Origin of the sequence: Candidatus Skiveiella danica (assembly GCF_022705245.1) — a bacterium.
GTDB classification, from domain to species: domain Bacteria; phylum Pseudomonadota; class Gammaproteobacteria; order Burkholderiales; family Burkholderiaceae_C; genus Skiveiella; species Skiveiella danica.
The window spans coordinates 1-41,431 of sequence record NZ_JAKJEW010000033.1; the positions used below are offsets into that span (position 1 = coordinate 1).

Annotated in this window: 44 protein-coding genes, 4 tRNA genes and 2 pseudogenes; 16 read left to right on the top strand and 34 right to left on the bottom strand. The window is 62.4% G+C overall.

Annotated elements, in window-relative coordinates; genetic code table 11:
- Positions 1–98: 98 nt before the first annotated feature.
- A complete protein-coding gene (locus ACMUOY_RS16275; protein ID WP_413893790.1) occupies positions 99–953 on the bottom strand; it encodes an alpha/beta hydrolase in 855 nt (284 codons plus the stop codon).
- A gap of 131 nt (positions 954–1,084) precedes the next feature.
- Here ACMUOY_RS16275 and ACMUOY_RS16280 point away from each other — a divergent pair.
- Both ACMUOY_RS16280 and ACMUOY_RS16285 read left to right on the top strand, forming a co-directional pair.
- Positions 1,085–1,160, top strand: a tRNA-Ala gene (locus ACMUOY_RS16280).
- A gap of 15 nt (positions 1,161–1,175) precedes the next feature.
- A tRNA-Lys gene (locus tag ACMUOY_RS16285) sits at positions 1,176–1,251 on the top strand.
- 350 nt (positions 1,252–1,601) lie between these two features.
- Here the strand turns inward: ACMUOY_RS16285 and ACMUOY_RS16290 are convergent.
- The 8 genes from ACMUOY_RS16290 to ACMUOY_RS16325 form a co-directional block, all read right to left on the bottom strand.
- Positions 1,602–1,832, bottom strand: a complete 231-nt coding sequence (locus tag ACMUOY_RS16290) for a hypothetical protein (protein WP_413893791.1) — start codon at positions 1,830–1,832, stop codon at positions 1,602–1,604.
- Positions 1,819–2,265, bottom strand: a complete 447-nt coding sequence (locus tag ACMUOY_RS16295) for a DUF5681 domain-containing protein (protein WP_413893792.1) — start codon at positions 2,263–2,265, stop codon at positions 1,819–1,821. Before ACMUOY_RS16295 ends, ACMUOY_RS16290 begins: the two co-directional genes overlap by 14 nt.
- Positions 2,266–2,682, bottom strand: a complete 417-nt coding sequence (locus tag ACMUOY_RS16300; protein WP_413893793.1) for a hypothetical protein — start codon at positions 2,680–2,682, stop codon at positions 2,266–2,268.
- A 12-nt stretch (positions 2,683–2,694) separates the two neighbouring features.
- Entirely contained in the window at positions 2,695–3,285 is a 591-nt protein-coding gene (locus ACMUOY_RS16305) for a hypothetical protein (protein ID WP_413893794.1), read from the bottom strand.
- Entirely contained in the window at positions 3,278–3,640 is a 363-nt protein-coding gene (locus tag ACMUOY_RS16310) for a hypothetical protein (RefSeq protein ID WP_413893795.1), read from the bottom strand. Before ACMUOY_RS16310 ends, ACMUOY_RS16305 begins: the two co-directional genes overlap by 8 nt.
- A gap of 37 nt (positions 3,641–3,677) precedes the next feature.
- Positions 3,678–4,001, bottom strand: coding sequence for a DNA-binding protein (locus ACMUOY_RS16315; protein ID WP_413893796.1), 324 nt, complete (start codon positions 3,999–4,001; stop codon positions 3,678–3,680).
- A 117-nt stretch (positions 4,002–4,118) separates the two neighbouring features.
- Positions 4,119–4,628: a hypothetical protein gene (locus ACMUOY_RS16320; protein WP_413893797.1), complete on the bottom strand. Its 510-nt coding sequence runs from the start codon at positions 4,626–4,628 to the stop codon at positions 4,119–4,121.
- A gap of 419 nt (positions 4,629–5,047) precedes the next feature.
- Positions 5,048–6,421 carry a tyrosine-type recombinase/integrase gene (locus tag ACMUOY_RS16325; protein ID WP_413893832.1) on the bottom strand — a complete coding sequence of 458 codons (1,374 nt, stop codon included), beginning with the start codon at positions 6,419–6,421 and terminating at the stop codon, positions 5,048–5,050.
- A 354-nt stretch (positions 6,422–6,775) separates the two neighbouring features.
- Here ACMUOY_RS16325 and ACMUOY_RS16330 point away from each other — a divergent pair, with 354 nt between their 5' ends.
- Positions 6,776–7,129, top strand: a complete 354-nt coding sequence (locus ACMUOY_RS16330; protein ID WP_413893798.1) for a hypothetical protein — start codon at positions 6,776–6,778, stop codon at positions 7,127–7,129.
- 225 nt (positions 7,130–7,354) lie between these two features.
- Here ACMUOY_RS16330 and ACMUOY_RS16335 read toward each other — a convergent pair whose 3' ends face one another.
- Together ACMUOY_RS16335 and orn are read right to left on the bottom strand one after the other, a co-directional pair.
- Positions 7,355–9,280 (bottom strand): DEAD/DEAH box helicase, encoded by a 1,926-nt coding sequence (locus ACMUOY_RS16335; RefSeq protein ID WP_413893799.1) that lies wholly within the window; start codon positions 9,278–9,280, stop codon positions 7,355–7,357.
- A 251-nt stretch (positions 9,281–9,531) separates the two neighbouring features.
- The gene (orn, locus tag ACMUOY_RS16340) at positions 9,532–10,116 is read right to left on the bottom strand and encodes an oligoribonuclease (RefSeq protein WP_413893833.1); all 585 of its coding nucleotides are present in this window, start codon (positions 10,114–10,116) and stop codon (positions 9,532–9,534) included.
- Positions 10,117–10,175: 59 nt separating this feature from the next.
- On the opposite strand from orn, the gene ACMUOY_RS16345 reads away from it, so the two are divergent.
- From ACMUOY_RS16345 to rsgA, 3 genes are read left to right on the top strand one after another with little or no spacing between them, the layout of a single operon-like run.
- On the top strand, positions 10,176–11,456 hold the full coding sequence (locus ACMUOY_RS16345; protein WP_413893800.1) for a M48 family metallopeptidase: 1,281 nt from the start codon (positions 10,176–10,178) through the stop codon (positions 11,454–11,456).
- Positions 11,457–11,490: 34 nt separating this feature from the next.
- Complete coding sequence (locus ACMUOY_RS16350) at positions 11,491–11,814, top strand: 4a-hydroxytetrahydrobiopterin dehydratase (protein ID WP_413893801.1); 324 nt, start codon at positions 11,491–11,493, stop codon at positions 11,812–11,814.
- Complete coding sequence (gene rsgA / locus ACMUOY_RS16355) at positions 11,786–12,742, top strand: ribosome small subunit-dependent GTPase A (protein WP_413893802.1); 957 nt, start codon at positions 11,786–11,788, stop codon at positions 12,740–12,742. Before ACMUOY_RS16350 ends, rsgA begins: the two co-directional genes overlap by 29 nt.
- Before the next feature lie 37 nt (positions 12,743–12,779).
- Here rsgA and ACMUOY_RS16360 read toward each other — a convergent pair whose 3' ends face one another.
- The 6 genes from ACMUOY_RS16360 to rpsP all read right to left on the bottom strand — a co-directional run bounded on the left by ACMUOY_RS16360 (position 12,780) and on the right by rpsP (position 16,759).
- A complete protein-coding gene (locus ACMUOY_RS16360; RefSeq protein WP_413893803.1) occupies positions 12,780–13,769 on the bottom strand; it encodes a CobD/CbiB family protein in 990 nt (329 codons plus the stop codon).
- A gap of 53 nt (positions 13,770–13,822) precedes the next feature.
- Positions 13,823–14,536, bottom strand: coding sequence for an NUDIX hydrolase (locus ACMUOY_RS16365; RefSeq protein WP_413893804.1), 714 nt, complete (start codon positions 14,534–14,536; stop codon positions 13,823–13,825).
- A 69-nt stretch (positions 14,537–14,605) separates the two neighbouring features.
- A complete protein-coding gene (rplS, locus tag ACMUOY_RS16370) occupies positions 14,606–14,998 on the bottom strand; it encodes a 50S ribosomal protein L19 (RefSeq protein ID WP_413893805.1) in 393 nt (130 codons plus the stop codon).
- Between the two features lie 126 nt (positions 14,999–15,124).
- On the bottom strand, positions 15,125–15,883 hold the full coding sequence (gene trmD, locus ACMUOY_RS16375; protein WP_413893806.1) for a tRNA (guanine(37)-N(1))-methyltransferase: 759 nt from the start codon (positions 15,881–15,883) through the stop codon (positions 15,125–15,127).
- A 34-nt stretch (positions 15,884–15,917) separates the two neighbouring features.
- Positions 15,918–16,496 carry a ribosome maturation factor RimM gene (gene rimM / locus ACMUOY_RS16380; protein WP_413893807.1) on the bottom strand — a complete coding sequence of 193 codons (579 nt, stop codon included), beginning with the start codon at positions 16,494–16,496 and terminating at the stop codon, positions 15,918–15,920.
- Between the two features lie 14 nt (positions 16,497–16,510).
- Positions 16,511–16,759 (bottom strand): 30S ribosomal protein S16, encoded by a 249-nt coding sequence (rpsP, locus tag ACMUOY_RS16385; protein WP_413893808.1) that lies wholly within the window; start codon positions 16,757–16,759, stop codon positions 16,511–16,513.
- 107 nt (positions 16,760–16,866) lie between these two features.
- Between rpsP and ACMUOY_RS16390 the strand changes: the two genes are divergently transcribed.
- Both ACMUOY_RS16390 and ACMUOY_RS16395 read left to right on the top strand, forming a co-directional pair.
- A complete protein-coding gene (locus tag ACMUOY_RS16390; protein WP_413893809.1) occupies positions 16,867–17,388 on the top strand; it encodes an N-acetyltransferase family protein in 522 nt (173 codons plus the stop codon).
- A 7-nt stretch (positions 17,389–17,395) separates the two neighbouring features.
- Positions 17,396–17,842, top strand: coding sequence for an NINE protein (locus ACMUOY_RS16395; RefSeq protein WP_413893810.1), 447 nt, complete (start codon positions 17,396–17,398; stop codon positions 17,840–17,842).
- A 73-nt stretch (positions 17,843–17,915) separates the two neighbouring features.
- Here ACMUOY_RS16395 and ACMUOY_RS16400 read toward each other — a convergent pair whose 3' ends face one another.
- The 6 genes from ACMUOY_RS16400 to hda all read right to left on the bottom strand — a co-directional run bounded on the left by ACMUOY_RS16400 (position 17,916) and on the right by hda (position 23,438).
- Entirely contained in the window at positions 17,916–18,926 is a 1,011-nt protein-coding gene (locus ACMUOY_RS16400) for an anion permease (RefSeq protein ID WP_413893811.1), read from the bottom strand.
- Positions 18,927–18,946: 20 nt separating this feature from the next.
- Positions 18,947–19,594: a DUF47 domain-containing protein gene (locus ACMUOY_RS16405; RefSeq protein WP_413893812.1), complete on the bottom strand. Its 648-nt coding sequence runs from the start codon at positions 19,592–19,594 to the stop codon at positions 18,947–18,949.
- A gap of 318 nt (positions 19,595–19,912) precedes the next feature.
- Complete coding sequence (folK, locus tag ACMUOY_RS16410) at positions 19,913–20,389, bottom strand: 2-amino-4-hydroxy-6-hydroxymethyldihydropteridine diphosphokinase (protein WP_413893813.1); 477 nt, start codon at positions 20,387–20,389, stop codon at positions 19,913–19,915.
- Positions 20,390–20,397: 8 nt separating this feature from the next.
- On the bottom strand, positions 20,398–22,014 hold the full coding sequence (gene pcnB / locus ACMUOY_RS16415) for a polynucleotide adenylyltransferase PcnB (RefSeq protein WP_413893814.1): 1,617 nt from the start codon (positions 22,012–22,014) through the stop codon (positions 20,398–20,400).
- Positions 22,015–22,065: 51 nt separating this feature from the next.
- Positions 22,066–22,755, bottom strand: a complete 690-nt coding sequence (locus ACMUOY_RS16420; protein WP_413893815.1) for an HAD family hydrolase — start codon at positions 22,753–22,755, stop codon at positions 22,066–22,068.
- Positions 22,752–23,438 (bottom strand): DnaA regulatory inactivator Hda, encoded by a 687-nt coding sequence (gene hda / locus ACMUOY_RS16425; protein WP_413893816.1) that lies wholly within the window; start codon positions 23,436–23,438, stop codon positions 22,752–22,754. The genes ACMUOY_RS16420 and hda overlap by 4 nt, the downstream gene beginning before the upstream one ends.
- Positions 23,439–23,747: 309 nt before the next feature.
- On the opposite strand from hda, the pseudogene purM reads away from it, so the two are divergent.
- A pseudogene (gene purM / locus ACMUOY_RS16430) lies at positions 23,748–24,767 on the top strand (phosphoribosylformylglycinamidine cyclo-ligase); the annotation flags it as partial.
- A 122-nt stretch (positions 24,768–24,889) separates the two neighbouring features.
- On the opposite strand, the gene ACMUOY_RS16435 reads toward purM, so the two are convergent.
- Together ACMUOY_RS16435 and murJ are read right to left on the bottom strand one after the other, a co-directional pair.
- Positions 24,890–25,744 (bottom strand): SirB1 family protein, encoded by an 855-nt coding sequence (locus ACMUOY_RS16435; RefSeq protein ID WP_413893817.1) that lies wholly within the window; start codon positions 25,742–25,744, stop codon positions 24,890–24,892.
- 81 nt (positions 25,745–25,825) lie between these two features.
- Positions 25,826–27,391: a murein biosynthesis integral membrane protein MurJ gene (murJ, locus tag ACMUOY_RS16440; RefSeq protein WP_413893818.1), complete on the bottom strand. Its 1,566-nt coding sequence runs from the start codon at positions 27,389–27,391 to the stop codon at positions 25,826–25,828.
- Between the two features lie 116 nt (positions 27,392–27,507).
- Here murJ and rpsT point away from each other — a divergent pair, with 116 nt between their 5' ends.
- Positions 27,508–27,822 (top strand): 30S ribosomal protein S20, encoded by a 315-nt coding sequence (rpsT, locus tag ACMUOY_RS16445; protein ID WP_413893819.1) that lies wholly within the window; start codon positions 27,508–27,510, stop codon positions 27,820–27,822.
- A gap of 198 nt (positions 27,823–28,020) precedes the next feature.
- Here rpsT and ACMUOY_RS16450 read toward each other — a convergent pair whose 3' ends face one another.
- Positions 28,021–28,338 carry a DUF3579 domain-containing protein gene (locus ACMUOY_RS16450; protein WP_413893820.1) on the bottom strand — a complete coding sequence of 106 codons (318 nt, stop codon included), beginning with the start codon at positions 28,336–28,338 and terminating at the stop codon, positions 28,021–28,023.
- A gap of 212 nt (positions 28,339–28,550) precedes the next feature.
- On the opposite strand from ACMUOY_RS16450, the gene ACMUOY_RS16455 reads away from it, so the two are divergent.
- From ACMUOY_RS16455 to ACMUOY_RS16465, 3 genes are read left to right on the top strand one after another with little or no spacing between them, the layout of a single operon-like run.
- Positions 28,551–29,747 (top strand): aspartate aminotransferase family protein, encoded by a 1,197-nt coding sequence (locus ACMUOY_RS16455; RefSeq protein WP_413893821.1) that lies wholly within the window; start codon positions 28,551–28,553, stop codon positions 29,745–29,747.
- Between the two features lie 6 nt (positions 29,748–29,753).
- Positions 29,754–30,668, top strand: coding sequence for an ornithine carbamoyltransferase (gene argF / locus ACMUOY_RS16460; protein WP_413893822.1), 915 nt, complete (start codon positions 29,754–29,756; stop codon positions 30,666–30,668).
- Positions 30,668–30,985 (top strand): YkgJ family cysteine cluster protein, encoded by a 318-nt coding sequence (locus ACMUOY_RS16465; RefSeq protein WP_413893823.1) that lies wholly within the window; start codon positions 30,668–30,670, stop codon positions 30,983–30,985. The genes argF and ACMUOY_RS16465 overlap by 1 nt, the downstream gene beginning before the upstream one ends.
- Before the next feature lie 231 nt (positions 30,986–31,216).
- Here the strand turns inward: ACMUOY_RS16465 and feoB are convergent, their stop codons facing one another.
- Both feoB and ACMUOY_RS16475 read right to left on the bottom strand, forming a co-directional pair.
- Positions 31,217–33,121: a ferrous iron transporter B gene (gene feoB / locus ACMUOY_RS16470; protein ID WP_413893824.1), complete on the bottom strand. Its 1,905-nt coding sequence runs from the start codon at positions 33,119–33,121 to the stop codon at positions 31,217–31,219.
- Positions 33,118–33,432: a FeoA family protein gene (locus ACMUOY_RS16475; RefSeq protein WP_413893825.1), complete on the bottom strand. Its 315-nt coding sequence runs from the start codon at positions 33,430–33,432 to the stop codon at positions 33,118–33,120. Before ACMUOY_RS16475 ends, feoB begins: the two co-directional genes overlap by 4 nt.
- Positions 33,433–33,548: 116 nt before the next feature.
- On the opposite strand from ACMUOY_RS16475, the gene kynB reads away from it, so the two are divergent.
- From kynB to kynA, 3 genes are read left to right on the top strand one after another with little or no spacing between them, the layout of a single operon-like run.
- The gene (gene kynB / locus ACMUOY_RS16480; RefSeq protein ID WP_413893826.1) at positions 33,549–34,178 is read left to right on the top strand and encodes an arylformamidase; all 630 of its coding nucleotides are present in this window, start codon (positions 33,549–33,551) and stop codon (positions 34,176–34,178) included.
- A 50-nt stretch (positions 34,179–34,228) separates the two neighbouring features.
- Positions 34,229–35,509 carry a kynureninase gene (kynU, locus tag ACMUOY_RS16485; RefSeq protein ID WP_413893827.1) on the top strand — a complete coding sequence of 427 codons (1,281 nt, stop codon included), beginning with the start codon at positions 34,229–34,231 and terminating at the stop codon, positions 35,507–35,509.
- Between the two features lie 2 nt (positions 35,510–35,511).
- Positions 35,512–36,378 carry a tryptophan 2,3-dioxygenase gene (gene kynA, locus ACMUOY_RS16490; RefSeq protein WP_413893828.1) on the top strand — a complete coding sequence of 289 codons (867 nt, stop codon included), beginning with the start codon at positions 35,512–35,514 and terminating at the stop codon, positions 36,376–36,378.
- Positions 36,379–36,446: 68 nt separating this feature from the next.
- On the opposite strand, the gene ACMUOY_RS16495 is transcribed toward kynA, so the two are convergent.
- The 6 genes and pseudogenes from ACMUOY_RS16495 to ACMUOY_RS16520 all read right to left on the bottom strand — a co-directional run bounded on the left by ACMUOY_RS16495 (position 36,447) and on the right by ACMUOY_RS16520 (position 41,379).
- Entirely contained in the window at positions 36,447–37,625 is a 1,179-nt protein-coding gene (locus ACMUOY_RS16495; protein WP_413893829.1) for an FAD-dependent monooxygenase, read from the bottom strand.
- A gap of 114 nt (positions 37,626–37,739) precedes the next feature.
- Positions 37,740–37,815, bottom strand: a tRNA-His gene (locus ACMUOY_RS16500).
- A 29-nt stretch (positions 37,816–37,844) separates the two neighbouring features.
- Entirely contained in the window at positions 37,845–39,782 is a 1,938-nt protein-coding gene (locus ACMUOY_RS16505; protein WP_413893830.1) for a SurA N-terminal domain-containing protein, read from the bottom strand.
- A 62-nt stretch (positions 39,783–39,844) separates the two neighbouring features.
- Positions 39,845–39,920, bottom strand: a tRNA-Val gene (locus ACMUOY_RS16510).
- Between the two features lie 16 nt (positions 39,921–39,936).
- The gene (locus ACMUOY_RS16515; protein WP_413893831.1) at positions 39,937–40,209 is read right to left on the bottom strand and encodes an HU family DNA-binding protein; all 273 of its coding nucleotides are present in this window, start codon (positions 40,207–40,209) and stop codon (positions 39,937–39,939) included.
- Between the two features lie 305 nt (positions 40,210–40,514).
- A pseudogene (locus ACMUOY_RS16520) lies at positions 40,515–41,379 on the bottom strand (DMT family transporter).
- Positions 41,380–41,431: the final 52 nt, after the last annotated feature.

Consider the following 41,431-nt stretch of genomic DNA (forward strand, 5'->3'; position numbering starts at 1 on the left):
TATCTGGGAAAACTGGCCAATGACTCACCGGCTATCCAGTAAGCTCCCACTGTTGCACTTGGATTTGAGACCGCCCATCTTGAAATGGCCGTATGTAGCTACTGATTTAGGAGCAATTCCCAAGTCAGCATGTTGAGCCTGTGCCCGGGCTGAACGAGGGCTTCCAGGACGCTGAAATGGTTCAGGCCCGGCAAGGCCTCGCAGACCGGCACGGCTCTTGGACCCCAGGCATCGCGGATGAGCCGGTTCTGACGCAGGAACTCGGCGCTCTCATCGCCACCGGCGACGGTATAAAGCACGCCACGCCTGGGCCGCGGGAGAAGCGCAGGGCTGGTTTTCCTGACCTGGGCGGGTGTGAGCCGCAACGAGTCTTTCAGAAAGGGGGTCAGGCGCAGCGGCGCCAGGTCATAGACGCCGCTGATGCCCAACGCCTCGCGCACCAGGTCTGCGGGAAGGTCCGAAGCATAGGACTTCCAGGCGCAGGTCAGCAGCATGGCGGCCAGATGTCCGCCCGCGGAATGCCCGACAACGGTGATACGCGCCGGGTCGCCGCCGTGCTCCGCAATATTGCGGTAGGTCCATGCCAGCGCCTTCACCATCTGCATCGTGATCTGCGCGATCGTCACCGCCGGGCACAGCGCGTAGTTCGGCACCACCACGCACACGCCCTTTTGTGTGAACGCCGGGGCAATGAAGGAGTGATCGGCCTTGTCCAGGCTTCGCCAGTACCCGCCGTGAATGAACACCAGCACCGGCGCTTGCGCCGGCGATCCAGGGAAGATGTCCAGGGTTTCGCCGGCAGCTGCGCCGTAGGCAATATCGAGCACTGCGCGGCCCTGAGCCCGACCGGCCGCCGATTCCCTGCCCCAACGCTCAAAATGCTGCGGGTGTTCAGGCACCAAAGCTCGGTTGTTGTACATGCGGTCAAGCCATTCGGGCGAGTAGCGGGGCATCAAATTCTCCTGCGTAAGGAGGCCGATCCTGACACACTTTGCGTGGCTAGGCATGACGTCGAACAGGCCAGTGAAACGCTCGGCCTCCAGCCTCGGTGCCACCAAAAAGTTGTTAGAATCCCGGCTGGTGTGGGGGGGTAGCTCAGCTGGGAGAGCGCTGCGTTCGCAATGCAGAGGTCGGGAGTTCGATCCTCCTCCTCTCCACCATGGTTTGGTTTCAGTGGGTTCTTAGCTCAGTTGGTAGAGCAGCGGACTCTTAATCCGTAGGTCGACAGTTCGAGCCTGTCAGAACCCACCACTTGAATGCCTCGCCAGACAATGAAAGCCTGCTATGTAAACCGTAGCGGGCTTTTTCAATTCTGGCGTCCGACTTTCCCCGTGTAGCCACTGTGTAGCCAGCGGTACCGGTTTTTGTACCGTGTAGCCACCACCAGACGAAAGAAAACCCGCACGCGGCGGGCTGGGTCTTATCGTCTTGCTGGGGGTCGCGGCCCGTCGTGTCGGTGTTCCATTCGGGCGGGCGTCCCGGCCAGCAGGTAGCGTGCCCCGTGGGCAGGTTTCAGAATGCGCTCTGCAAGCCGGTCGGCTTCGCTGGGCACCCCTTGCAGCGCCAGCAGGCGGGCGGCTGTCCAGGCGATTGCGTCCGGCTCAGTCAGCATCAAGGATGCGAATCTGCGCCAGGCGGCGCACCTCATCATCAGAGAACCCGGAAAAGTCCACATCACCATTTTTCATAATGTGGGGAACCTTCATAACCGCGCTCACGCCTTCGGTGCCATCCGGGTTGATTCCGACAAGGCGGATTCGTTCGAGCCGCCCACCTGCGCCAGCCCCGGCCTTTTTTTCCAGGTCGCTGATTCGTGTTTCAAGTGTTGCCATGCTTTTGCTCCAACGCGGCAATGCGCGATTCAAGTTCGTCTATCTCACTCACGCGGGCCAGCGTACCGATAGCCCCTAGCAGCGCGGCCCCCTGACCCGGTGCAAGCTCACCAATGGCCACAGAACGCAACACGGCGCGGCCTTGGTCCGTCAGTGACCCATCGGGCAGGGTAAGGGCCTGGGGCTGTTCTGCGGCCCGCAGCGGGGCTATGGCGCGTTCGAGCAATAGGCGGGCGGCGGATGTATCGCCCGCCAGTGCCTGCGCCATCAACTTGGCCAGCAGTTCGGGAACACGGGCAGCAATGGCGGCGCGTATTTTCGAGACCTCGCCACTACCTCGGGTGCGGCCCTTGGGGTTTCCGCTCTCGCCGGGTTTCCACCGTCCGGGCGGTCGTTTTTTTGCAGCCGTCATGTTTGCTTTTCCTTTGCTCAATCAAAGCAATTCCGCCTGGGAGGGCCTTCGCGCTGGCGGCGCGTCCAATTCGCCATCCGTGACCAGTTCGGCGCAAAACTCCTCGGCAATTTCGGCGGTCGCGGTCGCATAGGTAAGTTCATAACTGAGGTCCGCATGCTTGTGGTCTGAGTGATTCAGCAGGTATTCATGCAGCCGTTCTATACGGTCGCGCAACAGGTGCAGGCGGCGGGTCAGTGTCGCGATGGTCTTGGCGGCCTGAGGGTCACTGGCGATGATTCCGAATTGCTCGCATACGGCGCGAAGTTGCCACGGATGAATGAGCACCTCGCGGGGGTCATCGTAGTTGTCGGATGGCTGGGTCAGCAGGATGGCGCGGCCTTGGTTGTCAGCAACCCATTCGGCGGTCAGTTCGTGGTGCGTGAGTGTGTCGGTCATGTTGTCTGTCCTTCAATGGTTTGTTGCCAGAACTGCTACAGCAGATGGCTTCTCTAGATGGTTTCCGTGAGACGGTGTAGAGGAACCGTCAAAAGGGGGTCTGATTGCACCGTGAGACGGTGTAGGCGGCGCTCCCTCTACGCCGTGAGACGGTGCAATAGAGGGGCTCTCTACACCGTGAGACGGAATAAGGGATGCGTTTTTCAACGGCCTGTTTCTTTGATACGCGCCACGCTCGAAACACTGTGCAGCGCCGATGTCATAGCCCGGCAGCTTGTCCAGCGTCCGCCACGTCACGGCATACCAGCTCGCCCGATTCGGTCGCTGGCCCTTCACCGTCTCGAAAATGAATCCGGCGGCGAGTAGTTCGCGTTTTGCCCGCGTAATCACGTCTGCGCTTTTCCATCCTCGTTTGGCAAGATAGGCGGCAGACAGCAGCAACTTCCCGTTGTTGTCTCGCACGAACTGGCGGGCAAGCTCGAGAAGCAAAGCACGCGCAGGATGCGACAAACGGGCGTATGCGGGGCTATCCAGGACTGACCAGGGCAAGGCCACGAACCCGCCCACATCGCGGCCAGAATCGCCCTTGGTGCGTTTAACCATGCCCGCGCCTTGCCTGCCACTGGTGAACCTTGCGGCGGTCGGCATCGCTGAGGCGATACACACCCGGGCGGCAGTCTTTTCCGTCGCGGTCAATGAAATGGATACGGTCGCACGGCACGTCCAAACCACGGCGGCGCAGTTCTGCCACCAGTTCGGGCGAGTTGCTGGCACCCGCCACGCTGTCAAGCTCTTGGCGGCTCACCGGGCGGCGAATCAATACGGTGATTGCTCGCAGGTGTCGCGGGTTGTCGGTTCCGGTAAACTTCGCGCTGTTCGGGGCGCTCGATACTGCTTTTGTGGTGTCGGGCGTTTTCATTTCGCGGCCCTCCATTTCCACGATGAAGGCGAAGCGCACCAGAGACGCAGTGCGAAGCGTTGAAGTGCGGCCCACATCAGGACACCCCCAGCACGCGGCGCAGTTCAGCCACCGGCCAGGCCAGGATGCCATGCACGCGCAGCGGGCGGACAGGGCCTGTCCCGTCCTTCATCGCCCACATCCGCAGGGTCTGCGGGGCGCGGTCGAGATAGTAGGCAGCTTGCGCTGTCGGCACGGTCGGGCGCGTGATAGTCGACAGCGGCGGATACGGTGCCGGTTTCGCGTCAGGCGCGGCGCTCAGGCGCTCGGACAGTTGCGCCAGCAGGTCCGGGTAAGCCTCGGACAGCAGCGCCAGAAGTGCCCCGGTCCGGTCGGGGCGTTGAAGGTTTGCAAGTTGCATTTGATGCTCCAAACACCGATGAATTTCGATGTATGAATGCATCTTTTTCTGGCAACTATCCTCCCCCGCAAGTGTCCCCCGCTCCCCCAGTTTGGTGGATACCCCGATGGGGGATAGTCAGGGCTTGTCGGCAATTTCCTTGCTTGCTCGCAGCCGGTCCCAAGCCTTGTCAAACACGGTTGAATTTTTGGGGAAGAGCGGCGTACCGGTAAGGGCTTGGCGCATCGCAGCCTTCACGCCGGGCTTGCCGGGCTCATTCGGCGGTAGCCCAAGCGGGTCATGCCCGTGTTCACGGATTGCCTCAAGCACTGCCGCATCTTGAGCGGCAAAGCGCTGCACCGGCTTATTTTCGGCGCTTGGCTTTGGTGCCACGGCTGGCGCGGCCTGGGGCTCAAGTTGCGTGGGCTGTGCACCTTCCATCGCTGGGAACTGCTCCGGCAGCGTCCAACCCATCGCACGCGCCCACGCGCCAAATTCAGACAGGCTCACGGTAACGGCTTCCCGACTCCCAAGCATTTCCCAAGGTTCAAGCGGGCGCAGCAGCCCGGCTGAGTCAACATGGGCGGCGGCAATCGTCAGACGGCGCTCAAACTCTCGCCCCGGCTCGGCATATTGAACGCTGGTCAACGCGGGGCGCGGCTCAAGCCCAAGGCTCAATAGAACGGCCTCGCGTACCTTTGCCTTTGGCATACGCGCCCACAGTGCCCAATCTGCCAGCGGGCGCGCTGGCGGCTCTGGTGGTGAATATCCGCGACTGACGCCAGCCCCACTTCGCGGGTAAGTCTTTTTTTCGCTCACAGCATCCCCCGATGCAACCCCGTGAAGGTGCCCCAGCAGGCCAGCGGGGGAACTGGCTTTTCGGTCGGGGAAATTAGTCCCGGCCTAGCTGGGGCGAAACTCAATAATTCAGTGCCAGAAAATCAATTCGATTCCTCTAACAGGAACCGCAATATGCGCTGTAACCCGCATGGATGCTAGGTTTCAGGCTTACACGCTCAAAAGGTACCGTCACAAATACCGTCTTTTTTCAATGTGTCCCGGCCATTTCACCCGGCCACCAGCGCCAGCTTACCCGGCTCCAAATCGGCCACGAACTGCACCCCGGCCTGTTCCAGAATCCACGCTTCTATCTTTTCGTGGTGCAGGCGCAGCAAATCCAGCGGGCGCACGGTGTAATGCTTTTCAGCGGTCGCGCTGGGCTTGTGCCCCATGATTTGCGCCACCACACCGGCAGGGATTTCCAGCCACTCGGTCAGGGACTTGAACGAACGGCGCAGTCCGTGAAGGGTAAGCCCCTCGATACCGGCCACCTTGCACGCGGCAATATGCTGGGTGCGGGGAATACTCAGGGTGTCACCCACTTCCTTGCCCCGGCTGGCGCTGGGGAAAACGTAGGCATTGCGGCGCGGCAGGGCGTGAATCAGTTGCGAGATAAACGGGGTAAGCGGAATCACGCGCTCACCCTCCACCTTGTCGCGGATGGTTAGCCCTCGCCACTTGGTGTTTACATCTTCCCAGCGCAGGCCCAACACCTCGCCGGGGCGGGCACCGGTCAATAGCAGGGTTTGCAGATAGGCAGCAGCCACGGGGTTATGTATCTGGCGCACGGCATCAAACCATACGGATAGCTGTTCCTTTAGTAGTGCGTCCTGTTTCACCCCGGCCCGTCCCAAGGCTTCGCGGGCCTTTTTGGTTTTCGCCGGGTTGACGCTGGGCAGGGCTGGCGCGTATTCCGGTTGTTCGGCGCACCATGTCAGAAACGCCTTGAGGCAGCGCCACGCCAGCCGGGCGGATGTTGGGCGGGTCTTACCTTCACGGGCGGCCCATGCTTCGATTGTGGGTGCGCTCAGGTCGCGCAGCGGCAGCGCCATAAGCGGATGCAGCGGCCCGGCCACCGTCACCCCCTTGCCCTTGGTGCCACGTTTCGCAGGCACTCCACCGGCCTGCACCAGCTTGGCATGGTCGGCATGGTGTCGCACCCCCCAATGCGGGCGGCGGGCTTCCATGTAGGCGTTCCAGACTTCGCCCACGGTCACAGCTTGCACGGCAGCGGCGGCCTTGCTGGCGGCTTTGGCGGCCTGTTGCTGGCGCTCCACTTCGCGGGGGTCTGTGCCAGCGTCCAAGGCCACGCGCAGGCGGTTTGCTTCCTGTCGGGCGGCTTCAATGGTCCAGGCGCGAACATCCCCGATGGTGCGGCGGATGGTCTGCCGGTTCAGTTTGGCCTCGAACACGAATGCCTTAACCCCGGTCGGGTTCTTTGCGCTGGCGGGTGTCGCCCTCACGCGCAGGCCTGGGGCCTTGCTATCGCGCAGGAACACTTGCAATTTTTCGGGCGGGCAAGTCAGGCGCTCGATTGCGCCAGCCGTCAGGTCTTGCGCTTCGCTCAGGTCCGGCGCATCGGTCTTTTTCGGTCGTGCCATCGTGTGCCCCTTGATTCCATGTAGCCACCATGTAGCCACTTTTGCCCCATTTCGGGGAATTTCAATCAACGTCCGCCTGTCTGCAATCACAGTATCAAGCCATGTAAGTTGTTGATTTATATGAATTGTAGGGGGATTAATCAACGATTGCAAATACTATAAAGCTCCGACTCTTAATCCGTAGGTCGACAGTTCGAGCCTGTCAGAACCCACCACTTAAAGCCATATCAAATATAGAAAGCCTGCTACCTAAAACGTAGTGGGCTTTTTCTTTTTCAATGCCTCCATCGCATCAGTTGGCCGTCTGCGGACAAGTGAACTTCATCCAGCGCGCTGGCTCCAACTCAGAACGGAATGGCCAAGGACGGCCTTTGCGTAGCCCGTTGTCTTTGCGAAAATACCTGCATCATGTTCAAGAACTTGTTCAAGCGCGGCAAGGCCGCTTCTGAAGAAACGACAAAACCGCCGGTCGCCGGTATGGCAGCGCCAGACACCGTGCCCGCGCCGCTGGAGCAGGCCAGCCGGAGCACCCTCGAATCGTTCAAGGAGCGATGGGAGGAGAAATGGGAGCCCCATGACCCCTTGCCATCGCCGGAAGTCGTCGAAGGCAACGGCGGCAATACTGACTGGGGCCTGTGGACGGAAGCGGTCAAGGATGAGGAAAACGCTTTTGCACCGACGGAACCCATGCCACTGCGCGCCCGTTAGGCCGCAGTCGTCGGCAGCTGATCAGCCCTTCGCCGTTCCCACGCGACGCCTTGCTGGCGAGATAAGGCCGCACGGATGGGTGAAAACCTCCTCCTGCCATGGCCGTAACCCTCGGGTTCCCAGGTACCCCGCCGATCAGCGGTGAGGTTCTTTGATTCATCGGAAGCAAAAGAAGCCCGCCGACCTGGAGGTCAGCGGGCTTCCTGAATGATCGAGCGTGCCGCTTTATCCGCGTGTGATCTTCAACACTTTGGTACCGGCGGCACGTTTGGGCGCATCACCACGCGGGGTGAACGGCTTGCCGCCATGGCCGCCCGGCTTCGCAAAGGACGGCTTGCGGGCGACAAAGTCGCCACCGCGAGGAGCAAAACCCTCATGGCGGGGTGCCGCGCCTTCGTGCCGTGGGGGGAAGCCATCGCGGCGAGGCGCAAAGCCCTCGTTGCGTCCGCCCCCGAATCCTTCGTTGAAGCCACTGCGGCGATCGTAGCTTCGCTCTTCTCGCTGTCCGAAACCACCTTCGTGGCCAAAACCGGTGGCGCCGATCTGGCGGGGTCCGCCACGCACATGGCGATCACCCCCGAATCCGCCCCCGAATCCACGGCGATCGCCACCGCCGGCGCCGCCGCCAAATTTCCGGTCACGCGACGGCGTTTCGCGCGGGCCACGGTCGCCAAAGCCCGAACGGCCGAACTTGACCGGGGCTGACGCTGGGAACCGCTGCGTGGGCTCAAGTCCAGGTACGGTCTCGGCCTTGAAGTGCTGGTGACTGTAGTGCTCGATATCGAAAATCTTGCGACGGTCACGGAACTCGGCAAAGGTCACCGCAAGGCCATCGCGGCCCGCGCGCCCGGTGCGGCCAATCCGGTGCGTGTAATCCTCTGCCTTCATCGGTAGGCCGAAATTGAACACGTGGGTGATCGTCGGCACGTCAATGCCGCGCGCAGCCACGTCGGTGGCCACCAGAATCTGCACCTGACCCTGTCGCAGCGCCATCAGGCGCCGGTTGCGCAAACCCTGGCTCAAGGCGCCGTGCAGCGCAACCGCGCTGAATCCGTCCTGCTGCAGGTCATTCGCCAGTCCATCGCATTCGATCTGGGTGCTCGCAAACACGATGGCCTGATCGATCGTCGTATCACGCAGCCAGTGATCAAGCAGCTTGCGCTTGTGCGCGGCATTGTCGGCCCAGAACAGGACCTGCTTGATGTTCGCGTGCTTTTCCTGTGGAGAATCAATCTGGATCTTCTGCACCGACGCGCCGTTGTCGTGCATGACGCGCATGGCCAGTTGCTGGATGCGTGGCGCAAACGTGGCGCTGAACATCATCGTCTGCTGGCGCTGGCTGGTGAGCTGATTGATTTCGGCCAGATCGTCGGAGAACCCGAGGTCGAGCATGCGATCGGCTTCGTCCACCACCAGGAACTTGACCTGGTCGAGCTTGATCTGCATGGAGCGCTGCAGGTCCAGCAGGCGGCCCGGGGTGGCCACCACCAGATCGGCGTTCTGAAGCTTGGCGATCTGGAGTTGGTAAGGCATGCCGCCCACCACGTTGGCGACGCGAAGTCCGCGGCAATGTTTGACAAGCTCGATGGCGTCATGCGCCACCTGCTGCGCCAGTTCGCGCGTCGGGCAGACCACCAGTGCGCCTGGCGTCGGCGCCTTGAAATTGCGCACGTTGGTCGGATCCTTGCGCTTGGGACGCTTGGGTGCTGGTTCGCCCTTCGCCGCAGCCTCCGCGACGGCTCGCTCGAACGCGGCGCGCTCATTGGCTTCGGCTTCCGCCTGGGTCTGGAGCAGCGTATGCAGCACCGGCAACAGGAAGGCGGCCGTCTTGCCGCTGCCCGTCTGGCTGGACACCATCAGGTCGATGAAACGCTGCCCTTGGGCCGTGCGGCTCGGGTCCGGCAGGGCCTTGGGGATGGTCTGCAGCTGAACAGTCGTCGGCTGGGTGTAGCCCAGATCGGCCACGGCGCGGATCAATTCGGGAGCAAGGCCCAGGAGTTCAAACCCGTTGGGGCCTTTCTCTTCGGCCACGGTGGAGCCTGCGTCGAGCACATCTGATGTGCCCTCCATGGCAGGAATAGTCTGGAACGAATCCGTGGAAAGGGATTCAGCAGGCGCGTGCGCGCTTTGCACTTCAAAAGCGTCAGTCATGGTTTTCTCTCACGAAAGCGCCGCAATGGCTGCGGAGCGCCTCGTCAATGGTTAAGAAACATCAACCATCAAACGAAGCCCGGTCATCGATGCAACGCGAAGTTGCGATCGCACAGCGCGAGAGCTGTTGACCGGATGGGCTCTTTTATTGGCGAGCCCGGTGAGTGAAGGGAGATGTACACATATGCGCCACGGATTGTGGTGCAGTCTGCGATTATCGCACAGAACTGCCGACGAATGCGGGTTTCCCCTTATTTTTCCATTTTGAGGAAGTGTTCGCGATAATGGACCAACTCATCAATGGACTCATGCACATCAGCCAGCGCGGTGTGCTTTTGCTGCTTCTTGAACGCGCTGTACACCTCCGGCCGCCAGCGCCGGGCCAGCTCCTTCAGGGTGCTGACATCGAGATTGCGGTAATGGAAGAAGGCTTCCAGTTTGGGCATGTACTTGACCAGGAAGCGACGGTCCTGGCTGATCGTATTCCCGCACATCGGTGTCGTGCCCTTGGGCACATAGCGGGCGAGAAACTCGAGGATCTGAGCCTGCGCGTCCTCCTCGGACACAGTCGAAGCCTTGACCTTGTCGATCAGGCCGCTTCTGCCATGCGTGCCTTTGTTCCACGCGTCCATGCGGTCCAGTTGCTCATCGCTCTGGTGAATCACCAGTACCGGGCCCTCGATACGCGGCGTCAGGTTCGGACCGGTGACGATCACCGCAATTTCAATCAGTCGTTCAGCCTCCGGGTCCAGTCCGGTCATTTCGCAGTCGATCCAGACCAGATTCAGTTCTGATCGGGGCAGCACCTCGGGGGTGTTTTCAAGGGCAACAGTCATAGCAGGGATTGTCACAGATGCCACGGCGAAGCCATCGAATGCGCCTAAACTCCGGGCCTATGTTTGTTTCGCCCGCCCCTTCCCTTTGGTTGACACTGGCGTTCTCCGCCGCCCTGTGTGTCAGCCTGCTGGTCCGCTTCTGGCTGGCGACGCGCCAGATTCGCCACGTGGCCCTGAACCGCCAAACCGTTCCGCCCGCCTTCAGCGCCGAGATCTCGCTGTCCGCACATCAGAAAGCGGCGGACTACACCATCACCAAGACCCGTTTTGGCCTGCTCGAGCTGGCTCTCGGCTCCGCCGTCCTTTTGGCCTGGACACTGCTGGGGGGGCTGAACGCCCTGAATCAGGGCCTGTTGGAATGGCTGGGCGGGGGCATGGCGCAGCAACTGGCCTTGCTCGCGGGTTTTGCGCTGATCAGCGGCCTGATTGACCTGCCGCTGACCCTGTACCAGACCTTCGTCATCGAACACCGCTTTGGTTTCAACAAGATGACGTTGCGGCTCTGGCTGGCCGACCTGTTGAAGTCGACGCTCATGGGCCTGGTCATCGGGCTGCCCATCGCAGCACTGATTCTGTGGCTCATGGGATCCGCCGGGCGTTACTGGTGGTTGTGGGCCTGGGGCTCATGGATGGGCTTCAACCTGCTCCTGTTGCTGATCTATCCGACCTTCATTGCGCCGCTGTTCAACAAGTTCCAGCCCCTGGATGACGAATCGCTCAAGACCCGCGTCACCGCCCTGATGCAGCGTTGCGGATTTGCGGCCAAGGGTCTGTTCGTCATGGATGGCAGCAAGCGCAGTGCGCACGCGAACGCCTATTTCACCGGTTTCGGCGCATCAAAGCGCGTGGTCTTCTATGACACCTTGCTACGCCAGCTCGAACCCGGTGAAGTAGAAGCCGTGCTGGCCCATGAACTCGGGCATTTCCGACATCGGCACGTTCTCAAGCGAATGGCCAGCCTGTTCGCACTCAGTCTGGTCGGTTTTGCGCTGCTGGGCTGGCTCTCGGGTCAATCCTGGTTCTACGCAGGTCTGGGAGTGACGCCCAACCTCGGCAACAACCTGGGTGCACCCAACGACGCGTTGGCCCTGCTGCTGTTCGTCCTGGCGGTACCGGTGTTTTCCTTCTTTGTGGCTCCCGTTCTGGCCCAGTTCTCGCGCAATCACGAATTCGAGGCCGACGCGTACGCCATCGCCCAGACCAGCGGACACAGCCTGGCGCAGGCGTTGCTCAAGTTGTACAAGGACAACGCCTCGACCCTCACCCCCGATCCGCTCTACGTGAAGTTCTATTACTCCCATCCGCCGGCTTCCGAGCGTCTGGCGCGCATGGCGGCCTGATGCAGGCCACTGAACATCCAGATTCCGGAATATTTTGACCTCACCCAGCACCAATCGGCCACTAGGAGCTACTGAAATAGTAGCGTCTCTGGCGCGTCTGGAAGGATGGCGCCTCAGCGGTGACGGCGCGGACGTAGCCATCGAAAAGACCTACCAACTCGCAGACTTCCAGTCCGCCATGGCATTTGCCAACATGATCGCCTTCATCGCCGAGGCCCGAAACCACCACCCTGAACTAAAGGTGAGCAGCCAGGGCTGCACTGTCCGCTGGCGTACCCACGACTGTGACGGCATCACCCGTGCAGACCTGGACTGCGCCGCGCGCGTCGATGCGCTCCTGGCCTCCTTTGCCACCTGATGAAAGCCATCGTTTGAGCACCCCCTCCTCGCTGCTGGAAACTGGACTCGTCGTGGCCGGGCATGGCCGCCACTGCGTGGTGGAAACGTCGGACGGGCGGCGCATCATCTGCCATCCCCGCGGGAAGAAAAGCCAGGCGGTGGTCGGCGACCGGGTGCTGTGGAAGGCAACACAGGACGAGGGAACCATCGAGAAACTGGAACCACGACGCAACCTGTTTTACCGACAGGATGAAGTCCGGACCAAGTCGTTTGCGGCCAACCTGGACCAGGTGCTGATCCTGATCGCGGCGGAGCCCGAGTTTTCGGAACACCAGCTCTCGCGCGCCCTGATTGCTGCCGAGGCCGAGCACATCACCCCCGTGATCGTGCTAAACAAGAGCGACCTTCCGATCCCGTTTTCACTGGCCTGGGAACGACTGGCACCGTACCGTGTCATGGGCTACCCCCTTCTACCGGTCTCTCTCAAGGTGGCCACCGAAGAGCAGATGCGTCTGCTAGAAGAAATTCTGGCCGGAAAGACCACGTTGGTGCTCGGCCCTTCGGGTTCGGGCAAGAGCACCCTGATCAACCGTCTGGTTCGGGGTGCGCAGGCGCAGACCCGTGAAATTTCGCAAGCGCTCAACTCCGGCAAACATACGACGACCAGCACCAACTGGTACTGGGTCGACCGGGACCGCGGTACCGCCCTGATCGACTCGCCAGGGTTTCAGGAATTCGGCCTGCACCATCTCGATCCCATGCAACTGGCCGCCTACATGCCCGATCTCAAACCCCATGTCGCCAAATGCAAGTTCTACAACTGCACCCACCTGCACGAGCCCGGCTGCGGCGTGCTGGCTGCGGTGGGAGCCGATGAAGGCGTCAATCCTCGTCGCCACCGAATCTACAGAGATCTGTTTGCTGAACTGAACCAGACCCGGTATTGAGGAACGGGCCGCTCTTCGCCAGCGGATTCAGCGCCCGCTAGCCAAGCAGGCGAGCAAGTGTCAGCAAGGCCAGCAGGACCAGCCACATGACCACCGATCGCCAGACCAGGCCGACCACCTGCGCCAGATAGGCCGGTTCGGGCTCCCGGCCCTGGTTGGAGATGAAGTCCGCGGTTTCACCCGCATCGAGATCGGACTGCCCCGGGCCGCCGCGTGTCACCGGCGCCTTGGCCACCCCATCCCCCAGCCGGACATTGATGGCGCCAGCCGTCGCGGCCAGAATGACACCATCGTTGTCACCCGGAAACCGTTGAACCTGGTTGCGCCAGCTGTCAATCGCCTCCTCAAAGCTGCCAACGACCGCAAATCCCAATGCCGTGATTCGCGCCGGAAACCAGTCGATCACGCGCCACGCCTCGGACGCTGCGGCCTGAACAGCCTCGCTGACCGGTTGTTGTGCGACCGTCCCCTGGTAACGCCAGTAACGGGACACAAACTCGCTGCTGCGGTACAAAACAGCGCCGGCTGGCCCCAACCCGAACGCGGCCAGCACCGAATACCAGGCCAGAACCCCGAATACGTGGCGGTGCGCCTGCAGCACCGAGTATTCGATGACACAACGAACCAGTTCGCTACGCGGCAGTTCACGAATATCAGCCTGGCGCCATTGCGCCAGAAGTTCGCGTGCGCGATCCTCGTCGCCGGCGTCCAGGGCATCCCGGATGTCCGTGAAATGGTGGCTGAACTGGCGAAAGCCCAGCGTCACGTAGAGCAACGCAGCACTCCAGATGGCCGCAAAGGGCCAGCCCAGCAAATCCGACAGCAACACGTGGATGGCAAACGCAAGAAGCGAGGGCAATCCCACCGCGAGGCTCCAGACGATCCATCCATGATTCGCCCTGCCCGCATCGAAATTCCGGTTGCACCAGCGAGCCCAACTGCGCAGCGCCGCATGCACCGGATTGCCGCGCGGCAGCGGCCGAACTTGCTCCAACAACAGCGCAAACAGAATGGCAAAGAAACTCATGGGCGCATCATACCGAGCGCCGACCGGTGCGATGCCCCTATGCCCGGTGCGCCTCAGGCTGAGAGAAAACGGTAGAAGTTGCGCAGCATCCCCGCAGTGGCACCCCAAATGAAACGCTCCCGGACCTGGTGACCCACAGTTTCGTGAAAGGGCATGGAGAACCATTCGCGACGCACCCCCTCCCACTCAAACGCATGGCGGTGATGGTTGGCCGGATCCATCAGGAATGCCAGCGGCACCTCGAAGGTATCCGCCACCTCGAAAGCATTCGGCTGCAGCCTGAAGTCCGGCTGCACGAGGGCAACCACAGGTGTGACCTGAAATGCCGTACCGGTGACGTAGACCGGCAAGGTGCCGAGTACATCCACATAGCGGTATTCAAGCCCGACCTCTTCGTAAGCTTCGCGCAACGCGGCAGCCTTGACATCCGCGTCACACTCGTCGACCCGCCCTCCAGGGAAGGCAATCTGCCCGGAGTGGGTCGAAAGATGGGCGGTGCGCTCCGTCAGCAGCACCGCCATGGAATCGGCACCGGCGCCACGCATGACGAGAGGAATCAGCACCGCCGCCTCGGCCGGCTCACGGTCGCTGAACCGCACTTCCTTGACCACCTCAGGCTGCCAGACCGGTGGCGAACGAAAACGCTGCCGCAGTGCATCAGGCGCGAACGTACCGGCGTTGATCCGTGGCAGGTGGGCATCGGTCCCACTCACCGGGACGAGTCGCGGATCGAAGTGCGGCAAACGCGACAAAGGGGTCGTGGACATCGGAGCCAAAATCAAAAAGCCGCCTGGCGATTCGCTTCAGGCGGCTTGGATGTGCTTTGCAGCAACGGGTTACGCGGCAGCAACCTTTGCAGCAGCCATCTTCGCGCGGTTCGGCAGTTTTTCCTTGATACGAGCCGACTTGCCGCTGCGATCACGCAGGTAGTACAGCTTGGCGCGACGCACATCGCCACGACGCTTCACTTCGATGCTGGCGATCAGCGGGCTGTAGGTCTGGAAGGTACGCTCCACACCTTCGCCGCTGGAGATCTTGCGAACCGTGAAGCCACTGTTCAGGCCGCGGTTGCGCTTGGCGATGACCACGCCTTCGTAGGCCTGAACACGCTTGCGGGCGCCTTCAACCACGTTGACGTTCACGATCACCGTGTCGCCGGGAGAAAATTCAGGGATGGTCTTGCCGAGACGGACAATTTCTTCCTGTTCGAGAGTCTGGATCAGATTCATGTTTACCTCTTGGGATCATGCCCACGCTACACAAAAGGCGGCAAGGTGGTGCGTTTTGCACCGAACACTTGAAATCCGCGGCTGGACAGAGGATCGAAAAGCTTTTGATTATACAAACTTTTTTCCTTACGTCGGCTTTGACGCCAGTGCGGCCAGGATACGCTCATCTGTTTTGTCCAGTCGCCCCGCGGCACGTGCCGCCTCAATGAGGTCCGGCCGGCTCCGCAGGGTGGCCTCGAGCCGGCGGTCCCGGCGCCAGCGTTCGATCTGCGCATGATGCCCCGACAGCAGGACTTCCGGAACGTCTTGCCCCTGCCACACTTCGGGCCGCGTGTAATGGGGGCAATCGAGAAGTCCGTCGAGCGCCGGATTGAAACTGTCGAACTGGTGGCTCTCCTCGTCATTGAGCACGCCGGGCTGCAACCGGGCCACGGCATCCAGCAAAGCCAATGCGGCGATTTCGCCGCCCGACAGCACAAAATCACCCACGCTGATCTGGACGTCGACGTTCTGATCGATGAAACGCTGATCAAGGCCTTCGTAGCGGCCGCAAATCAGCACCGCGCCCGCCCCGGAAGCCCATCCGGCAACGCCGACATGATCCAGTTTTTCGCCAGTCGGCGAAAACAGCACCACCGGCGCACGATCCCCCCGGTCCGCGCGGATGGCCTCGAGGCAGCGCTGCAGTGGCTCCGCCATCATCACCATCCCCGGCCCGCCCCCGAAGGGACGGTCGTCCACGCGCCGGTAGTTGCCCTGGGCATAGTCCCGAAGGTTCCAGAGCCTGACGTCGACCCGTCCGCTTTCATACGCCCGGCGCGTCACGCCACAGGTCAGGAACGGACCGAACAGTTCGGGGAACAGGGTGATGATGTCGAAGCGCATGCCGTCAGGCCCGGCCGCTGGGCCGGAGGGCCCGTCAATAATCAGGCTGCCAGTCAACCAGGATACGACGTCCCGGCACGTCCACCTGATCCACGTAGGCGGAAACAAAGGGAATCATGCGCTCCCCGGCCCGACCCGGCTCGCCGCCGTCATCTTTGGGGTACTCCAATACGAGCACAGTTTGCGGCCCGGTTGACAGCAGGTCCTTTACTTCGCCGAGGGCCACGCCTTCGCGGTTGACGACCGGCAATCCGATCAGGTCAACCCAGTAATATTCGTCAATACCTGCAGCGGGAAAGCTCGATCGGGACACAAACACCCGGGCCCCCTTGAGCCGTTCTGCTTCGCTGCGCCCAGCCACCTCGTGCGCGGCGGCCACCAAGGAATCCGAGTGCTCCTTGGCCTCTTTGATGGACAACAGGATCGTCCCGTTGAAAGTCTTCGCACCCCGTTCGGACGGCTGCAGGTACCAGCGCTTGGAAGAAAAAAGCGCCTCGGGTGAGGCGCTGTGGGGCAAGACCTTGAACCAGCCTTTGATGCCCCAGGCATCAGCGATACGACCCACCTCGATGGCGTCCGCCGGCAATTCGGCAGGCTCCAACCCAGGCACCATCGCTGGCAATGGCCTTAAGCCGCCTTGGGAGCCTGGTTGATCAGGCGTTCGACGGTGGGAGAAGCCTGGGCACCCACGCTTTTCCAGTAGGTCAGGCGATCCTGGGTAATGCGCAGGCTTTCCTCGCCGCCCTTGGCGATCGGGTTGTAGAAACCGATGCGCTCGATGAAGCGGCCATCACGGCGCTCGCGCTTGTCGGTCACGACGATGTTGAAGAAAGGACGGCCTTTGGAGCCGCCGCGAGAGAGTCGAATCACAACCATGATTTATCCTGTGGGTGGTAAATGTGTTTTCAGCGTTGAGACACGCGACATGGCCACCCGGCCAGCGACACACTGAAAAGCCTTTGATTATAACGTCATCCCTCCTTATGCCCACGATCCGCCCCAGCCGCGACGACGATATCGACGCCATCACCCTCATCTATGCCCACCATGTCTTGCACGGAACGGGAACCTTCGAGGTGGATCCGCCCTCGGTCCAGGACATGCGCGCGCGCCGGGCCGAGGTGCTGGCGCGCGGTCTGCCGTGGCTGATTGCCGAATCCGACAACCAGGTCAGCGGTTTCGCCTACTGCAACTGGTTCAAGCCAAGACCCGCCTACCGGTTTTCGGCCGAAGACTCGATCTACCTGGCGCCTCATGCCAACGGCCAAGGGCTCGGCCGCGCGCTCCTGGCCGAACTGGCCACGCAGGCCGAGCGCGCAGGTGTACGCAAGCTGATCGCGGTCATCGGCGACTCGGGCAACACCGGTTCGATCGGCGTTCATCGCGCTCTGGGTTTTCAGCATGTGGGCGTGCTCGCCTCGTGCGGCTGGAAATTCGACCGCTGGCTTGACGTGGTACTGATGGAGCGGTCACTGGGCCTGGGTGACACGACTTCGCCGCAATAATGGCGGTATGAAAAACAAAACACTGGCGGCCTGGCTCGCCTTTCTGGGAGGGCCGCTGGGGCTGCACCGCTTCTACCTGAACGGCCTCGGCGACTGGCTGGGCTGGCTGTTGCCGATTCCAACCGCGCTCGGTCTGTATGGCATTCAGAGGGTTCAGGAGTTGGGCCAGGACGACGCTCTGAGCTGGATTCTCGTGCCCCTGCTGGGCTTCACCATCGCCGGATGCGCCTTGCAGGCCATCGTGTACGGACTGATGACTCCCGAGAAATGGAACCTGCGGTTCAATCCAGGCGCCAGTCCGGATGCCGCAGTGGGCCAAACCCGTTGGCTGACGATAGGCGCCATTGCGCTGTCACTGCTGATCGGCACCGCCGTCCTGATGGCAAGCATCGCCTTCAGCTTTCAACGCTACTTCGAGCACCAAATCGCCGAGGCGCGCAAGATTTCCCAATAGCAACCGAGTCGAAGCATTGCCGGTGGCCTTCGTCAGTCCCGGGGGACACGCGAGGAGCAACGCCGAATACCGGCTAGTAAAGCTTCAGGCTGATCCAGTAGGCGATCGCCGCGACGAAGGCGCTCGCCGGAATCGTGAAGATCCAGGCCCAGACGATGTTGCCGGCAACGCCCCAGCGCACGGCGCTGGCTCGCTGAACGGAGCCCACACCCACAATGGCACCGGTGATGGTGTGCGTGGTCGAGACCGGAATACCGAGCCCGGTGGCCAGGAACAGGGTCAGGGCACCACCCGTTTCCGCGCAGAAGCCCCCCACCGGCTTGAGCTTGGTGATCTTCTGCCCCATGGTCTTGACGATACGCCAGCCACCGAACATGGTGCCCGCGCCAATCGCTGCATAACAGGTCAGGATGACCCAAGTGGGAGGCGACTTGTCAGCAGCCGCCGAGTATCCCGTAGCAATCAGCAGCATCCAGATGATGCCGATGGTCTTCTGGGCGTCATTGCCGCCGTGCCCGAGGCTGTAGGCACCGGCTGAAACCAGTTGCAGCCGGCGGAACCACTTGTCGACCTTGGACGGCCGGCTGCGCCGAAACAGCCAAGCCACCACCACCATCATGAGCGACCCGAGCACAAACCCGAGCAAAGGCGAAACGAAGATGAAGGCCACCGTTTTCAGGATGCCGGCGGACACCAGCGCGCTGGCGCCCGCTTTGGCGATCACCGCCCCGACAATGCCGCCGATCAGCGCGTGGGATGAACTGCTGGGAATGCCGTAGTACCAGGTCAGCACGTTCCAGGTGATGGCCCCTACCAAGGCCCCGAAGACCACATGGGTGTCCACCACCCCTGGCTGCACAATGCCCTTGCCCACCGTGGCGGCCACACTCAGGTGAAAGACCAGGATGGCCACCACATTGAAGAAGGCCGCAAACAGCACCGCCTGCCCGGGCTTGAGCACGCCGGTGGACACCACGGTCGCAATCGAGTTGGCGGCATCATGAAACCCGTTCATGAAATCGAACAGGATCGCGAGCACCACCAGCAACACCACCACCCACAGAGCCGTCTGTACGGTTTCCATCGTCAGGGTCCCGTTGCTGATCAGGAGTTTTCGAGGATGATGCCCTCGATCACGTTGGCCACGTCTTCGCACTTGTCGGTGATCGTCTCCAGAAGCTCATAAATCGCCTTGAGCTTGATGACTTCGCGCACATCGGGCTCCTCGCGAAAAAGCTTGCTCATCGCACTGCGCATCACGCGGTCGGCGTCGCTCTCCAGGCGGTCGATCTCCTCGCACGTCTTGAGCGCCGCCTCGGCAGTGCCGGGGTCGGCAATCTTGTCCAGCAGCTTGACCGCGTCGCGCAGGCGCTCGCAGCACTTGAGACTCAGGTCGGTCAGGCGCACGATCTCGTCGGTCATGTGGTGGATGTCGTAAAGCGCCATGGTCTCTGCCGAGTCCTGGATCAGGTCCGCGACATCGTCCATCGTGTTGATCAGCGTATGGATCTGCTCCCGGTCGATGGGCGTGATGAAGGTCTTGTGGATCGCTTTGTTGACGTCGTGGGTCACCCGGTCCGCGGCACGCTCGGCGTTGTCCACGTCCTGGTTGTATTTGTCACGAAGATGAAGATCGCTGTAGTTCGCCACCAGCATGGAAAACGCCCGGGCCGCCTCGACGATCCGGTCGGCGTGCTGGTTGAACATTTCGAAATAGTTGCCTTCACGCGGCAACAGCTTGCCAAACAGCATGGCGGGATCCTCCGGGGGTTACAAGGGCCAGGAACCTGGCGTCGTGGACTCGCGGCGAGTGTAACCGTCTGAACCCGCCCCCCAACGGCGCTTGCAAAGCGCCGGCGGCGACCGATGGCGTGCGCATGCGTTTCAGCGCGCTGCTTCTGGGCTCGGGGCCCAGGTCGGAACTTGAGTCGTTTGGGCATTCCGGATCGCACCGTGCGAGCAGGCAATGCCTTCGACGGCGACCGGGAAACAGGGCCACCAGAAGCCGGACACATCCAGGACACTCTATTTTTTATAGCATCCTATGACCATTTGACGATGGGATTCGCCTCAAATGCCTTGAATTTTGGTGATTTCCTGGTCGCTGAGCCTGGCCAGGTGCTCCGGGCGCACACGATCGGGCGCGATCTCGGCCCACGGGAGCAGCACGAAGGCCCTCTCGGTGATGCGCGGATGCGGCACCGTCAGGTGCGGGCTCTCGATGCGGCCATCGCCATAGGTCAGCAGGTCCAGGTCGAGCGTTCGCGGCGCGTGAAAGTAAGGCCGCTCACGGCCAGCCGCCAGTTCGAGGCCTTGCAATGCCGCCAGCAGTTCAGGCGCTGTCAGACGCGTCTGCACCGCTGCGACCGCATTGATGAATTCCGGCCCGCTCGCCTCGTGCGGCGCTGAACGGTACAGGCTGGACCGTCGCACCAATCGGGTGCCCGGCAAGGCATCGAGTGCCAAGAGGGCCTGGGTCACCGCTTGTTCCGCAGCGCCGAGGTTGGCGCCAAGCCCGATATAGGCGATGACCGGCTCGGCCCGCACGTTCGCGCCTATTCTGTTGCCGCCGCGCTGCCCTCACCGGATTCACCGCCGCCGGTGGGCTTGCGGCGCCGGCGCCGGCGCTTGCGGGGTGCACCCGTGTCACCCTCCTCAGCAGCGCTGAAACCTTCGCGGGATGGAGCGGACCCGTTCTTCACTGGCGCATGGGCACGTTCTTCGGCTGCGGCGAAGTCGACGCCGACACTCGAACCGCCGCCCGTTGCCGTCGCACGGTGAACCCGCGGCGCACGGGCGTGCCTTTGCTGCTCGGCCTTGACCTGGTAAACCAGGTCTTCGCGGGTGGCATCGTCCGCCACGCTGAACTCCTGCCACCAGTCGGCCAGGACCACGTCGACCTCTCCGGTTTCCGCGCGCAGGCGCATGAAATCGAATGCCGCCCGAAACCGCGCCTGCTCAACCAGACCGAACGGTGCGCTGCCCACGCGTTTGTCGAAACGGGGCTGCATCATCCAGATCTCGCGCATGTCGCCGCCCAGCTTGCCGCGACCGGACACGTCGCCGATGCGTGCGTTGAAGACCTCGTCGATGGCATCCTGCAATGCCGGGTGGGAATGTTCGCGTTGCGCGACACGCCGGGCCCAGCCATCGCGGACATCTGCCCACAGCACGCAAGCCAGCAGAAAACTCGGGGCAACCGGTTTTTCCTCGCCCACCCGCCGGTCGGTGTCCTGCAGAGCCGCGTTGACGAAGGGCGAGTCGGCCCGTTCCACAACCAGGTCCAGCAAGGGATAGATGCCACGCGCCAGCCCCAGCTTGCGCAACTGCTCGATCGAGGCCACGGCATGACCGGTCTGCAGCAGCTTCAACATTTCGTCAAACAACCGGCTTTGCGGCACATCGGCCAACAGCACCAGAGAGTCAGCCAGCGGTTTAGCGGTCTTGGCGTCCAGCGTGAATCCGAGCGCACTGAGCTTCGCGGCGAAGCGCACGGCGCGGATGATGCGCACCGGATCCTCGCGGTAACGCGCCGCCGCATCACCGATCATCCGCAGGGTGCGCTTCTTCGTGTCCTGCAGGCCCTTGTGGTAGTCCACGACAATCTGGGACTCAGGGTCGTAGTACATCGCGTTGATCGTGAAATCGCGGCGCACTGCGTCTTCTTCCTGCGGGCCCCAGACGTTGTCGCGCAGGACACGGCCCGTGGAATCGACGGCGTGCTTCATGCCGGCCAGATCGTTGCGGCTGGTCTTTTCGTTGCCCGCCACCTGTTCGGCAGCGATATTGTCCAGATAGGCCCGAAAGGTCGACACCTCGATGACCTCATGCTCGCGCCCGCGCCCGAAAACCACGTGCACGATGCGAAAACGGCGTCCGATGATAAACGCCCGCCGGAACAGGGCTTTCACCTGCTCGGGCGTGGCGTTGGTGGCGACGTCAAAGTCCTTCGGGCGCAATCCGACCAGAAGATCCCGCACGGCGCCGCCCACGATATAGGCCTCGTAGCCGCCCTGCTTGAGCGTGCGCACCACGTTGAGGGCCCGCTCATCGACCAGTTTGGGGTCGATACCGTGAACGTCGACTGCGATCTCCTCGCGTTTGCCGAACCGGGGCTTGCCGGCACGGGAGCCGGTCTTTCCAAGCAGTTTGTCGATGAATTTCTTGATCATTCTTGAATAGGACCCGCGGTCACGCGGGCCGATTGTGGGACGTACCTGTGCTCAGGTCTCGTCGGAAAACAGGTCCAGTATGCGCCAACCCCGCTCCTGGGCCACCGCGCGCAAGCGCGGATCCGGGTTGGTGGCAATGGGTCGGTCGACCCGCTCCAGCAACGGCAGATCGTTTGCCGAGTCTGAATAGAACGTGATGTCGGCACGGCTCCAGTCGAGGCCGTGCGCGGCCAGCCACTGTTCGACACGGCTGACTTTGCCTTCGCGGAACGAGGGCGTTCCACGAATACCGCCAGTGATCCAGCCGTCCGCTCCGCGCTCAAGCTCCACCGCAATCAGTTCATCGACGCCAAATGCCGTAGCAATCGGGCGTGTCACAAACTCGTTGGTGGCGGTGACGATGACCACCTGATCGCCTGCGGCCTGATGCTTGTGCACCAGTGCCAGCGCCTCGGGCCTGAGGTTGGGCTGCACCACCTCGCGCATGAAGCGCGCGTGCGCTTCGGCTGCCCTGGCCGGCCCCTGCAGCCGCACAGCCTCGGTCGCAAAACGGATGTAATCATGAATATCCAGCGTCCCGGCCTGGTAATGGGCGTAGAAATCGTCATTGCGCTGGCGGAACACCTGCGAATCGGTCCACCCGATGTCGGTGGTGAACACACTCCAGCAATAGTCCGAATCGATCGGCAACAGGGTGTGATCAAGATCAAAGAGCACCAGTCTGGCTTTGGGGGCGGTCATTCGTTTTCCAGCATGGATTTGACAAGGGGAATGGTCACCGCGCGCTGCTTCTGCAGGGCATAGCGATCCAGTTCATCCAGGAGTTGAATGAGGCTGCCCATGTCCCGGGAGAAGCGGTTGAGCACGAAGTCAACCACTTCGTCACGCAGGAAGATGCCTCTGGCGTCCGCCTGTTGACGCAAGACCGCACGGCGTTCCGACTCACCCAGCACCTGCAGAGCAAAGATGTGCCCCCAGCCCAGCCGCGTGCGCAGATCTTCGCGCAGTTGGAGATCTGCCGGCGGCACCTGGCCCGCAGCCAGCACCCAGCGCGGCAGCCCGGTCTTGGGCGCCAGCGCATTGACGAACCAGTTGAAAGCCGCCTGTTGCTGGACCGCCGTGTACAGATGGACATCGTCCAGCAGGACCACGGACCATCCTTCATCGAATTCCGGCGGCTCAAGCACCGAGGCATCCATCCACCCCGCCACCGCGCCTTGCTCGCGAAGGGCCTCGCGGACGGACGTCAGCAGGTGGGTCTTGCCGCTGCCCGCTTCCCCCCAAAGATAGGTGGGCACGGGCGAACGCACCGTGGCACCAACACCGATCTGCAAATGGCGCAGCGCCGCCTCGTTCGGCCCGGCAAAATAACCGTCGAGGGTCGGCCCGCTGGCAAGGCCGAGGTCCAGCGCAATCTGCTTCATGCCGGACCAATCGCCTCGCCGCGATCGCCCATGCGGTGCGCATCCGTTCGCGGCAGAACCATCAGGGCTGCGCAGGAATGGGAAGGAATGCCGGTTGCCATCCATGTCCCGCTCAGGGTCCGGTGGCGAAAGAGCCTGATGGCAGTCGGCAGGAACGGCGCAGAAGGGGAATGATCAAGCAAGTGCGAAGAGAGGGTGAACCCTTAGAATCAGGCGGATTTTAGTCTGCTTGACCGCGCGGGCGCGCGCTGGCGCCCCGCCCCTACCCAACCTGATCCGTCCGATGACACACTCTGCCCCACCCCCCCCCCCCTCAACTACAAGGACGCTGGCGTGGACATCGACGCCGGTGATGCGCTGGTCGAACGCATCAAGCCGCTGGCCCGAAAGACCATGCGCGAAGGGGTACTGGCCGGGATCGGCGGCTTCGGCGCCCTCTTTGAAGTGCCCAAGCGCTACCGGGAGCCTGTCCTGGTGAGTGGCACAGACGGCGTCGGCACCAAGCTCAAGCTGGCGTTCGAGTGGAACATGCACGACACCGTGGGCATCGACCTGGTCGCCATGAGTGTCAACGACGTCCTGGTGCAAGGCGCCGAACCGCTGTTTTTCCTGGACTACTTCGCTTGCGGCAAGCTGGACGTGGACACCGCCGCCGCTGTCGTTGGCGGCATTGCGCGGGGCTGTGAGTTGTCCGGATGCGCACTGATCGGCGGTGAAACCGCCGAGATGCCGGGCATGTATCCGCCGGGGGAGTACGACCTGGCCGGCTTCGCGGTCGGTGCCGTGGAGAAATCCAAGATCCTGACCGGTATGAGCGTGATGCCCGGCGATATCGTGCTGGGCCTGGCCTCCAGCGGCGTGCATTCCAACGGATTCAGCCTGGTGCGCAAGTGCATCGAGCGCGCGGGAAGCGCCGCCCCTGCCCTGCTCGATGGCAAGCCCTTCCGGCAGGCCCTGATGGAGCCGACCCGGCTGTACGTCAAAAGCATTCTGGCGGCCTTGGACCTGCACCCGATCAAGGCGCTGGCCCACATCACGGGGGGCGGCCTGCTGGAAAACATCCCCCGCGTGTTGCCCGAGGGAACGGCCGCCCATCTGCGCCAGAGCAGCTGGCCCCGCAGCGAACTGTTTGCCTGGCTGCAGCAGACGGCGGGGATCGACGACTTCGAGATGAACCGCACCTTCAACAACGGCATCGGAATGGTGGTCGTGATCGATGCCGCGCACGCCGACGGCTGCGCGGCAGCCCTGCGCGCCGCCGGCGAGCAGGTGTTCGAGATCGGCCGCATCCAGGCGCGCGGCGACGGCGCGTCAGTTGAACTGATCTGACCCACTGACACTCTGGTTTTTGTAGCGGTTTATGACCCATCCACGCTGGGCTGTGCCGTTTTTGATTAAAGAACCGGCGCTAAAGGCGATGCAGACAGGCCCGGGCGTGCCAGCCGGAGCCGCTATCCACGCAGATGGCCCCTGAGGTCAGCCAGTCGGTCTTCGATGGTGGCGCGATCGGGCTGTGCCGGTGCACGCGTCAGGTAGGTTTCAAGATCCTGCACCGCCTGCGCAAGGGCGCCGAGTTCGGCGTGAACGAGCCCGCGGTCACGGAATTCCGACCAGGCCTCGGGCATGAGAACCAACAGGCGATCCAGCACGGCCAGCATGCGCGGCCAGTCTTCCAGCGACCGATGGATTTCCTTCAGGTTGAACAACATCCGCGCGATCACGCTGCGCGGCGCCACGGGGCGCAGATAGCCGTCCAGCAGCGCTCCGGTTGCCTGTCTCGCGTCGCCACCGGGTCGGATCGAATCCAGGCGTTCCCATAGGTCGTCGCGGCTCAGTGAGACGCCGGTAAATGGGTCCAGCAGGATGGACCCGTCGGGAAGATCCGCCCTGACCAGAAAGTGCCCGGGGAAGCCCACCCCGTGAACGGACAGCCCGATGCCGCCGGCGAGTTCCAGCCACAGCACAGCCAATGACACCGGTATGCCCCTGCGGGTTTGCAACACCGCATGCAGGTAGCTGTTCTCTGGGTCATGGTAGTGATTGAGGTTGCCACCGAAGCCCAGATCCCTGAAAAAGTACCGGTTGAGTGTCTGCAGCATTTGCGCCGGCTCAACCGCATGGGCCACGCGCCGCTTCAGGCGAGCCAGCAACAGGTCCATCTCGCCCGGAACGCGCTGCACGTCGAGTTCCGGGTATTCGTCCATGGCCAGACTGGCGGCGGCCTCCAGCAAAGGAAACTGGTCGTCGCTCGCCACCAGGCTCGCGAAATATTCCAGCGGCGTCGGCGCGCGAAGGCTCAAAGGCATGGATCCATCCAGAAGAAAGCCAGGCTGCCATCCATCAGACCCGGCATCCGTCGCACACGAGCCCTCTGGGGTCGACCGGTGTCACCGGCGGACAAACTGACGCAGCTTCAGGCCAGCGGCCCACAGCGCACCGAAATACAGAATGGCGGAGCCTGCGATCAGCAGGAACAACAAGCCGATGCGTTGGCCTCGCGCCGCCTGGAGTTGCGTCCAGTGAAAGGCGCTGGATGCCCACATCAGGAACACCGCCAGTAAGGCACTCGCGGCCAGGACCTGCAGCCCAAACAGGCCCCAACCCGGCGCCGGCCGGTAACTGCCCTTGCGGCGCAACCCCACCAGCAGCCACGTCGCATTCACGAGGGCGCCGATGCCAATGGCCAGCGCCAGACCGGCGTGTTGAAAAACGGGAACCAGGGCCAGGTTGAGCAACTGGGTCAACACCAGAACGACAATGGCAATCTTGACCGGGGTCCGGATGTCCTGGCTGGCATAGAAGCCCGGCGCCAGCACCTTGATCGCGATCAGACCCAGCAGGCCGGCCCCGTACCCCATCAGTGCATGGGTCGTTTGCTGAACGTCGTTGTCGGTGAAGGCGCCGTAATGGTAGAGAACGGCCACCAGGGGCTTGGCGAAAGTCAAGAGGGCCACCGCGCAGGGAACCGCCAGCATGACCACCAGGCGCAGCCCCCAGTCCAGCATGGCGGAGTACTTTTCAGCATCATCGGCGGCCTTGGCCGCGGCCAGCTGGGGCGTCAGCACCACCCCCAGCGCGACACCCAGCAAGGCCGTGGGGAATTCCATCAGCCGATCCGCGTAGGTCAGCCAACTGACGCTGCCAGGGGTCAGGTGCGAGGCAATCTGGGTGTTGATCACGGTGGAAACGTGCGCCACGCTGACGCCCAGCAACGCCGGCATCATCATGGTTGCGATCCGTTGAGTGGCAGGGTCGTCCCAGGCCTGGCGCAGATGAGCCCAGCGCCAGCCGACGGTCGGCAACAGGGCCAAGCGGCGCAGGGCCAGCATCTGAACGGTCAACTGAAGCACACCACCCAGGATCACTCCGCCACCCAGCGCGTAGATGGGCTCAATACCCCGTGTCTCCAGCCATGGTGCGCCCAGCCAGGCCGCCAGGATCATGCACAGATTGAGCAGTACCGGTGTGGCGGCTGGAACGGCAAACCGTTTCCAGGTATTGAGCACACCAGCGGCCAGCGCGACCATCGACATGAATCCGATGTAGGGGAACATCCAGCGCGTCATGACCACCGCCGCCTCAAAACTCCTGGGATCCTGCTGCAGGCCGCTGGCCATGATCCACACCAGCACCGGTGCGCCCAGTACGCCGAGCACGCAGGTCAGCAACAGCACCCAGGTCAGCACTGTGGCCACATGGTCGATGACCCGCTTGGTCTGCACATCGCCCTGCTGGGTCCGCACACTGGCCAGCACCGGAACGAAGGCCTGGCTGAATGCACCTTCGGCAAAAAACCGCCGGAACATGTTGGGAATGCGAAAAGCCACATTGAAGGCATCGGTCATGGCACTGGCACCAAACATCGATGCCACGAGCGTTTCGCGCACCAGCCCCGTAACCCGCGAAGCCAGGGTCAGCACCGAGACGATGGAAGCAGATTTGAAGAGGCTCACCGGCCCGAGTGTAGTGCCCCGACCGATCCGGCATCGGGAGCCGGCTCATTTCCGTTCCAACCTGATAGAATGGAGAACTTTGCTGGCATCATCCTCAGACACAAGGAAATATCGAAATGGCTTCTACGAAACCCAAGAAAAAGAACCCGCGCCTGGCGTCGGGCCGCAAACGCGCACGTCAGGACGTCAAGCTCAATGCAGCCAATACGTCTCTGCGCTCCAAATACCGCACCTCGGTGAAGAACGTCGAGAAGGCCGTCGCAGCCGGCGACAAGGCGAAGGCCACCGAGGCTTTCGGCAAGATGCAGTCGGTGGTCGACACCATCGCCGACAAGGGCATCTTCCACAAGAACAAGGCCGCTCGCGACAAGAGCCGCCTGTCGGCCAAGGTCAAGGCCCTGGCCACCGCTGCAAACAGCAGCGCCGCCTGATCAAGGCAGGCAAACAGCCCTGACCGCCTCTGGCGGTCTGCCGTTCTCAACGGGTGCGCTGTCAGCAAGCAGAAAAACCGCCTTCGGGCGGTTTTTTTGTGGTCGATGAAAGCCACTATGCCCGGGAATGCGTTTCGCTCAGGGTCCAATCACTTCAGAACGGCACCAACCGGTCGCCGGCGAACCCGACCTGGGCGATCACTCCGTCAGGGCGTCGGGTTTGGCCCAGGCCTCGAACATCTGGAGTTCGTTGTCCTTGGCGAAGTTCATGCAGAACTCCCACGCCAGCGGTTCCGCCGATCGCAGATCGGGATGAACGACCACACATTTCACGCCGCCAACCGACGTGGGAATGCACCAAGGTGAATAGCTGAGGTGGCTGCCCGGACGCACGCCCCCGGGCCGAAACTGGCTCATGACCCCCGCCAGCCGTTCAGCCCAGTCGCTGGGTCGGAAGGTCTTGCCTTCGTGGGTGATACCCTGGATGAAGACTTCTTTGGCGGTGTTGGAAACCATTGGGTAAAGGTACTGGATACACACCAGCAGGCACGAAGGATCACAACGTGCTGCAACGCAACAATCATTGTATCTTATATAAGACTTCAGGCCCATCGGATTGCGCATCGCTGTCATGCGCAATCGTCAGCAAACCCCTGCAGGCTCTGAGCCTAAAATCGGCTCCTGACGGCCCCGGTTATTGCAGGGCCGCTTTGTTTTCAGGAGACCCCATGACCGCGTTCATCGAAGCCGCTTCGCCCCACACCATGAATACCTATGGCCGCCTGCCCATTGCGCTGAGTCATGGCCAGGGCTGCCGCGTCTGGGACATCAACGGCAAACCCTACCTGGACGCTCTCGGCGGCATCGCCGTCAACACCCTGGGCCATAACCACCCCAAACTGGTGCCTGCGCTGCAGGACCAGATCGGCAAGATCATCCACAGTTGCAACTACTACCATGTGCCCAACCAGGAGAAGCTGGCCGAGAAACTGGTTGAGCTGTCCGGGCTGACCAACGTGTTCTTCTGCAGCACTGGCCTGGAAGCCAACGAAGCGGCCTTGAAGCTTGCGCGCAAATTCGGCCACGACAAGGGCATCGAAAAGCCGGAGATCGTTGTGTATGAAAAGGCCTTCCACGGCCGCAGCATCGCAACCTTGAGCGCCACCGGCAATGAAAAGGTGCAAAAGGGCTTCGGCCCCCTGGTCGAAGGCTTCATTCGGGTGCCCCTCAACGACGTTGAAGCGCTGAAGAAAGCCACCGAAGGCAACCCCAACGTGGTCGCCGTGTTCCTTGAGACCATTCAGGGTGAAGGTGGCGTCAATCCGATGCGCATCGACTATCTGCAACAGGTGCGCCAGTTGTGCGACGAACGCGACTGGCTGCTGATGATCGATGAGGTGCAGTGCGGCATGGGCCGCACCGGCAAGTGGTTCGCCCACCAGTGGGCCGGCATCAAGCCCGACGTCATGCCGCTGGCCAAGGGACTGGGGTCGGGTGTGCCCGTTGGCGCTGTCGTGGCGGGCCCCAGAGCGGCGAACATTTTCCAGCCGGGCAACCATGGCACCACGTTCGGTGGCAACCCTCTGGCGATGCGTGCAGGGGTGGAAACGATTCGCATCATGGAAGAAGACGGCTTGTTGGAGAGCGCGGCTAGGGTGGGCGCGCACCTGAAAGGCGCCCTGGAGCGCGCGCTCGAGCATCAGCCCGGCGTCAAGGAAATACGTGGCCAAGGCTTGATGATCGGCGTGGAACTGAACAAGCCCTGCGGCGCGTTGACGCAGCGTGCGGCTGACAAGGGCCTTCTCATCAGCGTCACGGCGGACAGCGTAATTCGCCTGGTGCCGCCACTGATCATGACCAGCGCCGAGGCCGACGAGGTGGTGGCCATTCTGGTGCCGCTGATCCAGCAGTTTCTCGCGGAGTGACCGACCATGGTTTTGAAGCACTACCTTCAGTTCACCGACCTCGACGCGGGTGAGTACGCCTACCTTTTCGAGCGCGCCGCACTGATCAAGCGCAAGTTCAAGGCCTACGAGAAACACCACACGCTGGCCGACCGCACGCTGGCCATGATCTTCGAGAAGGCCTCGACCCGCACCCGTGTCAGCTTTGAGGCCGGCATGTACCAGTTGGGCGGATCGGTGGTGCACCTGACCACCGGCGACAGCCAGCTCGGCAGGGCCGAGCCGATCGACGACAGTGCCCGGGTGATCAGCCGCATGGTGGACCTGGTGATGATCCGAACCTACGGTCAGGACAAGATCGAGAAATTCGCAAGGTACTCACGGGTCCCCGTGATCAACGGCCTGACCAACGAGTTTCATCCGTGCCAGATCCTGGCGGACATCTTCACGTTCATCGAGCATCGCGGAAGCATCAAGGGCAAGACCGTGGCCTGGGTCGGCGACGGCAACAACATGGCCAACACCTGGCTGCAGGCGGCCGAGTTGTTGGATTTCACGGTGCATGTCAGTACGCCCGGCGGCTACGAGGTAGACCAGGCCGTCGCTGGGATTCGAAGTGCAAACAGCTACAAGGTATTCAGCAATCCCATGGACGCCTGCAGCGGGGCCGATCTGGTGACCACCGACGTATGGACCAGCATGGGATTTGAAGCCGAGAACGAAGCGCGAAAAAAGGCCTTCGCCGACTGGTGCGTTGATTCCGAGATGATGCGCAGCGCGAAACCCGACGCGCTTTTCATGCACTGCCTGCCGGCCCACCGCGGCGAGGAAGTCGAAGCGGACGTGATCGACGGCCCCCAGTCCGTTGTCTGGGACGAGGCCGAGAACCGCATGCACGTGCAGAAGGCACTGATGGAGTACCTGCTGCTCGGCAAACTCTGATGTCCGCCTGCACCACCTGCGGCGCCTGCTGCGCGAGCTTTCGCGTGGACTTTGCGGTGCAGGAGCTCGACGACAGGGGCGGTAGCGTCCCGGCGGGGCTGGCAGACGAAGTCACCAGCACAATCTGCCGTATGCGCGGCACGGACCATCTTCCCAGCCGCTGTGCGGCGCTGACGGGCCAGATCGGCCGCAACGTGGCTTGCGGCATCTATGAATGGCGGCCGTCACCTTGTCGGGAGTTTTCCGAAGGTGAAGCAGCGTGCGACAAGGCTCGCGCACGACACGGGTTGCCCCCCTGGAACGCTCAATCCGCGTGATGCCGGCTCGTTGAACGGGGCTGCCAGTGAACGGGTTGAACACCGCCGGACTTTGTCGCAGGCGGGTCATCACACCCACCGCAGCTGTTGCACGCGCCGCAGGCGCGTTTCTCACCCAGCGCCGGATGAATCCGGCCCAGACGGCGGCGCAAGCCCGAGGGCAGCCAGTACCACAGAGCATAGGCTGCAGCTGCCAGCACGATCACACCCACGATCCACTGTTGTGTCATCTCAACCGCCTCCGCCCATCAGGGCCAACCGGTAAGTGATGAAGCTTGCCGCGTAAGCCAGGGCGAACAGATAGGCCGCCATCATCATCGGATATGTCCAACTGTTGGTTTCGCGCCGCACGGCCACCAGCGTGGAAATACACTGCGGCGCAAACACATACCAGGTCAGCAATGAAAGAGCCGTGGCGAGCGACCAGCTCTGGCCGATGAGAACCCCGAGTTGGGAGGCAACGTCGGGACCCGTCGCCGACAGTGCGTAAACGGTGCCCAACGCGCCGACTGCAACCTCGCGCGCGGCCATGCCGGGCACCAGCGCAATCGCGATCTGCCAGTTGAAGCCGATCGGCGCAAAGACGACCTCCAGGCCGCGCCCGATCTGACCGGCCAGGCTGTACTGGATCGCCGGCCCGGTTGCGCCAACCGGCGGCCCCGGAAACGTCGACAGAAACCACAACAGCACCATCAGCGCCAGGATGATGCCGCCAACCCGCTTGAGGAAAATGACCGCGCGCTCGTACAGCCCCAGCGAAAGATTGCGCAGGCTCGGCCAGCGGTACGAAGGCAGTTCCATCAGCAGCGGGGTGGGTCGAGCGTCTGAGCGCAGGCGCATGAAGGCCGCCGCCACGGCCATCGCACCGAGAATCCCTGCCAGATAAAGACCAAACAGCACCAGCCCTTGCAGATTGAATACCCCCCAGACCGTGCGCGCTGGAATGAAGGCACCGATCAGCAGTGCGTACACCGGCAGCCGCGCCGAGCAGGTCATCAGCGGCGCAATCATGATCGTGACCAGCCGGTCACGCCAGTGGCTGATGGTCCGGGTGGCCATCACACCGGGAATGGCACAGGCGAAGCTGGACAGCAATGGAATGAACGAGCGCCCCGACAGGCCAACCGTCCCCATGACCCGGTCCAGCAGGAACGCCGCGCGCGGTAGGTAGCCTGAATCCTCCAGGGCGATGATGAAGAAGAAAAGGATCAGGATCTGGGGTAAAAACACCAGCACGCCGCCGGTGCCGGCCAGGATGCCGTCCACCAACAGACTCTGCAGAACGCCTGGCGGCAGGCCGGACCGGACCAGGTTGCCCAGCGCATCCACGCCCGCCTTGATCCACTCCATGGGCACAGTGGCCAGGCTGAACACCGCTTGGAACATCAGGAACAGCGTCAAGGCCAGCAACAGCATTCCCCACAGAGGGTGCAACACGATGCGGTCGATGGCGTCGTCGGTGTGCAGACTGTCCGCCGGCTCATTCACGGCCACCGCCAGAATGCGCCGCACCTCCTGCTGGGTCGCAATCACCTGCGCCACGTCCGACGCATGCCAGGGTGGCGACGTCGAGGCGGCGGCCAGATGGCCGGCAGTACCTGCGGGGTCGGCCAGGTCCAGAAACGCCAGCAATTCCTGCGCCCCATCGTGCCGTACGCCGACGGTCTCCAGCACAGGCATGGCCAGTTCCCGCGACAGCAGGCCCCGGTCGACCACGATGCCTTCCCGGACCGCCATGTCACTCATGTTGAGTGTCAGGACCATGGGCAGGCCCAGTGCCCGCGCCTCCAGCACCAGGCGAAGGTTAAGCTTGAGGTTGGTGGCATCGACCACGCACACGAGCAGGTCCGGCATTGGCTCATGGGCGCGCCGGCCGGTCACGACGTCACGGGTCACGGCCTCGTCTGCGCTCAGCGGATTGAGGCTGTAGGCGCCGGGCAGGTCCAGCACCAGAACGCGACGCCCGGAGGCCGTCTGCAAGTGCCCTTCCTTGCGCTCCACGGTCACCCCTGCATAGTTGGCAACCTTCTGCCGGCTGCCCGTCAGCAGGTTGAAGAGCGCGGTCTTGCCGCAATTGGGATTGCCCAGCAAGGCAACGCGCAAGGGCGCGGTGATAGCGCTGTGCGCCGCGTTCACTCGGCACCCCTTGCCAGCGTCGGTTCGGGCACCACGCGAATCAGCGCGGCCTCGTATCTTCGCAGCGCGAATGTGGTGTGGCCGATGCGAACCGCGAGCGGATCATGGGCGGGGAAGCCTTGGGCAATCACGCAAACACGCTCACCAGGAAGGAATCCGATCTCCAGCAGGCGCAGTACGAGTTCGCGCTCGTCAGCGTCGGCAGCGTCAACCAGGCGCGCGACCCTCGCCCCCACGAGACGCGGTAGTTCGTCAAGCCCCATATCGGGCCCGTGATAGTTCACGTCGGGTTTTTGAAAATCGGCAGACATACCGGGCATTAAATGATAACGATTCTCATTCTACGCCATCAGCCAATCATTGAATTTTGGTCGATGTTGGAAATAACCGACACCACGAATCCATAACGCCGCTAACTTCCAGAGCCATGAAAATGCTCTGGGACATCTCCCCACCCGTCCAGCCCGGCTCCCCGGTCTTCCCTGGCGACACGCCCTATCAGCAGCAATGGGCGGCCACGCTGGGACCAGGATGCCCGGTCAACGTCGGCACACTGACCTTGTCGCCCCATGTCGGCGCGCACGCAGACGCCCCGCTCCACTACGACCCGACGGGAGCCAGCGTCGGCGAACTGGACCTGGCACCCTACCTCGGTCCGTGCCGCGTGATTCATGCCATCGGCGTGGGGCCGCTGATCGAGTGGTCGCACCTGGCCCACGCCATCGGCCAACTGCCACCGCGTGTGCTGGTCCGGACATACGCGCGCATGCCGGTGGACCGCTGGGACCCTGATCTGGCGGCCTTTGCACCGCAGACCATCGAGCGCCTGGCTGCGCTGGGCGTGCTGCTGGTTGGCATCGACACCGCCAGCATCGACCCCGCTGGCAGCAAGACCCTCGACAGCCACCAGGTGATCCGGCGCCTGAACCTGCGCGTGCTGGAAAACCTGGTGCTCGACGACGTTCCCGAGGGCGACTACGAACTGATCGCCCTGCCACTGAAGCTGATGACCTCCGACGCCAGCCCGGTGCGCGCCGTGCTGCGCGAATTGCCCTGATTACTGCCTGACGCTCGAACTCCTGAACTACCCACCCCTGCCCCATTGCCATGACACCCAATTCCCTTGAAGACTGCCGACAGGCCGATGCGCAAGACCCGTTGCGCGAACTTCGTCATCAATTCGACCTGCCCGACGGCGTGATCTACCTCGACGGCAACTCGCTGGGCGTCCTTCCCCGCGCCACGGCCGCCCGCGTCGCCAAGGTAGTGACACAGGAATGGGGGCAGGGGCTGATCCGCAGTTGGAACACCGCGGGCTGGTTCGACTCGCCCCGGCGCGCGGGCGACAAGATCGCCCGGCTCGTTGGCGGCAACCCGAGCGAAGTGGTTGCAACGGACAGCACGTCCATCAACCTGTTCAAGGTGCTGAGCGCCGCGCTGAACATGGCCCGTGAGGATGCGCCGCAGCGCAAGACCCTCGTCAGCGAGCGCAGCAATTTCCCGACCGACCTGTACATCGCCGAGGCGCTGTGCCGGGAGCGCGGCTACACCTTGAAGCTGGTCGAGCCCGAGGCAATCGCAGCGTCGCTGACCACCGATGTCGCGGTGCTGATGTTGACCCACGTGAACTACCGCACGGGTGCAATGCATGACATGGCCGCCGTGACGGCCGCGGCCCATGCCGCCGGCATCCTCGCAGTCTGGGACCTTGCACACAGTGCCGGCGCGGTGCCGGTCGACCTGACCGGCGCACAGGCCGATTTCGCCGTGGGTTGCGGTTACAAGTACCTCAACGGCGGACCTGGGGCGCCAGCCTTTGTATGGGTGGCCCCGCGCCACGCCGAGCGTTTCTGGCAACCCCTGGCCGGCTGGTGGGGCCATGCCACCCCATTTACCTTTAACGCCGACTACCAGCCGGCCCCGGGCATCACGCGCTACCTCTGCGGCACCCAGCCCATCATCAGCATGGCGGCGCTGGAATGCGGGCTCGACACCCTGCTGGCTGTCGAGCCGCTGGGCGGCATGGCGGCCTTGCGGGCCAAGTCGCTGGCGCTGACCGACCTGTTCATCGAACTTGTGGAGACGCGCTGTGCCGGCCACGGCCTGACGCTCGCCACACCGCGCGTGCACGCGCAACGGGGTTCACAAGTCTGCCTGGCCCGTGGCGCCGGTGCCTATGCCATCGTGCAGGCGCTGATCGCCCGCAACGTCATTGGGGATTTCCGGGCCGGCGATGGTGGCCTTCATCCCGACATCCTGCGTTTTGGCTTCACACCGCTCTACATCGGCTTCGAGGATGTTTGGCAGGCCGTGGAACACCTCAGGCAGGTGCTCGACAGCGGTGAATGGCAACGGCCTGAATTCAACCAGAAACACGCGGTGACCTGATCATGTGCCCGCACAACACCACCCCATCGTCCCCGTCGCCCGAGCACATCGTCCACGACGAAAAAGCCCAGCTCGATTTCAGCCGGAGCATGAGCTACGGCGACTACCTGCAACTCGACGCCATCCTGAGTGCGCAGCACCCGCGCTCACCCGACCACAATGAGATGCTGTTCATCGTGCAGCACCAGACGAGCGAGTTGTGGATGAAGCTCATGCTGCATGAGCTGCGGGCCGCCGTGGCCCATGTGGCGGCCGATGACCTGTCCACCGCTTTCAAGATGCTGGCGCGCGTCAGCAAGATCATGGAGCAGCTGGTGCACGCCTGGGACGTGCTGGCCACCATGACGCCGCCCGAGTACAGCGCCATCCGCCCCTACCTGGCCAGCTCCAGCGGATTCCAGAGCTACCAGTACCGCTGCATCGAGTTCTCGCTGGGCAACAAGAATGCGGCCATGCTCAAACCCCATGAACACCGCCCTGACCTGCTGGAGCAGGTGCGGGCTGCCTATGAAGCCCCGTCGCTCTACGACGAAGCGCTGAAGCTGCTGGCGCGGCGTGGTCTGGACGTGCCACAAAGCCATGCGCAGCGCGACTGGACCCAGCCCTACGTCGCCAGCCCCGGCGTTGAGCAGGCCTGGCTGACCGTGTACCGCAACCCGAAGCAGCACTGGGACCTCTACCAGCTCGGCGAGGAGCTCACCGATCTCGAAGACGCCTTTCGCCTCTGGCGCTTCCGCCATGTCACCACCGTGGAGCGCGTGATCGGCTTCAAGCGCGGCACCGGCGGCACCGGCGGCGTGAGCTACCTGCGCAAGATGCTGGATGTGGTGCTTTTTCCGGAAATCTGGAGCCTGCGAACCAGTTTATAGACAAAAATCGGCACCATCCCAGCGTCGAATGGTCATATTCAGCTACAACTTTATGAGCGCCCGCTTGTTCATCGTGGGCCGGCATAGAGCCAGGGAACATCCAGCACCCGTTCACCGAACACCCTGAGCACCGCATCGCGACCCCATCGGACGATGCCCTCTGAGTGGAAGATCTCTCCGTTGCGGATCGAGCGTGCCTGCACCCTCGCACATCGCTGCCAGCGCCGATTCGCGTAGTGCTGCAAGCGCTCGCCCATCGGGAGGCGCTCCAAGACGATGGAGCGACCCAATTGTTCGGCGTCCTCGATCGCCATGCCAGCGCCTTGCGCAAGGTAAGGCCGCATCGGGTGCGCGGCGTCGCCCAGGAGCGCCACCAATCCCCGAGCCTGCTGCCAAGCTCCTTGCATGGGATGCCGATCGCACAAAGCCCAGAGCCGCCAGTCGGGCACCGCCGCGATCAGCTCCTGAAGAGGTTGGCACGTGCTACCCATGGCATGCTGGAGGTCGGCTGCATTGGCTCCATGGTCCCATCCATGGAGATCGCCGTTGAAGTCGCCGTGAACAATGGCAACCACGTTGAGCCAGTCGCCCCCGCGCACCGGGTATTGCACCACGTGCAGGCGGGGGCCCAGCCAGGCCGTCACCTGATGGCTTCGCAGGTGCTGAGGCAGACTGTGCTGTGGCAGCATCGCCCGGTAGGCCAGATGCCCGGAAACACGAGGAGCCCCGTCGTTCAGCATCAATTCGCGCACCCGGCTCCACAGGCCATCGGCGCCGATCAGCACATCGCCTTCGACTTCGAGGCCTTCGGTGGTCTCCAGGGTCACGACCCGTCCACGGTCCTCGTACGAAGCCAGCCAGTTCCCCAGCGCCAGCCGCACCGCCCCGTCTCGCTGAAGTGGGTGCAGCAGCAAGGCATGCAGATCCGCCCTGTGAATGGTGGCGTAGGGGGCCCCGTAGAGCCGGACCGCACGCTCGCCGAGCGGCAATACGCCCAGCTCTCGGCCGGATACTGCATTGCGCACCTGCAAACGATGGGGAAAAGCAGCGACCCTTGCAAGGTCCCGTTCCAGACCCATGCCATGTAGAACGCGAACAACATTGGGCCCGATCTGGATCCCCGCCCCGACTTCGCCAAATTCGGCGGCGCGCTCAAACAGGCGCACATCACAACCCGCTCTGGCGCAGGCCAGCGCGGCGGTCAGGCCGCCAATGCCGCCGCCGGCGATCAATACCCGTGTGCTCATGCCGCTGGATTTTGGGTTTTCTGGCGGACAGTTCCCTGACAGGAGCAAGCCCGCGCACACCGGCTATCGAGGCCGGAAACAGCAACGCCAGCACAAGGCTGGCGTCTGCTTAAATGGGGTGGCTGATGGGACTCGAACCCACGACGACCAGAATCACAATCTGGGACTCTACCAACTGAGCTACAGCCACCGAAAGCGTTCGATTATAGCGGGTTCTTCTCACTGAACCGAGCTGCGCGAGGCGCTGTCTGACCCGGGGAGCGGTTTCGCAGCAAGGATCTCCGCCTTGAAACGACGCTTCAATTCGTTGAAGTAAGCCAGGCTCTCTGCACCCGTCCACAACTGGTTGTACTGGTTCAGATTCTGTCGCCGCGCCGCTTCGTTCGCCGCTTCGAAGTCGATGACCTTGTTGACGCGCGCCACGGCATATCCCTGCCCACCAAGGTCGACACCGACCAACACCGGCAAGGCGGCGGAATCCGCGCGAAGCACGGCGTCAATCAGCTTGCCCGGGAACTGCTGTGACTGCTCGCGCGACACGGTCAAAGGCGCAGGAAGATCTGCCGAAGCAGGATTTGCTTGCCATGCTGCCAGTTTGGCAGCCCCCTCCTTGCGCGCCAGTTCAGCGCCGCGCTCAGCCACCAGTCGGGCGCGCACAGCATCCTTGACTTCGGCAAGCGGCTTGGTCCGTGCGGGCATGTACTGGACAATCCGCGCGGAAACCAGTTGGTTCGGCGCCGTTTCTACGGCCTCGGTGTTGCGTTTCTTTTCAACCGCGTCGGATGCAAAAATGGCATTGAGCAGCTTCGGGCTGGCCAATACACCGTTTGCGCCCGGCGCCGGTGTCCGGGTGACGTTGGCTGCGGATTGAACCTCCAGTTTTAGACGGTCCGCTACGGGTTTGAGGCTGTCGGCCTGCTCATAAACACCGTTCGTAAACGCGTCGGCCACCTCGGCGAACTTGCGTTGCGCCTGCTGCTTCTTCAGGTCGCTTTCGATCTGGGCTCTCATCTCCTCAAAAGTCCGGACCTTGGGAGCCTTGATATCGGTCAATCGAATGATGTGATAGCCAAACTCCGATTCCACGACGTCGCTGACCTCCCCCTTCTTCATGGAAAAAACGGCATCTTCGAAAGCCTTGACCATGGCACCACGGGCAAAAAAATCAAGATCGCCGCCATTTGGCGCGGAGCCGGTATCCTGCGAATTCTTCCGGGCCAGATCGGCAAAACTGTCGGGAGCCTTTCGCGCCGCGGCCAGCAATTCGTCTGCCTTCGCACGGGCCCGCTTGCGATCTTCTGCACTGGCCGTTTTCGGTGCCGATATCAGGATATGGCTGGCACGGCGTTCCTCCTGCCCGCTGAGGCGAGTTGCATTCTGTTCGTAATAGGTTTTCAGATCCGCCTCGTTGACCACAAGAGATTTCTTGACCGTCTCCAGATCCAGCACGACGTACTCGATGCTGGCCTGCTCCGGAGCCTGGAAAAGCGCTTCATTCTGTTTGTAGAAAGCCTCGATCTCAGCGTCCGTCAAGGTCACCTTGGCTGCGAAATCGGATGGCGAAAAGCGGGCAACCTGAACTTCCCGCTTCTGCAGGAAGGCATTCAATGCGACGTTCGCCTCGACCGCCGGCGTGAAGCCGCTGCCCATGACGCCCGCCAGGACCTGGCGGGATGACAGATCGGCACGCACCTGTGCTTCGAACATCTCGGGCGTCATGCCTTGGCTTGCCACCAGTTGCCGATACCGCTCCATGTCGAGTGTGCCATCTGGCTTGCGCAGACTCGCAATCGTCGCATTCTGCTGCAGATCGCGCGCCAGCTTGGCATCGCTGGTCACCAGCTTCAGTTTGGTGGCCGCTGCAGCCAGCACGCGATCTCTCACGAGCCGTTCCAGCGTTGCGTAGCGTGCCTCCGGTGAGTCCAGCAACTTGACATCCAGAGTCGGCATCGATTCCCGCACACGGTCGACTTCGTTCTTGTGCGCGAAGTCCCATTCGGCTTGGGTGATGTCGACCCCGTCGACACGGGCCACCGCAGCTCCCTTGTTCTGGGAACGGTTGTAGCCTTCAAGGCCGAACAGCACGAACGAGGGAAAGATCAGCAGAAACAGCAGAAACTGCATGATCTTGGTGTGCTTCCGGACGAAATCAAACATGCGCAGACTCTCAATATCAAAAACAGAAAAGGCGAACGATATGTTCGCCTTTACATTGGTGGTGGTGGGTGCTGACGGGTTCGAACCGCCGACCTACGCCTTGTAAGGGCGCCGCTCTACCGACTGAGCTAAGCACCCCACCCGAAACCGCAGCTCAGTTCAAGGCATCCTTCAATGCCTTGCCTGGGCGAAACTTCGGCACCTTGGCAGCCTTGATTTTAATCGCTGCGCCGGTGCGTGGATTGCGCCCACTGCGCGCCGAGCGTTTGCCAACGGCGAACGTGCCAAAACCGACCAATGAAACCGATCCGCCCTTCTTGAGGGTCGTCTTGACGGCGCCGACCATCGAGTCAAGCGCCCGGGTAGCAGCCGCCTTGGAAATATCGGCATGCTTCGCGATGTGTTCAATCAATTCTGTCTTATTCACAAGGAGCCCCTCGTTCGTCTAAATGTTTAAACCTAAGCCGGCCAACAACCATCGGATCGAGCCGAATCCATTCAATCAATGGAAACAGCCGCATCCGCCAATATCAAAAACCTTTGGCCTTCATGATTACAGCCACCGGCTCTTTCTATGTCAATATGCCCGGTCGTCTCCGACCACGCCTGGCAGCGGATTCTAGTCCTTTTCAGTCGCCAGGCTGCTTGCTCACATCTACTATTTTTCCCCGTGGCCCGCCAGTGACGATGGGTTGGCTTGAACCGCCCTCGAACCGATGCAGCGCCCTTGGGTCAAGCCCTGGCTGGGCGAATCACAAGGCTGACACCCAACGCAGTCAGCAATATGCCCATCACAGTGAAAATCGTGACCGGTTCGTCAAACAACAGCCAAGCGAGCATTGCGGTTGATGGGGGAACCAGGTACATGAGACTCGCCACTGACGCTGCAGCGCCACGCTGTATCAGGAGGTACAGCAAGGAGCTGCCACCGATCGTAAGCCCGAGCACGGACCACGCCATGGCACCATAGAGATCGGCCGTCCAACCCATAGGCTCCAACTCCATGAGAGCCAACGGCAAAGTCACGAAAAATGCGGCCATCAGCTGGACTGTATTTGCGCTCCGCACATCACAGGGTCTGACAAATTGCTTCTGGTAAAGGGTGCCGGCGGTAATGCTGACAAGGGCGCCGAGTGCATAAGCCAAATTGACGCTGTTGACCATGTCGCCCGGGGAACCTTCCCCGAACTTGCGAGAAACCACCATCGCAAGCCCGGCAAACCCCAAGGTCAACCCCGTCCACTGGCGCCGGTTCACCGGTCCGCCCACGCCAGAATTGCCGAGCATCGACAGCCAGATCGCCGTCAGGATAGGTTGGACGCCCACAATCAGGGCAGCCAGACCCGAACCCCGCCTTGACGGCGGCCCAGACCCCACCGAGATAGCCCGAATGCATGAGCAGACCGGTCACGCACAGATGCAGCCACTGCGACCCCGTCTGTGGCCACTTGACGCGGGCACCCCAGATCCACGGCAAGAAGCAAAGGATCGACAGGCCGTAGCGCACCACCAGGAACTTGAATGGAGGCGAATTGGGCATCCCATAGCGGGCAACGATGAAGCCTGTGCTCCAGATCAGTACAAAGACCGCAGGCATCAGCCGGATCAGGCCATCATCCCTGGACTGGCCTGTCACTTGACCCGCGCCC

What these genes read in the sequence shown, in the direction of transcription:
- pcnB (WP_413893814.1), bottom strand. Translation starts at nt 22,014, where the DNA reads ATGATCAAGAAATTCATCGACAAACTGCTTGGAAAGACCGGCTCCCGT.
- hda (WP_413893816.1), bottom strand. Translation starts at nt 23,438, where the DNA reads ATGAAGCAGATTGCGCTGGACCTCGGCCTTGCCAGCGGGCCGACCCTC.
- ACMUOY_RS16335 (WP_413893799.1), bottom strand. Translation starts at nt 9,280, where the DNA reads ATGACTGACGCTTTTGAAGTGCAAAGCGCGCACGCGCCTGCTGAATCC.
- ACMUOY_RS16305 (WP_413893794.1), bottom strand. Translation starts at nt 3,285, where the DNA reads ATGGTTAAACGCACCAAGGGCGATTCTGGCCGCGATGTGGGCGGGTTC.
- ACMUOY_RS16365 (WP_413893804.1), bottom strand. Translation starts at nt 14,536, where the DNA reads ATGTCCACGACCCCTTTGTCGCGTTTGCCGCACTTCGATCCGCGACTC.
- ACMUOY_RS16330 (WP_413893798.1), top strand. Translation starts at nt 6,776, where the DNA reads ATGGCCAAGGACGGCCTTTGCGTAGCCCGTTGTCTTTGCGAAAATACC.
- kynU (WP_413893827.1), top strand. Translation starts at nt 34,229, where the DNA reads ATGACACCCAATTCCCTTGAAGACTGCCGACAGGCCGATGCGCAAGAC.
- rpsP (WP_413893808.1), bottom strand. Translation starts at nt 16,759, where the DNA reads ATGGTTGTGATTCGACTCTCTCGCGGCGGCTCCAAAGGCCGTCCTTTC.
- ACMUOY_RS16360 (WP_413893803.1), bottom strand. Translation starts at nt 13,769, where the DNA reads ATGAGTTTCTTTGCCATTCTGTTTGCGCTGTTGTTGGAGCAAGTTCGG.
- ACMUOY_RS16325 (WP_413893832.1), bottom strand. Translation starts at nt 6,421, where the DNA reads ATGGCACGACCGAAAAAGACCGATGCGCCGGACCTGAGCGAAGCGCAA.
- rpsT (WP_413893819.1), top strand. Translation starts at nt 27,508, where the DNA reads ATGGCTTCTACGAAACCCAAGAAAAAGAACCCGCGCCTGGCGTCGGGC.
- ACMUOY_RS16435 (WP_413893817.1), bottom strand. Translation starts at nt 25,744, where the DNA reads ATGCCTTTGAGCCTTCGCGCGCCGACGCCGCTGGAATATTTCGCGAGC.
- ACMUOY_RS16450 (WP_413893820.1), bottom strand. Translation starts at nt 28,338, where the DNA reads ATGGTTTCCAACACCGCCAAAGAAGTCTTCATCCAGGGTATCACCCAC.
- ACMUOY_RS16390 (WP_413893809.1), top strand. Translation starts at nt 16,867, where the DNA reads ATGCCCACGATCCGCCCCAGCCGCGACGACGATATCGACGCCATCACC.
- ACMUOY_RS16315 (WP_413893796.1), bottom strand. Translation starts at nt 4,001, where the DNA reads ATGCAACTTGCAAACCTTCAACGCCCCGACCGGACCGGGGCACTTCTG.
- ACMUOY_RS16275 (WP_413893790.1), bottom strand. Translation starts at nt 953, where the DNA reads ATGCCCCGCTACTCGCCCGAATGGCTTGACCGCATGTACAACAACCGA.
- trmD (WP_413893806.1), bottom strand. Translation starts at nt 15,883, where the DNA reads ATGCGCTTCGACATCATCACCCTGTTCCCCGAACTGTTCGGTCCGTTC.
- ACMUOY_RS16300 (WP_413893793.1), bottom strand. Translation starts at nt 2,682, where the DNA reads ATGACCGACACACTCACGCACCACGAACTGACCGCCGAATGGGTTGCT.
- rimM (WP_413893807.1), bottom strand. Translation starts at nt 16,496, where the DNA reads ATGGTGCCTGGGTTGGAGCCTGCCGAATTGCCGGCGGACGCCATCGAG.
- ACMUOY_RS16475 (WP_413893825.1), bottom strand. Translation starts at nt 33,432, where the DNA reads ATGTCTGCCGATTTTCAAAAACCCGACGTGAACTATCACGGGCCCGAT.
- ACMUOY_RS16505 (WP_413893830.1), bottom strand. Translation starts at nt 39,782, where the DNA reads ATGTTTGATTTCGTCCGGAAGCACACCAAGATCATGCAGTTTCTGCTG.
- kynB (WP_413893826.1), top strand. Translation starts at nt 33,549, where the DNA reads ATGAAAATGCTCTGGGACATCTCCCCACCCGTCCAGCCCGGCTCCCCG.
- kynA (WP_413893828.1), top strand. Translation starts at nt 35,512, where the DNA reads ATGTGCCCGCACAACACCACCCCATCGTCCCCGTCGCCCGAGCACATC.
- ACMUOY_RS16345 (WP_413893800.1), top strand. Translation starts at nt 10,176, where the DNA reads ATGTTTGTTTCGCCCGCCCCTTCCCTTTGGTTGACACTGGCGTTCTCC.
- ACMUOY_RS16290 (WP_413893791.1), bottom strand. Translation starts at nt 1,832, where the DNA reads ATGGCAACACTTGAAACACGAATCAGCGACCTGGAAAAAAAGGCCGGG.
- ACMUOY_RS16455 (WP_413893821.1), top strand. Translation starts at nt 28,551, where the DNA reads ATGACCGCGTTCATCGAAGCCGCTTCGCCCCACACCATGAATACCTAT.
- orn (WP_413893833.1), bottom strand. Translation starts at nt 10,116, where the DNA reads ATGACTGTTGCCCTTGAAAACACCCCCGAGGTGCTGCCCCGATCAGAA.
- ACMUOY_RS16395 (WP_413893810.1), top strand. Translation starts at nt 17,396, where the DNA reads ATGAAAAACAAAACACTGGCGGCCTGGCTCGCCTTTCTGGGAGGGCCG.
- rplS (WP_413893805.1), bottom strand. Translation starts at nt 14,998, where the DNA reads ATGAATCTGATCCAGACTCTCGAACAGGAAGAAATTGTCCGTCTCGGC.
- ACMUOY_RS16400 (WP_413893811.1), bottom strand. Translation starts at nt 18,926, where the DNA reads ATGGAAACCGTACAGACGGCTCTGTGGGTGGTGGTGTTGCTGGTGGTG.
- ACMUOY_RS16420 (WP_413893815.1), bottom strand. Translation starts at nt 22,755, where the DNA reads ATGACCGCCCCCAAAGCCAGACTGGTGCTCTTTGATCTTGATCACACC.
- ACMUOY_RS16465 (WP_413893823.1), top strand. Translation starts at nt 30,668, where the DNA reads ATGTCCGCCTGCACCACCTGCGGCGCCTGCTGCGCGAGCTTTCGCGTG.
- argF (WP_413893822.1), top strand. Translation starts at nt 29,754, where the DNA reads ATGGTTTTGAAGCACTACCTTCAGTTCACCGACCTCGACGCGGGTGAG.
- rsgA (WP_413893802.1), top strand. Translation starts at nt 11,786, where the DNA reads ATGCGCTCCTGGCCTCCTTTGCCACCTGATGAAAGCCATCGTTTGAGC.
- ACMUOY_RS16495 (WP_413893829.1), bottom strand. Translation starts at nt 37,625, where the DNA reads ATGAGCACACGGGTATTGATCGCCGGCGGCGGCATTGGCGGCCTGACC.
- ACMUOY_RS16405 (WP_413893812.1), bottom strand. Translation starts at nt 19,594, where the DNA reads ATGCTGTTTGGCAAGCTGTTGCCGCGTGAAGGCAACTATTTCGAAATG.